The organism is Halorubrum xinjiangense, assembly GCF_900102375.1.
Taxonomy (GTDB): Archaea; Halobacteriota; Halobacteria; order Halobacteriales; family Haloferacaceae; genus Halorubrum; species Halorubrum xinjiangense.
Map to the genome: position 1 here is coordinate 111,513 of NZ_FNBO01000007.1, position 49,649 is coordinate 161,161.

A 49,649-nucleotide genomic window follows, 5' to 3' on the forward strand; every position below is an offset into this window, starting at 1 on the left:
TCGGGTGCGCAACGACGGGGCGGTCCCGCGGCGCGTCAGGATCGAGAGCCGGCTGGATGGCCCGCTGCTTCCGCCGCGGCGCGGCGGCGTTCCCGAGTCCGGATGGGACGCCGCGGGCGTGACCGCGGTGATCGACCCGGGCGAACGCGCGGCGTTCGGGTTCTCGGCGCTCGCGGACCCCGTCGAGCCCCCGGTCGAAATCACGAGCGTCGAGCCCGTCACGGCGGACGCGGACGACCGGGGCGCGGCGACCGAAGGCGGAGCAGACCTCGCGCGGGCGGCGGTGCGGGACCTCGAATCGCATCGCCCCCCGCGGCGCGCGGTCGCCGGAGCAGGAGCGGTCGACGGCGTCAACGAGGAGGGCGGCGACGCTGAAGCGGTCGATGGCGGGGAGGCCGACAGCGGCGGGAGAGCGATCGACCGAGATGAGGACGACGGGGGCGGCGGCGAGAGAGCGACAGACGGCAATGATGACGGCGGAGACGCGAATCGGTCTGAGACTCCCGAATCGTCGCCGAGCGCGGCGGGCCCCGACGAGATCGACGCGTGGTTCGCGGCCGTCGAGGCGCGGATCGACCGGGCGGAGCGACTCGACGACGCCGACCTTGCGACGGCGACGGGGGTCGTTGAGGAGGTCGGTGGGCTCGACGCAGTCAGGGAACTCGACGAGCGCTTCGCGGCCGACGCCGAACGCCTGCGGGCGGTCCGCGACCGGGCCGCGGCGCTCGCGGAACGCGCCGAGGAGAGCGAGGTCCCGACCAAGGCGTTGGAGGGGCTGACGTGATCCTCGCGGTCGCGGGCGGGAAGGGCGGCGTGGGGAAGACGACGCTCGCGTACAACGTCGCCGCCGAACTCGACGGCGTCGTCGTCGACGCCGACCTCGGGATGGCGGACCTACCGGACGGCCGCGGCCCCGACCTCCACGACGTCCTCGCCGGCGCGGCGGACCCGGTGGAGACGGTCCGTCCCGGTCCGGTCGACATCGTCCCGTGCGGCCGGACGCTGGCCGGCGCGCGGGCGGCCGACCTGACGCGGCTGGAGGGCGCGGTCGCCGCGGTCGAGCGCGAGTTCGGGACCGTCGTCCTCGACTGTCCGGCGGGCCGCCGCGCCGACGCCGGCGTGCCGCTGGCGGTCGCGGACGCCTGCCTCCTCGTCGTCTCGCCCCGGGCGTTCGCGCTGGCCGACGCGATCCGCACCCGGGAGCTCGCCCGCGAACTCGACGCCGGGCTAGTCGGCTGCGCGGTCAACCGCGTGACCGAACCGTCGCCGGCCGAGGCGATCGGCGACGCGCTCGGCGCGCCGGTCGAGGTGGTCCCGGCCGATCCGCGCGTCGGCCGGTCCGTTGCGGCGGAGCGGCCGGTCGCGGACGCCGCGCCCGACAGCGAGGCCGCGGCGGCGGTCCAAGCGCTCGCGCGGCGCGTTCCGGAGTGAAGAACGAGACGGGTGAGATATGCGATACAGGGAAAACGGGAACGCCGTCGCGACACCGCGTCTTTTTACTCGCGCCGAGCCGTCGGCGAGAGCGATGATCACGGTCGCGCTCGTCCTCGGTGTCGCCGTCGTCGCCGCGCTCGCAGTCGCCGTCGGGCCGCTGTACGCGGCCGACCGCTTCCGCGACCTGCGGGAGCCGACGGACGCGGAGCGCGCGCAGATCGCGGCGCTGGCGGACCCCGGCGGACTCGACGTCGACCGGATCGCGATCGAGTCCGTCGGGGGGGAGGGTGACGGCGCCAGCGACGGAGAGAAACCGGGACCGGCCGGCCCCGCGGATGTTTCAGTCCGGGGGCCGCCCGGCCGCCGGGTGCTGTTCCTCACGGCGGACGTGCTCACCGACCTCGACGAGGACGTGGCGGTCGGGCTGTTCGCCGCGGAGGCCGGGCGGGTCGAGACGTACTACGCCGAGTTCCGCGCTGTCGCCGTCGGCGCCGTGCTGGCGGCGCTGGCGGCGGTCGTCACGGCCCTCGTCCCGTTCGAGTCCGGCTTCGCCGCCGTCGTCGCCGTGGGGCTCGCTTCCTTCTGGGCCGGCCGACGGGTCCAGTACGCGGCGGACGCCCGCGCCGCGGAAGCGGTCGGCGCCGGCCGCGTCGCCGACGCGTTCGAGCGCGTCGCGGAGCGCCGCGGGGTCGAACCGGCGACGGGCGACTGGTCGACGTGGTTCGAGGTCCAACCGCCGCTCGGGGATCGGATCACGCGGCTCCGCGACGAGGCGGCGGACGACGAGTAGGAAGGGAGAACGAACCGCCCGAGCGGAAGAAGGGAGAACGGACGATTCGAGCCGGCGGCGGCTCAGTTCTCTGAGCGCCGAGCGACGGCGGTCTCGGGGCCGACGCGGACGGCGTAGCCCGCGACGGTGAGCGAGACGTCCACGTCGGCGTCGGCCCGACCCGCGACGAGCGCGTTCAGCGCGTCGAGGTCGACGTGTTCGTTCAGTATCACGCCCTCCTCGGGCAGGTCGGTCGAGTCGACGCCCGCGAGGTCCGCGATCGCCTCAACGACCGCGAGGCTGGGACTGGGACCCGCGTCGCCGTGCGGGACGCGAGCCGTCTCGGCTACCGAACCGGAGTCGCTCGATTCAGCCGTTAAGCTGCTCATACGCTGGTTCTCGACAGATCGGTATATAAAACAGCCGTTCAATTTATCAGGAATGATTTCGCGGCGGCGGCTCGGTCCCGGAACCGTTACCAACCAGCCGCACGCGTGTAGAGACAACTCGAATGCGACTCCCGGAACGACAGCTCGCGGTCCTCGAGGCCGCGAGCGCGACGGACGAACGAACGGTGGCGGAGATAGCCGCGGAGACCGACCTGAAGCCGGAGACGGTCGCGGGCGCCGCCTTCGATCTGGCCGACGAGGGGCTCGTCGCGGTCGGGTCGGTGACCGACGAGACGCTCGAACTCACCGACGAGGGCCGGACCTACGTCGAGGCCGGGCTCCCCGAGACGCGGCTCTACCGGGCGGGGCTCGACGCGGGCGCCGACGCCGAGCCGGTCTCGATGGGCGCGGTCATCGGCGAGGCGGGGCTGGAGGGCCCCGAGGTCGACATCGCGCTCGCGAACTTCGCGCGGAAGGGCCTCGGAAGCGTCGACGGCGGCGACCTCGCGGTCGACCCGGACGCGGACCCGGACGTCGACCCCGAGGCGACGGCGCTCGCTGCGCTCGCGGACGCCGACGACGAGGGAGCCGCCTTCGATGCGGACGCCCTCGAGGTCGACGAGGCGGTGATCGAACAGCTCGACTCCCGCGGCCTGGTCGCGGTCGGCGAGTCGGTCACCCGGACGGTGACGCTCACCGACGACGGCGTCGACGCGCTGATGACCGGCGTGGAGGCGACCGAGACGGTCGGGGCGCTCACGCCGGAGCTCCTCGCCAGCGGCGAGTGGCGCGACGCCGAGTTCGCCGAGTACAACGTCGAGGCCGAAGCGGAGACGGCCCGCGGCGGCCGCAAGCACGTCCTCCGTCGGACGGCCGACCGCGTGAAGGACGTCCTCGTCGGCATGGGCTTTTCGGAGATGGAGGGCCCCCACGCCGACGCCGACTTCTGGATCAACGACTGCCTGTTCATGCCTCAGGACCACCCGGCGCGGACCCACTGGGACCGGTTCGCGCTCGACGTGGACCAGATGGAGGGCATTCCCGACGAGCTGATGGCTCGCGTCGAGGCCGCCCACCGCGACGGCTGGGGGCTCGACGGCGACGGCTACCACTCGCCGTGGTCGGCCGACTTCGCCCGCGAGGTCGCGCTCCGCGGGCACACCACCTCGCTGTCGATGCGCTACCTCTCGGGGGTCGCGGGCGCCGAACTGGAGCCGCCCCAGCGCTACTTCTCGGTCGAGAAGGTGTACCGCAACGACACGCTCGACCCGACGCACCTGCTCGAGTTCTTCCAGATCGAGGGGTGGGTGATGGCCGAGGACCTCTCCGTGCGCGACCTTATGGGCACCTTCGAGGAGTTCTACCGCCAGTTCGGGATCACGGACATCCGGTTCAAGCCGCACTACAACCCCTACACCGAGCCCTCCTTCGAGCTGTTCGGCGAGCACCCGGAGACGGGCGAGGAGATCGAGATCGGTAACTCCGGCGTCTTCCGCGAGGAGGTCACCGGTCCGCTCGGCGTCGACTGCGACGTGATGGCGTGGGGGCTCGCCTTAGAGCGGCTCGCGATGCTGACGACGGGGGCGGAGGACATCCGCGACCTCCACGGGACCCTGGCCGACATCGACTTCCTGCGGAACGCGGAGGTGAGCTACTGATGCCTGTCGTCGACGTCGACCCCGACGAGCTCCGCGAGCTCACCGGCCACGAGGAGAAAGCGGACGAGGAGCTCAAGGCGGACCTGTTCGGGCTCGGCCTGGAGTTCGAGGGCGAGACCGACGACGACATGTATCAGTTCGAGTTCGCGCCGGACCGCCTCGACCGGCTTTCCGTCGAGGGGGTCGCGCGCTCGCTGCGCTACCACTACGGCGACGCCCGCGGCGTCTACGTGCCGAACACGAACGACCCCGAGTGGACGATCGAGGTCGACGAGTCGGTCCCCGACGAGCGCCCGTACGTCACGGGCGCCGTGGTCCGCGGTCTCGACCTCGACGAGGCGGCGCTGGAGTCGCTGATCCAGCTCCAAGAGAAGCTCCACGCGACGATGGGCCGCGGCCGCGCGAAGGGCGCCATCGGCATCCACGACCTCGCGATGGTGAAGGGCGCGCCGCTTCAGGAGGGCGCGGAGCCGTCGGTCACCTACCGCGGCGTCGACCCCGACGGCGAGACGTTCGTGCCGCTCGATTCGAACGACGAGCTGACCCCCGCCGAGGTCCTCGACGAGCACGCGACCGGCGAGACCTACGCCGACCTCGTCGAGGATCTCGACCGATACCCCGCGATCTACGACGAACTCGGACTGTTCTCGTTCCCGCCGGTGATCAACGGGAAACGCACCGAGGTGACGACGGGCTCCCGCGAGCTGCTCATCGAGCTCACCGGCACCGACCAGTGGACGATCGACCGGATGTGCACGATTATCTGTTACGCGCTGTCCGCCCGCGGCGCGACGATCGAGGAGGTCGAGGTGAACTACGCCGACGGCGCGACCCATCCGAGCGAGTACGGCGCCGAACTCGTCCGCCCGAACCTCGACGTCGACGAGAAGGCGGTCTCGCACGACCGGATCGAGACGCTCCTCGGCGTCGACTTCGAGCCCGAGGAGGTCGTCGACTGCTTCGAGCGCGCCGGCCTCGACGCCGCCTACACCCTCGACGAGGACGTGACCTACGAGGTCGAGATTCCGCCGTACCGCGTCGACGTGCTCCACCCGCTCGACCTCGTCGACGACGTGGGGCGCGCGTACGGCTTCGACAACCTGGAGCCGCGCTACCCCGACGTAGGGACGGTGGGCGGCCGCCACGAGCGCTCGCGGCTGGAGGACGCGGTCCGGACGAGCCTCGTCGGTCTCGGCTTCGAGGACCTGCTCAACTTCCACATGACGAGCGGCGCCGAGAACTACGACCGGATGAACGTCGAGCCCGGCACCGGCGGCGCCGCGGTCGCGGCCGACGAGGACGGCGTCTTTGGCGGCGGCGACCCCGTCGAGATCACGGAGCCGTACAGCGAGGAGTACACCCAACTGCGCACCTGGGCGCTCCCGTCCCTCGTGATGCTGTTGGAGCGGAACACCCACAACGCCTACCCGCAGGACGTCGCCGAGGTCGGCTTCGTCGCCGAGCGCGACGACGCCGAGGAGACGAACGTCGCCGAGTCCAGACGCGTGGCTGGCGCGGTCGCCCGGCGCGACGCCTCCTACGAGGCCGCGAAGGGGCGCCTCCAGGCGCTCTGTGACGACTTCGGCGCCGATCTGGCGACCCCACGGACCGAACACCCCTCGTTCATCGAGGGGCGCGCCGCCACCGTGGAGATCGACGGCGAGCGCGTGGGCGTGGTCGGCGAACTCCACCCCGCGGTGCTCATCGAACACGACCTCGAGGTGCCGGTCGCCGCCTTCGAGTTCGACCTCGACGCGTTACAGTAGGCGACCGCCGTCGAGGGGAACCGGTCAGAATCTCCGTTCCGTCGATTTCTGAACAAATTATCACAGACGTAGTCGGGAGCAGAAGACATATATTCGTCTTGCCGTAGTGGGCGGTCATGAACTGTGAGAGATGTGGTATCGACGCCTCGCTCGCACACCGGGACATCGACGGGTTCGCATACTACCTGTGTGAGGCCTGTATCGGCGGGTGGGACGCGGTTCGATCCCCGCCGCCCGCCGCCGCCGACGAGAATCGGTCGCCCGCGCGGTAGGGAAGCGCCGGGCGCCGTCGCGCCGTCGCGGCGGCCGGGGTCGCCGGGGCGGACTCCGGAGCGATCACTCCCGGGCCGCAGCGACGGCCTCGACCACCGCGCGCGCGTTCGATCGGATCGCGTCGAAGTCGCCGTCCGCGATCGCCTCGCCGTCGACGATCGAACTCCCGACGCCGACCGCGACCGCGCCGGCCCGGACGTACTCGCCCGCGTTGTCCGCGCCGACGCCGCCGGTCGGGACGAGCGGGACCTGCGGGAGCGGGCCGCCGATCGCCGCGACGTGCTCCGGGCCGCCGGTTTTCGCGGGGAACACCTTCACCGCGTCGGCGCCGGCCTCGTAGGCCTCGATCGCCTCGGTCGGCGTGTACGCGCCGACGGCGACCGGCGTCCCGTAGCGGTTCGCCATCCGGATCACGTCGCGGTTCACGGTCGGCGTCACGAGGAACTCGGCGCCGGCGAGCTGCGCCGCGCGCGCCGTCTCCGCGTCGAGGACGGTCCCGGCGCCGACTACGGCGTCGTCGACGCGGTCGGCTATCGCCTCGATGGAGGACATCGCGTTCGGCGTGTCCGCCGTCACCTCCAGCGCCGTCACGCCGGCGTCGACGACCGCGTCCGCGACCGCCACGGCGTCGTCTCGCGCCACGCCGCGGAGGATCGCGATCACGCCGCCGTCCGTGATCCGGTCGAGTCGGTCGGTTCGCATGGCTGGTACCTGCCCGCCGGGGGTCTTAAATCGGACCGTGTGGGGGACGCCCGCGGCGCGACCGCACACACCTCCTATTTAACAGACGGACGGGCAAGTACGACCGTGGCGACGGACCGGTCCGTGTCGGAGGCCGGCGGCGACGGAACGTGCGGCCCGCCGCGACCGACGGCGCGCGAATTGCGGTGGTCGGCGGGACGCGAGTCCCGCGGCCGCCGGACCGGTTCGGAGTCGCCCCGACTCACCATGCACATCACCGACTACGAGCTGTTCGAAGTGCCGCCCCGCTGGCTGTTCCTGAAGCTCACGACGAGCGACGGGAGGGTCGGCTGGGGAGAGCCGATCGTCGAGGGACGCTCTCACACGGTCGTCGCGGCCGTCGAGGAGCTGCTCGACAACTACCTGCTCGGCGAGGACCCGACGCGGATCGAGGACCACTGGCAGACGATGTACCGCGGGGGGTTCTACCGCGGCGGCCCGGTCCTGATGAGCGCCATCGCCGGCGTGGATCAGGCGCTGTGGGACCTCAAAGGGAAGCAGTTCGGCGCGCCCGTCCACGAGCTGCTCGGCGGCCGTGCGCGCGACCGGATCCGCGTTTACCAGTGGATCGGTGGAGACCGACCGGCGGACGTCGGCGAAGCCGCCCGCGAGAAGGTCGACGCGGGCTTCTCCGCGCTGAAGATGAACGCCACCGCGGAGCTGGAGTCGATCGACACCCCAGCCACGGTGTCCGACGCGGCCGACCGGATCGCGGCCGTCCGGGAGGCGGTCGGCGACGAGGTCGACATCGGCGTCGACTTCCACGGCCGGGTGGCGAAGCCGATGGTCCGGCGGCTCGCGGCGGCGCTGGAGCCGTACGACCCGATGTTCATCGAGGAGCCGGTGTTGCCGGAACACAACGACGCGCTGCCGGCCATCCGAGCGTCGACGACGATCCCGATCGCGACCGGCGAGCGGATGTACTCGCGGTGGGACTTCAAGGAGGTGCTAGAGGCGGACGCGGTGGACCTGATCCAGCCGGACGTCTCCCACGCCGGCGGGATCACCGAGCTGAAGAAGATCGCGTCGATGGCCGAGGCGTACGACGTGTCGGTCGCGCCGCACTGCCCGCTCGGGCCGATCGCGCTCGCCTCCTGCGTCCAGGTCGACGCCTGTACGCCGAACGCGCTCATCCAGGAGCAGTCGCTCGACATCCATTACAACGAGACGAGCGACGTGCTGGACTACCTCGCCGATCCGTCGGTGTTCGAGTATCACGACGGGTTCGTCGACATCCCGGAGGGAGACGGACTGGGGATCGAGGTCGACGAGGACCACGTGCGCGAGCAGGCCGAGAAGGACGTCGACTGGCACAACCCCGTCTGGCGCCACGGCGACGGCTCCGTCGCGGAGTGGTGATCCGGATGGCGACCGAATCGCAACGGACGGGGGGTGACCGGTGACCCGTCGACGAGAGTCGCCGACCGAGGGCGCGGTGCCCGGACGGTTCGCGGGCGAGACCGTCATCGTCACCGGGTCGACCCGCGGTATCGGCGCCGGAATCGCGGAGCGGTTTGCCGCTGAGGGGGCGAACGTCGTGGTCAGCGGGCGCTCCGTGGAGGCGGGGGAGGCCGTCGCCGAGCGCATCTCGGGACGGGCCGGAGAGGAAGCGGCCGACGGCGCCGCGACCGGCGACGCGACGTTCGTCCGCGCGGACATGCGCGACCCGGACGACGTGGCCGCGCTGGCGGAGGCGGCGGCCGAGCGCTACGGCTCGGTCGACGTGCTCGTGAACAACGCCGGCGTCCAGACGGAGACGGCCGCGGACGAGGCGACGCTCGACGACTGGGCGTTCGTCGTCGAGACCGACTTCCGGGCGTACTGGCTCGCCGCGCGGGCAGCCCTCGAACACATGGACCGCGGGGCGATCGTGAACGTCTCGTCGAACCACGCGTACGCGACGATGCCCGCGCACTTCCCGTACAATGCCGTGAAGGCGGGGATCAACGGCATGACGCGGTCGCTCGCCGTCGATTTCGGCCCCCGCGTCCGGGTGAACACGGTCGTCCCCGGCTGGGTGGAGATCGAGCGCACCCGCGAGGAACTCCCCGACGGGCGGTTCGAGGAGGTCGAGTCGATCCACCCGGCAGGGCGGATCGGCACGCCGGCCGACGTCGCTGGCGCCGTCTCCTTCCTCGCGAGCCAGGACGCCGCGTTCGTCACCGGGGCCGCGCTGCTCGTCGACGGCGGCCGCGGTGCGGTGATGCAAGACGACACGCTCCCGAACTACCGGGCGCGAGAGGACGGGGAGTAGCCGGGAACGGCGAGCGCCACCGCGCCGGCCTCGCGCTCGACTGTCGACGGCGATCACCCCTTCTTATAATCGGCCGAGCGTAGCACCGGGTATGGACCCGTTCGAGACCTGCGGCGCGGGGTGGCGCCGATGACCGACCTCGTCACGTTCGGCGAGACGATGCTCCGGCTGTCGCCGCCGCGCGGCGAGCGGCTGGAGACGACCCGCGACCTCACCGTCCAGGCCGGCGGCGCGGAGAGCAACGTCGCGGTCGGGGCCGCGCGGCTCGGCGCCGACGCCCGCTGGCTCTCGAAGCTCCCCGACTCGCCGCTCGGCCGGCGGATCGTGACCGAACTGCGAAGCCACGGCGTCCGCCCCGGCGTCGCGTGGGCGGACGCGGACGAGAGCCGCGTGGGGACCTACTACCTCGAACACGGCGGCGAGCCGCGGGGGACGAACGTGATCTACGACCGCGCCGACGCGGCGATCACGACCGTCGAGCCCGACGAGCTCCCGACGGACGCGGTCGCGGAGGCGGAGTGGTTCCACACGACGGGGATCACGCCCGCCCTCTCGGAGACCACGGCGGAGACGACGACAGCGCTGTTGCGGACCGCCGGCGAGGCCGGGACCACGCGTTCGTTCGACCTGAACTACCGGGCGAAGCTCTGGGACCCGGAGACGGCGCGGGCGGCCTACGAGGACCTGTTCGAGCACGTCGACACCCTGTTCGTCCCGCGGCGGGACGCGCGCGAGGTGCTCGACCGCGAGGGCAGCGCCGTCGAGATCGCGCACGGCCTCGCCACGGAGTTCGGCTTCGACACGGTGGTCGTCACCCGCGGGCTGGAGGGGGCGGTCGCGCTCCACGACGGCTCGGTGTACGAGCAGGACGTGTACGAGGCGGAGACGTTCGACGCGATCGGCACCGGCGACGCGTTCGTCGCCGGCTTCGTCGCGGAGCGGCTGCGCGGCGGGGACCTCCCCGCGGCGCTCCGGTGGGGCTCGGCGACCGCGGCGCTGAAACGCACCACCGACGGCGACCTCGCGGTGACGACCCCGGCGGAGGTCCGCGACGTCATCGAGGGCGAGGGCGGGATCGACCGGTAAGCAGCGCGACCGCGCTCGGAACGTACTGACTGGAGTCTGAAAACTGCGATCCACCGGCCGCGTTCCTCCCCGTTCAGAGGTCGACGGGGGCGCCGGCGGCGGCGCTCTCGGCGAGTGCGTCGATGACCTCCATGTTCGCGATCGCCTCCTCCCCGTCGGTCAGGGGCGCGGTCCCGTCGGCGACGCGCTCGGCGAAGTGCTCGACCTGGAGCCGGTACTGGTCGACCGCGGGGAACGTCTCGACGCCGTGCCGGCCGTCGATCTCGTACGCCAGCTCGACGGGGTCGTCGGTCGGGGCGTCGAACGCGCGCTCGACTTCGATCCAGCCGTTCGTCGCGTCGACGCGGTAGCGCTGGACCAGCTGGGTGTCGAATCCGCACGCGACCCGCGCCGAGCGGCCGTCGTCGTACGCTAACACGCCGGCGAGCTCCGTGTCGACCCCGGCCTCTCGGGTGTCACCGGCGTGGGCGTAGGCGCGGTCGGGCTCCCCGAGCACCGTCCGGGCGAGCGAGACGGGGTAGCAGCCGACGTCCATCAGCGACCCGCCCGCGAGGTCGGGGTCGAGTCGCACGTCGTTCGGGCGGTCGTACAGCGGGAAGCGGAAGGTGGCCGTCACCGACCGGACGTCGTCGAGTTCGCTCGCCGCGAGCGCGACGGCGCGCTCGGTGCGCGGGTGGTACCGGTACATGAACGCCTCCATCAGGGTGACGCCCCGCTCGTCGCAGTGATCGACGGCCGCCCGCGCCTCGTCGGCGTCGGCGGCCAGCGGCTTCTCGCAGAGGACGTCCAGGCCGGCGTCCGCGGCGCGTTTCGTCCACTCGGCGTGGCGCCCGTTCGGGAGCGGGACGTACACCGCGTCGAGCGCGTCGTCGTCGAGGAGGGCCTCGTAGGAGCCGTAGCTGCGGGGAATCGCGTTCTCGGCCGCGAACCGCTCCGCGCGGTCGGCGTCGCGGGACGCCACCGCGCCGACGGTGTGATCGCTGGCGGCGATCGCCGGTATCACCGCTTTACGGGCGATCCCCGCGGTGCCGAGGACGCCGAATTCGAGGCTCGTCGAGCCGCGCTCTGAAGTGGGCATACGCGGGGCGACGCACCCCCCGTCCAAGTCGGTTGGGGTCCGGTGAGCGACTCGGGAGCCCCTCCCAAGACGAGGCATCCCGGCCGATGAGCCGGCAGAGGAAGAACACGAGACGGGTCGGGCGGCTGGGTTCCGCGCTCAGTTCGGTACTCGACCCGCGATTCCAAATGAATTCGAAGGTGTCGCCGCTGTGTACAGCGCCGAATCTCGTGAGGCGAATCGCGGTGAACCGGCCCGCCCGACAGTCGCTCAACGGCGATCGAAGGGACGGAGCCCACGCGAAAAATTACTGGAACCTGATTATAACTGTGTACTGGCGGGAATTTGATAATATTTTCGCTCAGGGGAGATCCTGAAGACGATAGTGACGAAACGCGGGTTTCGTTCTCTCAATTCGCTACAGAAGGTGTTTATATGGCCTATCTGGCGCGAATCGCCGATTCTGGTCTAGGCGGAGGCGAGTCCGATCCGGATCGGCGATAACTGGGGACGCACGGAGCGAAGCTAAGATATTTAAACCAATTTCAAGAGGCCTTAGCGGCTCTAACTAGTGTTTAGAGTTCGTATTTCTGACGCGGCCGTTCGCTCGACGATCGGGCGGTCCGTCCGTGCGGATCGAGACAGATAGAAAATCTGAGTATCAGTGTAATTTGATAGGATTTCTCCCGGCCGGTGCGAAGCGAGTCCCGTGAGCGCGGCTGGCGGCGCGCTTGGCCCGAGAGCCGGGCTCGATGGGCGAATCGGCTCGAGACTCCTCGGGCATGGCTTAAAATAACAACGTTACGGTTGTTATGGGACGGCGTCGATCGGCGCGCGATCACCGGACGCCGGCCGGGCACCAGCGCGTCCGCGGCTGCGACCGACCGAGTCGAAGAGACTTGCCGTGAGAGATATTTGTTCGGCCGCTACATACTGATCCGGTAATACTCAAAGTACGTATATTTAGGTCTGAGATAGAATCTAAAAGTTGTTTAAATTGCTTCTGAAGCGTGTGAGTCCGTAAATACTATTTATAAGTAGTAGTCAAATTTTGTACTAGTACTCGGGTACACAGCACCTCGAATCGTATGCGAATTCGAACACGTCTGGCGGGTCGTGCGATAGAAATTCATACCGGGGGCGCGAGGGGTGAGTCATGGACCGGGACACGCTCAAGCGAGCGCTGGAGAACGCCGATCTCACGGGGTACGAGGCCGAGGCGTATCTGACGCTCGTCGACCACGGACGACTCCCCGCGGTCGACGTCGCGAAAAAGTCCAGCGTGCCGACCTCGCAGGTGTACGAAACCCTTCGGTCGCTGGAGGGGAAGGGGTTCGTCGAGACCATCGATCAGGACCGGCTCCACGCGGAGCCGTCAGACCCTGTCAACCTCCTGACGCACCTGCGCGAGCGCGGGGAGCTCTTCACCGACGCCGCCGAGGAGCTCGAGGACCGCTGGGAGCAGCCGGACCTCAACGAACACCGCGTCGGCGTCGTCAAACACACCGAGACGGTGCTCGAACACGTCCGGACGCAGATCCGGGAGGCCGAGATCGCCGTCGAGGTCGCGTTGACCGCAGCGCAGTTCGAGTCGCTGCGGACGGAGCTGAAGGCCGCCGCCGACCGGGACGTGATCATTCACGTCGCGGTGTACTACGAGCCGGACCTAGCCGCGCGGAGCGAGGAGTGGGACCTCTCGGCGCCGAACTTGGAGATGCGCGTCGTCAAGATCCCGGGGCCGTTTCTCGCCGTCCTCGACCGAAGTCGGACGTACTTCGCCCCGAACTCGCGTGCCGGGGAGAGCTACGGGATCTTGATCAACGACAACATCCTCTCTTTTATCAACCACTGGTACTTCCAGACCTGCCTCTGGTACTCGTGGGAGCCGCTGTCGTCGAACCAGCGGCTCCCGAAGACGTACATCAGCCTCAAGGAGTTCATCCGCGACATCAGCGACGTGTATCACGGCGGCGCGACGGTGGCGGTGACCATCGACGGCCTCGACGTCGAGACGCGGGAGTTCCGGACCGTCACCGGAACGGTCGCGAACATCTACTACCCGGACATGTTCGTCAACCACAGCCCGTCGCTGGAGCGACTCTCGACGTACTCCGTCGTCTGGCTCGATACGGGAGAGGAGGAGTTCTCCGTCGGCGGCTGGGGGGCCGTCTTCGAGGACATCGAAGCGCAGAAAATAACGCTCGAAGCGATCTCCTTCGACCGCGTCGATCAGTTGTAGGTCGTCTCGACGCGCAGTCCGACCGTCTGGTCACCGACGCGGACCGAGTAGTCGCCGGCGGCGGTCTGTCGCACGCCCTCGGCGTCGACCCGGCCGAGCGACGCCGCGTCGAGTTCGACGGTCACCGTGTCGCGCTCCCCGGCCTCGAGCGAGACGCGCTCGAAGCCGCGGAGCTCGCGGACCGGCGTCACCGTGGGGCTGGCGTGGTCGGTAACGTACACCTGGACGACGTCCGTGCCGGCTCGGTCGCTCACGTTTTCGACAGGGACCTCTACGGTCGTCGTCTCGTGCGGCCCGACGGTCGAGTCCGCCAGCGCGACCTGCCCGTACTCGAATTCGGCGTAACTGAGCCCGTGACCGAACTCGAACAGCGGGTCGTACGACGAGGGGTGTTCGTCCTGTCCGATCGGCGTCGGATGCGGGAAGTGGTTGAAGCGCGCCGGGAGGTGTCCCTCGGACTTCGGGATCGTGATCGGGAGCCGCCCGCCGGGGTCGTTCTCGCCGAACAGCGTCTCGGCGACGGCCCGGCCGCCCATCGTCCCGGGGTAGTACGCCATGAGGAGCGCCGGGACGTTGTCGGCCATCCAGTCGACGACAAGCGGCCGGCCGGTGATCAGAACGCCGACGACGGGGGTCCCCGTCTCGTGGATCGCCTCGACGAGGTCGCGCTGCGCGTCGGGGAGGCTGAGCGAGTGCCGGTTGGGGAACTCGTCCGGTTCGGTGCCGGAGTCGGCCGTCGGCCCGAACTCGTGGAGGTACCACGGCTCGCCCACGGCGACGACCGCCACGTCGGCGTCCGCGGCCGCGTCGGCGGCGGCGTCGACGTCGAGTTCGTCGTTCATCGTCGCGCCCTGTTCGTAGGCGACGTCGCCGTCCGTGGCCGCCTCGACGCCGTCGCGAACGGTAACGATGTCCGTCCCCTCGGGGTCGGGGACGCTCCAGCCGCCGAGCTGGTGGATGGGGGTGTCCGCGTTCGGTCCGGCGACCAAGACGTCGGCGTCGTCGTCGAGCGGCAGCAGGTCGTCGTTTTTCAACAGCGTCATCGACTCCCGTGCCGCCTCGAGAGAGGCCTCCCGGTGGGGCGCCGCGCCGACCACGTCGCGCGCCTCGGCCGGGTCGACGAAGGCGTCCTCGAAGAGTCCGAGCCGGAACTTCTGTTCGAGGACGCGCTCGAGGCTCTCGTCGAGGGTCGACTCGGCCAGTTCGCCCTCCTCGACCAGCGCGACGAGGTGTTCGGCGTGGTCGACGGCGTCGACCGAGGCGATGTCGAGGCCGGCCTCGCGCGTCTGCCGGACGGAGCCGCGGTGGTCGGCCGTGATCTTGTGATCGTCGTGGAGCATCCGGACGCCGTTCCAGTCCGAGACGACGGTCCCGTCGAAGCCGAGCGTGCCGCGGAGCAGGTCGGTGAGATACCGCCGCGACCCGTGTGCCGGCTCGCCGTCGATGGCGTTGTAGCAGGGCATCACCGACTCGACCCCCTCGTCGAGCGCGTCGAGGAAGGAGGGGAGGAAGACGTTCCGCAGCACGTACTCGGACACCTCAACCGGCGCGGCGTCCTCGCCGCGAGCCGGTTCGCTGTACGCCGGGAAGTGCTTGGCCGTCGCGATGACGGACGAGGGGTCTTCGATCCCCTCGCCCTGATAGCCGCGTACCTTCGCGGCCGCCAGTTTCCCGCAGAGGTACGGGCTCTCGCCGAACGTCTCGAAGGCGCGACCCCAGCGCGGTTCGCGGGCGACGTCACACGTCGGGGAGTAGTTCTGGTGCGCGCCGGACCGCCGCACCTCCGTCGCCGTGACGTCGGCGGCCCGCTCCGCCGCCTCGGTGTCCCAGGTCGCCCCGACGCCGAGACCGTTCGGAAACGCCGTCCCCTCGGCGACGTACGCGTGGCCGTGGACGGCGTCGACGTTGAACAGCAGTGGAATGCCGAGACGCGTCTCCGAGAGAGCGACCTCCTGGAGCCGGTTGACGTTCTCGACGATGTCGTCCAAGCGCATGTCCGCCGCGCCGCCCCAGCCGAACGACGCGACCGCACCGACGTGGTGGTCGCGGATCTCGTCGGCGGCGTCGTCGACCGTTTTGAACTCGCTGAGTTGGCCGGCCCACGTGCCGACGAGCTGGCCCGCCTTCTCCTCGAGTGTCATCCGGTCGAGGAGGTCCTCGACTCGGTTCGAGAGAGTGGCAGTCTCGTCTCTGTAAAGGGGTTGCTCGCTGCTTGACTGCATACCCATAGAGGGTAACCAAGTTGGTTTATAATTTTTGATGGCGGGAAAACGCCATCAGGCGGTCGAATCGCCCGAAACGACGACGATCCCCGACCTCGTGATCCGCAGCCGCTGGTCGGCGCTAACGTCCTCGAAGCGCCGCTCGGTCCCGTCCGGCCAGACGACCCGGAGCGACGCCGTCTCGCTGGCGCCGAGTCCGACGTGTTCGACCCGACTGTCCTGCGAGAGGAAGTCGGTGTTCGAGGTGTGACGGACCGTCTGCGCTCCGTCGGCCGTTACGGTGACCTCGGCGCCCAGCGCCGTTGCGCCGTCCTCGTCGACGACGCGGAACTGGAGGCCGTGGCGGTCGCCGGCGGCGGCGTTGTCGTAGACGACGAACGGGGCGTCGTACGTCGCGACGACGAGCTCCTGCGCGCCGTCGCGGTCGTAGTCGAGCGTAGCCAGCCCCCGGCCGTCCGTCTCGCGCATCCCGTTCGTCTCCTTTCGCACGCGCTCGTACGCGCCGTCGTCGCCGGCCACGCTCCGGTTCGATTGGAACACCATCGGGTGCGTATACACCGGGTCCTCCCGGTCGATCCTGATGACGCGCTGGGTCGTGTGGACGAGGTCGCGGTCGCCGTCGTTGTCGAAGTCGGTCATGCTCGCGGCCCACCCCCAGCCGCCGCGCCGCACGCCGAGTCCGTCGGCGCGGTCGGTGAACTCCCCGCCGCCCCGGTTGACGAGGAGGGTGTTCCCTTTCGTCCGGCTCGAGTGAATGACGTAATCGAGCAGGCGTTTCAGTCGCTCGTACCGCTCAGGCTCCATGTTCGCTTCGAGATCGGGGAACCAAATGTTCGAGACGAACACGTCCGGCCGGCCGTCGCCGGTCACGTCGGCGACCTCTGACGCCATCCCGTTGCGGGCCGTCGAGCCGCCGAGCGATCGCTGCTCGAACTCCCCGCCACCCCGATTCACGTAGATTGTGTCGTTGTTGTAGTCGTTGGCGACGTGGATGTCGGGACGGCCGTCCCCGGTCAGGTCGGCGAAACTCGCCGCCAAGCTCCAGCGCGCCCCCTCAATATCGTCGGTCCGGACGCGTTCGTAGGCGCCGCCGACGTTCTCGTAGAGGTAGTTCGGGTTCCCGTTGTCGACGTCGATGCTGGCGTTCGGGCTGAAGTAGCCCGCGGGCTTCTGCTCGCGCCACGACCCCGACTGGTAGACGAAGAGGTCGGTGTCGCCGTCGCCGTCGTAGTCGGCGGCCGCCGCGCCGAGCGGGTACGTGAGGGTACCGAGCCCGTACTCGGTCGGCTCGAACGTGCCGCGGTCGTTGTCGAAGGCGTGTACCGTCCCGTCGCGGCCGAAGAGGAGGAGGTCCGGCCAGCCGTCCCCCTCGACATCGACGAACGAGGCGCTCTTCACTGCGCCGTCGACTGAGGGGAACGAGTCACGCCGCGAGAACGTCCCGTTCCGATTTACGAACAGCGCCGGCTCGGCCCCGCCGACGGCGAGGACGTCCGGCCACGAGTCGCGGTCGACGTCGGCGACGTAGACGCCGGAGTTCCCGTTGCCGACGCCGCCGCCGCTCGCCTCGTACGTCAGTCCCGACTCCGCCGTGACGTCCGCAAACTGGATCCGCGGCGGCTCCGTCGCCGGGTCCTCCCCTCCCGTCGCGAACACGCCGGCGCCGGCGCACCCGGCGAGGAGGACGAGCAGACAGGCGGTGCCGACGCGCAGGCCTCGTCGCATCTCAGATCACCGGCAGCGCGCGCTTCTCCCGGGGCGGCGCGAGGTAGCTCCCCCGGCGGAGCGTCTCTAAGTAATCGGTGATTCCGTGGTCCTCCGCGGGCACGTCGTGGTCGTACTCGTCGACGTTCATCGTCTTTCGCGTCTCAATGAAATCGGTCATCGCCTCCTGGATCGCGTTGAACTGGAACCCCGCGCCGTCGCGGACCGTGTCGGCGACGCCCTCGGTCCGCCGGAGGATGCGCGGTTCGAAGTCGTCGTCACGGGCCCGGGCCACCTTCTGGGTGTGGCCGACGCGGTCGTACTCCCCGGCGTGGGCGTCGATGTTCTCGACGTCCGATTCGGTGACGCCGCTGTCGCCGCCGAGTTTGTCGCCGGTGGCGCCGATATCGTCTGGATCATGCGCCGGACAGAACATTTCGGCAGTCCGTTCCTCTTGGCCCTGTTCGTACCACCGGTCGAGGTCGATCCGGAGCGTCGAGGAGGCGATCGTCGTCCCGCCGGCCATCGGCCCCTCGTCGATGGTGACGCGGTCCTCGCTCGGGAGGTTGTCGCGGAAACCGGACTTGTACCCCATCGACAGCGGGGCGTCCTCGGGGACGCCCTCATGGTCGAGCTTGTCGGCCGGCAGCCCCTTGCCGACGTAGCCGACGTGGCGGCCGGCCTTCGAGAAGATCCCTTCGAACGTCGACTCCACGGGGAGGCCGTTGAGCTCGTCGAGCTCGCCGAACAGCGCCTCCTCCGCGGCGAGAAGGATCGAGCCGACATCGCTCGTCAGTATCAGCATCGCGTCGTACTCGTCCGCGTGGGCGGGGTCCTCGCCGACGGCTTCGAGGACGGACTCCGGCGTCGAGAGCCCCGCGGGGACGTCGCCGACCGCGTCGAAGTAGGCCGGGGCGTATCCGATCATGAAGAGCAGTCCGCGGTGGAACGGCGCGCCCGCGTCGCCACCGGTTCCCCACTGGAACGCTCGCTCCAGCGTTCGGAGCGCCGCCTCGACCGCCTCCCGCTCGGCGTCCGCCGGCGGCGTGGACCCCTCGTAGCGCATGCCGATCCCGACGAGCTGTTGCGGGGGGACCGTGTTGCCGTGGGCGTCCCGGACGAGGAACTCGCCCCAGCGGTGCTGGCCGTCCGGAACCGCGCTCGGATCCCCACGCGGGAACGTCGGTTCGGCGTCGACCGCGGCTCCGTCGGTCGAGGCCGACGCCTCCCCGAACCGGCCGCGCTCCGTCTCGAGGCACGCGGAGAGCGCGCTGGTGCCGCCGATCGCCACCGCGGAACGGACGAACTCACGACGCGGAATGTCTTGCCGCTCGTCTGAAGGCATTATCTGTGGTAACGAGTGTCTCGGGTTAATTCTTTTGTCGCGGTCAGGCTCGGGCGCCCTACCGAGGGATTTCTGTTCTGAGCGACTGGAGCGCGCCCCCGCACTCGGTCGAAAATATCCATTATAGACCATTTACCATAACATTTAATAACAGATGACAGAACGTGATAACCGTTCCATGGCAGATTCCAACGACGGCTATAGCGATATTGTCAGTCGGCGACAGTTCGTCGCCACAGCGGGCGCTTCGGGGGCGGCAGCGCTCGCGGGTTGTACGGGTGGTGATGACGGGAGCGACGGCGGTGACGGAGGCGACGGGAGCGACGGCGGTGACGGAGGCGACGGCGGCAGTTCGGGCGTTATCGACACCGCGCTCGTCGGCGCCACGAACAACGGCGTCCCGTCGAACCTCCACGTGAACCCGATGGCGACCCAGAACTACGACTGGATCGCCGGCAACCACATCTTCGAGCGCTTCGCCGCGTACAACTTCTCCACGAACGAGTTCGAGCTCGCGGGGCTCGACGAGTGGTCGTTCGAGGAGACGACCGTCACGCTCACCCTGCGCGACGACCTCGCGTGGGACACGGGCGACGACGTGACGGCGGCCGACGTCATTCGGCAGTTCCGCCTGATGGAGAAGACCGGCGCCACGCTCTGGGACTACGTCGAGAGCGTCGAACAGGGCGACGACGACAAGACGGTCGTCCTGAACCTCTCCGAGCCGACGAACCCGGAGATAATCAAGCACACCCTGGCGAACGGCGACCTCCGGATCCACGCGTACGGGCCGGTGTACGAGGAGTTCGTCGACGAGGACGCCTCGGCCGTTCAGGAGTTCAAGTGGGAGGAGGACATCCACGGCAACGGTCCGTTCAACTTCGATGAGAAGCGCGATCAGGGGTGGACGCTCACGCGCAACGAGAACTTCCACTCCGCAGACAACGTGAACTTCACCACGTACGAGCTGCTCACCCGGACCGACAACACCGCGCTCCAGCAGGGGCTCTTGGGCGGCGAGCTCGACGTCGTCACGAGCCTGTTCACGCCCCCGACGACCGTCGCGAACTTCCCGGACCGCGTCGAGGAGGTCCAGCTGCCGGCGAAGTGGGGATACGGCGCCCTGTTCAACCACAACGATGAGCACTTCGGAAAACGAGAGGTGCGGCAGGCGGTCGCGCACGTGATCAACCGCCAGCAGGTCGCCGAAAACGCCGGTCCGCGGACGAAGGACCCGGCGCCGAAGGTCACCGGCATCGCGCCGGCCGACCAGGAGATGCGGCTGGGCGACACCTTCGACAGCTTCGAGAGCTACGGCATGGACGCCTCCCAGACCGAGGAGGCCGCCTCGCTGCTCCGCGAGGCCGGCTACTCGAAGTCCGACGGCACGTGGCGCGACGGCGACGGCAACGCGCTCGGCGGCGAGTACCTCACCCCGGCCGGCTGGACCGACTGGACGACGGCGACGAACAGCGTCGTCGACCAGCTCAACTCCTTCGGCTTCGACTTCGAGATCAACTCGCTCCCGATCGGCGACTTCTTCGGCAGGTACATCGAGTCGAACTTCACGATGGGCGCGCTCTACTGGCTGCCCGGCGGCGCGCGGTCGTCGTTCCCGTACTTCCCGCTGCGCTGGCAGATGAAGATCCCGGACATCGACGGCGGTCACGGGTTCACCGAGGGCGAGAAGACGGTGCCCGCGATGGACGGCTCCGGCGAGATGACGATCGACCCCCTCGAAGAGATCAAGACCGTCGCCACGACCCAAGACGAGGCGGCGGCGCGGGAGACGATCCAGCGTGTCGCGTGGCATCACAACCAGAACATTCCGGTGTTGAGCCTGGTCGGGAAGGTCGACCAGTCGTGGCTCACCGACGCCAACTGGGACGTCGTCGGCCCGGACGACCCGGCCCGCGGCGTCAAGTGGCCGTCGCACTGGCTCCCGAAGCAGGGGAAGCTGAGCGCGACGGAGTAATCCGGCGGCATCTAGTACGCAATGGTCAACTATTACGTGCGGCGGACCGCCAGGGTGTTCGTCACGATCTTCCTCGTAGCGTCGCTGACGTTCGGTCTGGTCCGGCTCCTCCCCGGCGGTCCGTTCACGCTGTTGCGGGCACAGCTGCTTCGGCAGGGAGTCCCGGCCGACGAGGTCGACGCCCGGATCGCGAACCTCCAGAACATCCGCCCGGACGAACCCCTGTGGATGCAGTACATCGATTACATGACTGCGCTGGTACAGGGCAACCTAGGCGAGTCGATCTCGCTCGGCGAGCCGGTGGTGTCGGTGCTGGCGAGGGCGGCGCCGTGGACGGTGTTCGTCGTCCTCGTCTCGACGATCCTCGTGTTCGTCGTGGGCATCTTCCTCGGCTCGTTACAGGCGTACTGGGAGGGCGGCCGGTTCGACCAGCTGGTCACCGGCGTCTCCATCTCGATGATGTCGCTGCCGTTCTACGTGGTGGCCGTCCTCCTGTTGTACGTGTTCGCCTACCAGTTCGGCTGGCTGCCGACCGCGGGGACGATCAGCAACAGCGTCGACCGGAGCCTTAGCGTCCCGTTCGTCGTCAGCGCGCTGAAACACAGCATCCTGCCGATAGTCTCGTACACGCTCGGGGCCGCCGGCGGGCAGGCGCTCGCGATGCGGGGCAACAGCATCCAGGTACTCGGCAACGACTACGTCCAGGTGGCGCGGCTGCGCGGCCTCTCCGACGGGCGCATCGCGACCCGCTACGTCGCGCGGAACGCCATCCTTCCGCTGTACACGGGATTCCTGCTGCTGCTCGGCTTCCGCCTCGGCGGGACCGTCATCTTAGAGCAGATCTTCTCGTACACCGGGCTGGGCTACTACATGATCACGGCGCTGAACGCGAACGACTACCCGCTGATGATGGGGACGTTCCTCGTGATCACCGTGGCGCTCGTGATCGGCGTGTACGTCGCCGACCTGACGTACAGCCGTATCGACCCGCGGATCAGCGCAGGTGAGTCAGATGAAGCCTACTGAGACCGATAGCACGGCCGTCGACTGGCGCGGGGACAGCGCCTCGTCGCCCGACGTGACGAGGCGGGAACGACTCAAGGAGACGTACGAGGCGCGGGTGCGGACGCCGGCGCTCGTCGCGTGGGCCGACTGGCGGACCCGGTTCGGCCTGTTGATCATCGGTGGCTACGTCCTCATGGCGCTCGTCGCGGTGCTCGGCCTCTGGCGGGAGCCGTCGACGAGTCAGGCGCCGCGGCTCCTCGGGCCGTTCACCGACATGAGTTACCCGCTGGGAACGACCCAGTCGGGGGTCGACCTCATGGCGCTCGTCATCCACTCGACGCCGACCATCCTCATCCTGATCACCGCCGGCGCGGTGTGGGCGACCCTGATCGCCGTCATCATCGGCACGGTCGCCGGCTATAAGGGCGGCAGCGTGGACCGCGGACTGATGTCGTTTTCCGACCTGGTGATGGCGATTCCGGGGCTGCCGCTCGTCATCATCCTGGCGGTGACGCTGAACCCGGAGAACCCGGTCGTCCTCGGCGTCATCATCAACATCAGCTACTGGGCCGGACTCGGACGGTCGCTCAGGTCGCAGGTGCTCACCATCCGAGAGAACAACTACGTCGAGGCGTCGCGGACGATGGGGATCAGCACGCCGCGTATCATCCTCAAGGACATCATCCCGAACCTGATGCCGTACATCACGGTCAACTTCGTGTTCGCCGCGCGCTACGTCATGTTCGCGTCGGTCGGGCTCTACTTCCTCGGCGTGTTGCCCTACTCGACGCAGAACTGGGGCGTGACGCTCAACTTCGCGTACAGCAACGGGGCGCTCTTCTCGTGGCAGGCGGCCCACTGGCTGTTGGCCCCGATGATCGCGATCATGGGGCTCTCGCTCGGGCTCATCCTGCTCGGCCAAGGGCTGGACCGCGTGTTCAACCCCCGCGTCCGGACGCGGATGGCCGGCGAGTCGAAATCGACAGTCGCCGACGACGACGACGACACCGTGACGGAGGTATTCTGAATGGCATCACACACGACGGCCGACGGACGGTACGACGACCCGACGGGCGAAAGCGGCCCGATAATCGAGATGAACAACGCCAAGGTCACCTACGACGGCGGCGAGACGTTCGTCTTAGACGACGTCAGCCTGTCCGTCGAGCGCAACGAGGTCGTCGGGGTGGTCGGGGAGAGCGGCAGCGGGAAGTCGATGCTCGCCTCGGCGATGCTCGATGCGATCCCCGACCCTGGCCAGCTGTCCGGCGAGGTGCTCTACCACCGCCCCGACGGGACGACCGTCGACGTGCTCGAACTCAGCGACGAGGAGCTGCGCCAGTTCCGCTGGGAGGAGGTCGCGATGGTGTTCCAGGGCGCGATGAGTTCGTTCAACCCCACGATGAAGATCGGCGGGCACTTCGAGGAGACGCTGAAAGCCCATGACGCGCGCGTGCCAGAGGGGATGGAGTTCGCCCGAGAGCTGTTGTCCGACCTGTATCTCGATCCCGAGCGCATACTCGACTCGTACCCGCACGAGCTGTCGGGCGGGATGACACAGCGAGCGCTGATCGCGCTCTCGCTCGTGCTCGAACCCGACGTGCTCGTGATGGACGAGCCGACGGCCGCGCTCGACCTGCTGATGCAGCGGTCGATCCTCACGCTCTTAGAGGAGCTCCAGCAGAAGTACGACCTGACGATGGTGTTCATCACGCACGACCTGCCGCTGGTGGCTGCGCTGGCCGACCGGATGGCCGTGATGTACGCGTTCGACCTTATCGAGGTGGCGCCGCGCGACCAGCTCATCGGGAACTCGGGACACCCGTACACGCGCGCGCTGCTCAACTCGACGCCGAACCTCGACGCGCCGTTATCGGAGATGCGACCCATCGAGGGACAGAGCCCGGCGCCGGTCAACGTCCCGGCCGGCTGCTCGTACGCGCCGCGCTGTCCGCTCGCCACGGACGAGTGCCGCGAGGTCGACCCCGACTTCTACAAGACCGGCGACGGCCACCGAACCGCCTGTCACCGCTGGGAGGAAGCCCGAGAGCGAATCACGCTGAACTTCGAGACCGCCGGGGACGGTGCCGGGAGCGGCGGCTCGGAGGGGGGATCATGAGCCGGCCGGACGCGTTCGGCTCGGCCGCCCCCAGCGGCCGGGACGACGAACCGCTCGTGTCGCTCGACGGCGTGGAGGTCCACTTCGAGAAGGAGCAAGGCCTCTTCGAGTTCTTCGAGGAGCCGGACACCGTCAGGGCCGTCGATGGCATCTCGCTGGACATCGAGGAGAACGACGTGCTCGCGCTGGTGGGCGAGAGCGGATGCGGCAAGTCGACGCTCGGGAAGACGACGATCGGCCTCCAGCGCCCCACGGGCGGGAGCGTCCGCTACCGCGGGCAGGACATCTGGGCGGCCAAAGACGGCGTCGGCGACGTGGAGATCCCGTTCGACGAGATCCGCTCGTCCCTACAGATCATCCACCAAGACCCGGGCAGTTCGCTGAATCCGAACCAGAAGATAGTCGAGATCCTCTCGCAGCCGATCAAGTTGACGCACCCGAACGTCGGGCTCAACGAGCGCCGCGAGCGCATCTACTCGCTGCTCGAACGCGTCGGGATGAACCCGGCCGCGGACTTCGCAGATCGGTACCCGCACCAGCTCAGCGGCGGGGAGAAACAACGCGTCGCGCTGTCACGCGCGCTGTTGATGAATCCGGATCTCATCCTCGCGGACGAGGCGATAAGCGCCTTAGACGTCTCCCTGCGCGTCGAGATGATGGACCTCATGTTGGACCTGCAAGACGACTTCGACACCTCGTTCGTGTTCATCTCGCACGACCTGTCGAACGCGCGGTACTTCGCCGAGCACGGCGACGGCCGCGTCGGCGTGATGTATCTCGGGGAGATCGTCGAGGTCGGCCCGGCGGAGGAGCTCATCGAGGACCCGGGCCATCCGTACACGAACGTCCTCCGGTGGGCGACGCCGAACCTGGCGCTCGACGCCGCAGGGGCCGGCGAGCCGCCGGTGCGGAAGATTGACGTTCCCGACCCGGTCAATCCGCCGAGCGGGTGTCGCTTCCACACGCGCTGTCCGGAGGCACGGGACGTCTGCCGCGAGGAGACCCCGGAGCTTCGCGGCGAGCCGGGCGGACACCAGAGCGCCTGCTTCCGCAACGAGCCGGACCACAAGTACTGGGACAGCCAGCCCGTCGAAGACTGAGTCGCCCGCAGCGGTACCTTTTTTTCCGCGTCAGCGAGAGGACTTGTATGGACGCGAAGCCACAGACGCTCGTCGTGACCGGCGCGCTCGGCGGCGCCGGGCGCTGGGTGGTCGACCGACTCACGGAGGAATCGTACGACATCGTCGCTGTCGACCGCGAGCTCCCGGTGGGGACGCCACCGGAGGAGGTGGACTTCCGCGCGGTCGACCTCGTCGACGCGGGGGAGACGATGGACCTCATCGCGGAGGTCGACCCCGACGCGGTCGTCCACCTCGCGGCGATCCCCGACCCGCTGAACCACGCCGGCGAGCGCGTCTACCGTAACAACGTGTTGAGCACGTACAACGTGTTGAACGCCGCCGGTCGGATCGGCGCGGACGTGACGTGGACCTCCAGCGAGTCGGCGTACGGGTTCCCCTTCGCCGAGTCGGCGCGGGCCCCGGACGCCCTGCCGATCGAGGAGACGCATCCGCTCCGCCCCGCGGACCCGTACGGGCTCTCGAAGGTCAGCGGCGAGGAGACCGCGAAGGCGGTCGTTCGACGGGACGGCATCTCCGTCGCCTCGATCCGCCCCTCGTGGGTCCAGTACCCCGGCGAGTACTTCGTCACCGACATCCGCGAGTCGTTCGACCTCGACGCCCTGACGGCGAACCCGTCGGCGGCGGTCGGCGGCGGCCCCGGGAACTACTGGTCGTACGTCGACGTCCGCGACCTCGCCGACCAGATCGCGCGGACCCTGGAGGTGCCCCTCGACGGGCACGAGGCCTTCCACTGCCACGCGACGGAGAACTACCTCGGGGAGGAGACGACCGAGCTGTTCGCGGCCCTGCTGGGCGAGTGCCCCGAGCCGTGTGCGCTCTCGGGCGACGCGTCGGCGTTCTCGACGGCGAAGTCGGCGGAGCGGCTCGACTGGACGCCGAGCCACAGCTGGCGCACCGAGTCGGCCGTGCCGGGCCCCGACTTCGACGCGCCCTGAGCGCCCAGTCAGCAGTTTTTTGCCGACGGCGACGAGACCGCGCGATATGGAGTACACGACGCTCGGAGCGACCGGAACGGAAGTGAGTCGTATCGGACTGGGCTGTATGAGCTTCGGCAGCGAGGAGCCGTGGATGCTCGACGAGGCGGAGTCCAGAGAGATCATCGACCGGGCCGTCGAGCTGGGGATCAACTTCTTCGACACGGCGAACGCCTACTCTGCGGGCGAGAGCGAGGAGATCCTCGGTCGGGCGCTCGACGAGCGCGACCGGGCGGAACAGGTCGTCGCCACGAAGGTGTTCTTTCCAGTCGAGGAGGGACCGAACCGGAGCGGGCTCTCGCGGAAGGCGATAGAACAGGAGCTCGCCGACTCGCTGGACCGGCTCGGGATGGACACCGTCGATCTCCTCCAGATCCACCGCTGGGACGAGGACACCCCTATCGAGGAGACGCTCCGGACGCTCGATGACGCCGTCCGTCGCGGCGACGTGCGCCACCTGGGCGCCTCCTCCATGTGGGCGTACCAGCTCGCGAGGGCGCAGGAGACCGCGCGGGCCAACGGGTTAGAGCGGTTCCAGACGATGCAGAACCACTACCACCTGGCGTATCGCGAGGAGGAGCGGGAGGTCCTGCCGCTCTGCGATCGGGAGGACATCGGCGTCATCCCGTGGGGGCCGCTGGGGCAGGGATACCTCACTCGGCCGCACGACGAGCTACAGACGACCACGCGCGGCGACCCGGAGAACCATCACAACCCGACGCCGGAGTACGGGGCCGGCGGCGGCCGCGAGATAAACGAGCGCATCCAGGAACTCGCCGACGACCGCGGCGTCTCGATGGCGCAGCTGTCGCTCGCGTGGCTGCTCCACAAAGACTGGGTGACCGCCCCCATCGTCGGCACGACGAGCGTGGAACACCTCGAAGAGGCCGCGGAGGCGGTCGAGATCGACCTCTCCGAGTCCGACTTGGCGTACCTCGAGGAGCCGTACGAGCCGCAGCCGATCATCGGCCACGAGTAGGCCACGGCGCGGTCGCCCGGGGGGTCCCGGTCACGTGACTCATCCGGGACCTGCCCCCGGCCCCGCTACTCGTCCGACGGCGACGGCGACAGCCGCCCCGACGCCACCATCGCCTCCAGCGGGTGGTCGGCGCCGTCCGCCGGCAGGTCGACCCGGCCGGTCCGGCGGACCGACTCGTATCCCGCGAACACGATCTCGGCGGTGTTGAGGCCGATCCGGCCGCTGAGCGACGGCTCGCGCCCGGCCTCGAGCGCGTCGACGACCTCGGCGACCGCCCGGTCCTGGAACGCGGAGCCGTAGCGGTCGGTCTCGGAGCCCGTGGCGTGCATCGTCTCGCCGTCGACGTCGATGGCCTCCCTGTCCCCGCCGTGCGAGACGGCCAGCATCGGGCCGTCGTCGACGTCGATGCGTATCTCGCCGTCGGTGCCGCGGAGCACGAACGAGGCGTCGGCGAAGTCGCTCCCCTCGCCGCCCGAGAGCACGCCGTAGACGCCGTTCTCGTACCGCCACTGGGCCCACATCTGGTTCTCCTGGTGTGTCCCGAATCGCACGTCCTCGTCGCGGTAGTCGAGCGCGGCCAGCACCCACTCCGCGGCGTGTTCGTCGTTGAACATCCCCGCTAAGTCGATCGTGTGCGCGCCGGTGTCGTAGAAGTCACCCCAGGTGATCTCGACCCGTCGCAGGGCGCCAATCTCACCCTCGTCGAGGAGCCGCTTCGCCTCGACGAACGGCTTGCCGAACCGCCGCTGGCGGTTGAAGGTCAGCTGAACGTCGTTCCGCCGACACTCCTGGACCATCGCCCGCGCGTCGTTCCACGAGGTCGCCATCGGCTTCTCGCAGTGGATCGCCGCGACGGTGTCGCTCCGGGCGCAGCCGACGACCACGTCGTGGTGGACCGCGGGCGGCACCGCAACCGTCACGAGGTCCGGATCCAACTCGGCGAGCATCCGCTCGTACGCCTCGTAGACGGCGGTCTCGGGGAGGTCGAACGCGTCGGCGAACGCGGCCCCGTTCTCCGGGACGATGTCGGCGACGCCGACGACCGAACACCGGTCGTCGTTCTCGAACCCCTCCGCGTGTCGATACCCCATCGCGTACCCGTCGACGGACGGGTTCTCCGGGTCGGGACCTGCGCCGATGACGGCAACGGTGTACTTCGTCACGGGTTAGAGAGTACCATGCGAAACCGGGTGAAAGGCTTTACGCACGGCGTGGGGCCGTACAGCTAAGCGGGTCGCGGTCCACGGGGGGAACGTGAACGTACTCATCATCGGCGGCACGGGGCTCATCAGCACGGCAATCACGCGGCAGGCGGCCGCCGCGGGCCACGACGTGACGGTGTTCACTCGCGGGCGGACCGACGCAGACCTCCCGGAGTCGGTGGATCGGATCACGGGCGACCGGACCGACCGCGACGCGCTGGAACGAGCCCGCGACGCGCTCTCGTTGGGCTGTGTGATAGACATGGTCGGCTTCGACCCCGCGGACGTCGAGACGGCTATCGAGGTGTTCGCCGGCCACGTCGACCAGTACGTCTTCTGTAGCACCGTCGACGTGTATCACCGGCCGGTCGAGACGATGCCGATCCGGGAGCGGGCCGCCCGCGAGCCGCCGGTCAGCGAGTACGGCGCGGACAAGGCGGCCTGCGAGGACCGCCTGTTCGACGCCTACCGGAGCGACGGCTTCCCGGCGACGGTCATCCGGCCCTGGCACACCTACGGCGAGGGCGGCGACCTCATCGACACGCTCTCCAGCGCGGCGTACGTCGACCGCCTCAGGAAGGGCAAGCCGATACTGGTCCACGGAGACGGCACCTCGGTGTGGGGGCCCTGTCACCGCGACGACGTGGCCGCCGCCTTCGTCGCGGCGATCGGAAATCAGGAGGCCGTCGGCGAGGCGTATCACGCGACGGCGACCGACCCGTTGACGTGGAATCAGTACCACCGGCGCGCGGCGGCCGCCCTCGACGCCCCGGAACCGGACCTCGTCCACGTGCCGACCGACGCCCTTCGCGCCGCGGTCCCGGATCGGGTGTCGCCGCTGGTTGACCACTTCCGTTTCTCGACCGTGTTCGACACGGGGAAGGCGGAACGCGACCTCGGCTTCCGACAGACCGTCTCCTGGGAGACGGGAGTGCGACGGACCGTCTCGCGGCTCGAGGCCGACGACGCGATCGAGGCATGGGATTCCGATCCGACGTACGACAAGGTCGTCTCGGCTTGGCGGAAGGCGACCGACGCGTTCGTCGCCGAGTTCGAGTAGCCCGCTCCCCCCGTCCTCGCCGAGGGCGGTCGGTACCCCGGGAATTATACCGTGGCGCCGCGACGCTCCTGTATGACGGAGTTCGGCTTCCAGCTCTACAGTCTGCGCGACGTGGAGGACCCGCTGACGACCGTACTCGACCGCGTCGGTGCGACGGCGTTCACCGGCGTGGAGTTCGCCGGCCTCGACGGGGCGACGCCGGCGGCGGTCGCCGAGACCCTTGCGGCGGGCGGGCTCGCCCCCGCCGCCGCCCACGTCGGGCTCGAGGAGATCGAGGCAGATCCAGACGCCGTCGCGGCGACTGCCCGCGGCGTCGGGTACGAAGACGTGGTCGTCCCGTGGCTCGGCCCCGAGCACTTCGAGTCGGTCGCCGCCGTCGAGGCGGCCGCCGACCGGCTCTCGGCCGCGGCCGACGCGCTCGCCGACCGCGACCTCCGAGTACACTACCACAACCACGACCAGGAGTTCGTCTCCCTCGACGGCCGCCCGGCGCTGACGCACCTCCTCGAGGCCGCCGACGGCGTCGGCCTCGAACTGGACGTGGGGTGGGCCGGCGCGGCCGGCGAGGATCCCCTCGCCTACCTCGACGCCCACGGAGACCGGGTCACGCACGTCCATCTCAAGGACTACGACGGCGCGGCCGGCGACACGGTCGTCGTCGGCACGGGCGACCTCGACCTGAGTCGGACCGTCGAACTCGCCCGCGAGAACGCGGTCGAGTGGCTCATCTACGAGGCGGAGACGGGCGCCGACTCGTACGCCACCCTCGAGACGGCGGCCGACGCCGTCGACGGGCTCAGGTAAGGCGTCGAGTCGGAGGCGGGATCGGCGGTCGAAGAATCGGCGACCTGCGCCGCGGACCGGTCAAACTGTCCGAACCGTGGTGTACCCCTCGAAGTTGAGGACCACCTGCTGGGCGAAGTCGCCGAACACGGCCTTCCCGGTCGGGGACCGCGAGTCACCGAGGACGAACACGTGGCCGCAGTCGTGCTCGGCGGCGGCGTCGAGGACCCGCTCCGCGCGATCGTCTTCGGAGCCGACGCTGACGGCGATTTGCACGTCGACGTCTGAGTCGCCCAGCACGTCAGTGACGAACGACCGCGCCTTCGCCGTCGCGCCGTCGACGATGCTGGAGTGGTCGTACTCGACGTTCTCGATCCGCCCCACGGCTTCGAGGGTCGTCACGTCCTCGTCGTACTTGTCGGCGTCGAGGTGCCACAACACCACGAGGTCGTCGTCGCTTCCCCGGGCGCTGGCCGCCGCCTCCGCCAGCAGATCGCGGTGTGCGTCCGTCGCTTCGAGGCTCACGAGACCGCGTGTCATACGATCGCAATCGACGGCAGGGTGATAAAAACACCGGCGGACCGCGCGGCGGCAGCGCGGGCGCTCGTCGAGCGTACCGGGACGTTAATCACCGTCGACGCAGTGGCACGGGTATGGCGCTCAGAGAGGCGATCGTCGACGCGGTGTGCGAACAGCGGACGCAGCTGCCGCTGCTTTTGGCCGTCGTCATCGTGATGGGGGTGCTGCTCGCGTTCTCGCTCATCTTTCTCCAGCCCGGGACCGCCGCCTACGTCATCGCGCTGGTGGACGCGATCCTCGTCGTCGGCTGTCTGGTCGTGTTCGGCGGCGCGTACTGGTACTGTACGCAGCGGGCGATGGACGACTGAGACGCCGGCGGTCAGCCGGAGAGAAACGACGCCGTCTCTGCGGCGAACGTCGCGATCTCCTCGTCCGGGTCGGACGCCGCGACGCGTTCGAGCGCGTCGACGTGCGCCTCGTCGCCGAGGAAGCCGAACAGTCTGACGGCGCGCGCTCGGACGAGGGTCGCCTCCGCGTCCAGCGCCGTCAGGGCGGCCGACGCGTGCGGTCGCACCGCCTCGGGCGACGCCCGCGCCACCGACCCGAGCGCGTCCAGCGCGGCGCTCCGAACGACGGCGTCGTCCGCGGCGGCGAGGTCGGCGAGGGCCGCGGCGTGGTCGGCGACGGCCGCCGGTTCGGCGTTCGCCGCCGCGATGACGACGTTCGACGCGAGCTGGCGCGCGTGCTGCTCGTACTCTTTGCTCTCCCGCTCGCGCTGTTGGATCGCCTCCTTGGTCCCCGGGTCCTCGACGTAAGCGACGGCGGAGTCGCCGCCGGCGGTGACCGGTGCGTCACTAAGCCCGTCGAGGAGCGCTCCGAGGAACGGCACGCAGGCGGCCGGCCGCTCCTCGGTCACGTCGCCGAGCAGCCGAGCGCCCGCCAGCTGGACGCTCGGGAGGTCCGACCCCACCAACGCCGCGAGGTCGTCGACGATCGGCACGAGCGTTTCCGCGTCGGTCGCTGCGACCTCCTGAAGCGCCGCGGCCGCGGTCTGGACGACGCCCGCGTTCTCGTCGCGTAACGCCGCGCCAAGTTCCTCGACGAACGGGCGAACCCTGTCGACGTCGTCGACCGCGAGCGCCGCACAGACGCGCGCGCCGCGCTGACGGACCAAGGAGCGCTCCGACGCGAGGGCGGCACGGAGTTCGGCCGGCGCTATCGATTCGGGATCGACGTCGTCTAACACCACCCCGTCGAGCGGGGCGTCGCTGCGACCCGACATACGGACGGGCGTTCCGCGCCGACGGGCAAATACGTACCGGTCACCCCTCTTCGTCGCCCGAGCGGACCGGCAGTGGCGGGCGGGCGGCGAGATCCGGCCGCTCTGACGGCGTTCGACGGTCGTTAGCAGTAACATACGAAATTTGATGGTATTTACTTTCAGGGTATTAATCCTACAATCACAATACGTGAGTACTCTCATACGATAATATATATGTCATGTATACGCCATTGTAAAATAATTCTGTCTCGTACGCCGCGGCGGCGCGATTCGCGCCGGACGCGGTTGGCTCGATCGGCGTACGAATAACAATAGTACGACTGTTATTCTGCGGGACGACCGGTATTCTGCGCCGGCGTCGTTGAGGGCGCTGAGCGAGGGTTCGAGGCGATCCGTCGTCAGAACGGGCGAACGCGGCCTCCTGCGGCTGCGCCAGGGCTATATTTCGGTGATGCGCTCGTACTCGTCGGAGAGCGCGGCCGCGTCCTCGGGAAGCAGCGCCACGAGGAGGTAGCCGGCGTAGTCGTCGAGGTACTCGACGAGCGTCGCGATCCGCTCGGAGTCGATGGCCTCCAACGAGTCGAGCACCACGAACGGGACCGCCTCGTACACTTCGTGGGCGAGGTAGCCGGCGAGCGCGAACACGAGCCCCGTCACCTCGCGCTCGCTCTCGGAGAGGTGGTCGACGGTGTCCTCGTAGGCGGCCCCGGACGCCGACGTGCGGATGACGTGGAGCTCGAACACGGTCTTCGTGACCGTCCGACGCCCCTCGCGGACGTCCCGCTGGACCCGCTCGATCCAGATCCGGTCGAGGTTGTCGTAGTCGAGCAGCGCCAGCACGTTGTCCATGTGGGCGTTGAACTGCTCGACCGCGTCCTCCTCGATGCGCTCGATCTTCGTCCGGAGCGACTCGATCTCGTCCGAGACCGCCTCCCGCTCGCGCTCGATCTCGTCTTGGTCGGCGAGGCGGTCTTCGATCTCCGTCACGTTGCCGTCGACGCGTTCGAAGTCGTTCTCCAGCTTTCCGAGTTCGTACTCGAGCTGGTTCACCGCCTTGTGGAGGTCGAGCACCGCGCTGGCGTCGTCGTTCTCCAGCTCCTCGACCTCGGCCTGAATCGCCTCGATCTCGTCGGTCAGCGTCTCGCGTCGGTCGCGAAGGTCTTCGATGCGCGCCTCAATCTCGCCCTGCTCGCGTTCGATCGCGGACAGCCGCTCTTCGAGCCGGTCGCGCTCGCGCCGTGACTGCTCGTACTCGCGTTTTTCCGCCTCCAGCTCGGCTATCTCCTCTTCGAGTTCCTTCGCTCTGCCGACTGCCGTCTGGCTGCGGTCTCGCAGCTGGTCGAGCGTGGCTTCGATCTGCTCCCGATCGACGCGGCTGCCGCACGTCCAGCAGGTCACGTCGTCCGCCGCGAGCAGCTTCCCGGTCACGTCGTCGGCGTCCGCGTCGCCGAGTCCGTCGAACGCCGCCGACTCGGCGTCGTCGAGCATCTCCTCGTTGAAGCCGATGACGCCCTGAAGCTCGTTCACTCGACTCGTCACCCGCTGTTTCTCGTCCCGGAGCTGCCGTATCTCCGAGTCGATCTCGTCGATCCTCCCGTCCGGAACGTCGGGGAGATCGGCCAGTTCGCGCTCGAGTTCGCGCTGGTCGCGCGTGATCGCCTCGAGACTCTCTTGTTCGGTCTCGAGTTCGTACCGAGCGTCGTCCAGCGCCGACCGTTTCGACCCCAGCTCTTCGAGCGTCTCGTCGAGCTCGGACGCCTCGTCGCGGCTCTCGTCGACGGTGGCGTCGGCGGCTGCGAGCTCTTCCTGTTTCGCGCGCAGTTCCGCCTTCTTGTCTTCGATCCGCGACCGCAGGTCGCGCCGTTTCTCCTCCAGCGGCGGGAGCTTCTGTTTGAGAGCGTCGAGCTCGTCGAGCTCCGACTCGAGGGCGTCCCGCCGTTCGACGAGGCTGTCGATCTCCGCGTGAATGTCGTCGACGTCGACGGGCCGCATGATCACCGCTCTGAGGTCGGCGTTGACGGCCACGGCCCGGCGCGCCTCGTTCGATTCGAGGAGGAACGCGAACAGGTCCGCGGGGTCGGGGTCGTCGAGGTACGGCTCGCCCGACGACGTGATACCGTCCCCCCGTCGACGGAACCGCCGCGTGTACGTCTCGTCGCCGATCGAGAGTTCGACGGCGGCCTCGTCGGCGTCGCCCTTGACCGCGACATTCTCGCTCCCGAGCGCGGCCATGACGGCCTGGAGGAACGAGGTCCGGTTCGTGGCGTTTCGTCCGACGAGCACCGTCACGCCGGGCGAAAACGAGACCGACGTCTCTTCGATCCCCCCGATGTTCTCCGCGGAAAGGATGGCATCGTGATCGGCTACCTGTTCGATCTCCATTGGAAACAGTTGACAGCGGTGGACAAATAAATCTTAAGGACGGGCCCCCGAGTGGTCGCAACGCCGCTGGAACGACGGGTCGGCGACGCAGAAACCGACGGCGCGGTCACTCCGAACACTCGCACCCGCCGCGTTCGAGCAGCTCCTCGATCTCGTACCGCGTGCCGCAGTCCTCACAGAACACGTTGATCTCCGCGAAGACGCGAAACTCCCCGAGTCGAACGTGACCGCCGTTCCGCAGCTGGTCTAGCCGCTCTTCTGTGACCGTCGTCGCCCGCCCGCGGAGTCGCTGGATGTGCTCCGATTCGACGACCGTCCGCGGCCGGTCGTCCGTGGCGTGTTCGGCACCGCGGTCGTCCTTCAGGTACGACCGGATCGCTTGGTAGGTGACGAAGTCGCTCCGGAGGCCCTCGACGTCGACCCCGTTGCGCTCGAGTCGCCGTCGGGTCCGCGTCCGGTCGGCACTACCGACGTCGTCGTCCGTCAGCAGTCGGTAGATATTCTCGATCTCACCGTCGAGCGGCTGCATCCCCGCGTCCGCCATCCGCTCCGCCAGCAGCTGCTGGTTGAAGTAGTCGGCGAGCGCACGCAGGCTCAGTCGGTCGTCGCCGTCCGAAGTCCATCGGCGCTCCAGTTCGGGGCCCAGGCTCTCGAATCCGTACTCGTCGATGAGTCTGGCGACCTTCGTTCGCCGACCGCTCCCGTCGCCGCCCGACTCGTCTGAATCGCTCATACCCGAGGCACGTCCACCGAGCGGAATAGTCTTCTGGGGACGAACCGTCGCCGCGTCGCGAGGGGGAGCGACGGACGCGGTCGGTGGGCCGCCCGCACCGCTTCACGCTTCGAGAGTCAGTCCGGCCAGAGCCGGGAGCCAAACGCGGAACGGAACGGCGATCCCGTAGCGGCTCAGCAATCGATGTTGAACAAACTACCAGAGTACAGTACTATATTTATATTTGATATATCAGAGACATACTACCACCGACGATATCGTCTTGCTAGATTAGTCCGGTTAAAAGCGTTCTTTTGAGCTTTGAGGCGTATCTAGTAGTCCTCACCGTATCATTCGCCACGTCGGGGGGAAACATTCTTATTATAAATCTATAAGGAAATATTTAGAGAATATTCCAATTTATCTCGTTTTATTTGGAAGAAAATAGATGTAAAACAGTGTATATACTAATATTCGATCGTTCGATGTCATGGCTAAGTGAAATTATAATATATACTACTAAAATAACTACTTATCTGTTTCAATTGATTTTCGACCAGAAGTCACCGTGATGGTCAGGGTGGATTCGCCGCCGACACGTCCGAGTTCGCCAACGTCCCGCTCCTGAGCGACGCGATCGAAGAGCAGTTCGGTGACGACCGCAACGACGCCGTCAGGAGTGACCCGACGCTCGCGCCGGTGTTCGGAACGGTCTCGAAGCGGAGTACCCGAATCGGAGACGCTACTCGACGCCGAGTTCGCGGGCGGCGGCCGCCGATATCGTGACCCCGGCGTCGGCCGTGGTGACGCGCTCGTCGAGCACGTCGTCGAGCACCGCCCGGAGCTCCGCGATGAACGAACTCGGCCGTTCCACCTGGACGCGCGTCGTCGACTTGTCGGCGTAGTTCAGCCCGCGGTGTCGGACGTAGGTCCGCGCGAACGACCGCCGGACCGAGCGCGGCACGTCCCACACGACCGCCGGGAGTCGGTCGAGCGACGTCTTCGCGCCGGTGGGCGCACCCATCGCGACGAGGCACCGTCCGAGGACCGTCCCGTCACAGGTGGGGACGATCTCGGTCGCCCGGTTGGGTGTGTCGGCGTGTCGGGTGCGCGTCTCGACGCCGACGCGCTCGAAGGCGTCGCGGATCTCCGCGGCGGGGACTCGCTCGCCCGGCGCCACGGCGGGGACGTAGTTCCCGGCCGAGATGCTCCCGCCGGCGAGGACGTGCGCGAGCAGCTCGACGAGCGCGGCGGCCGTCTCGCTGTCGGGCTCCTGGCCGAGCCAGCCGCGGTCAATCGCGGTATTGATTCCCCGAACGGGATCGGGAACGGTGTCGTCGAGCCACCCGCGGACGCGCTCGGCGGGGAGATCGAGCGCTCGCCCGACGCGAACCCGGCCGGCGGTCGGGTGGTCGGCCGCGTACTCGCGGACGCGACGATAGTCGAGGACCTTCTCCCACGGGTCCGGATACACGCGGTCGCTGTAAGTCCGGGAGAGGGCTTTGGCCGTGGGTTCCATACGCACAGCCCACACGTCAACTAATTAACGCTGTTCGTCCGATTTTTTCCACTGATATTCGCAACAGTAGATACATATAGAAGAACTGTCTACAGTCGATCAACCAGCAACCGTTCCGAGCGGGCCTGAAGCTCGTTTCCGGACGTCAGCGCCGACGTCTGAGCGTCTGGTATCCCGTTCCCCGGTGGCCGCTGGATTCAATTATGAACTCAAGCAAGCAGTCGAACGCGGACGACAGGGCAGTGAGTCCCGTCATCGGCGTCATCCTCATGGTCGCGATTACGGTCATCCTAGCGGCCGTCATCGGGACGTTCGTGCTCGGACTCGGCGATCAGTTGGGCGACACCGCGCCGCAGGCGAGCTTTACAGTTGAGGATGTATCGCTGAATAATAGCGATCAAGTGGACGTGAATATCACAAAGACCGGAGGAGAAGACCTAGACCCGAGTCAGCTCACGATTTCTGTTGATGGTACTAGAAGTGGTACTATCGCGAGTAACTCCACCGTCGCAAATCCATGGCAGAGTGGAACTACAGCAAAAGTAGGGCCAGTCGGAAGTGGCTTCAACACTTCCGACACAGTGGAAATTAGGATTATTCACGATCCCAGCGGAAACGCGATCTTCGAGGACACGGCGACGGTCAGCTAACGTCGTAAACTACTGCTCGACCGCTCGTGTTCCCGTTTTTGCGCGTGGATTGAGACCGTCGACGAGCGGCTCCCACGAATCGGGGACCTCGCAATCACGCAACTCCGGGCAGATCGAGTTCGCTCGATGACGACAAACGTCAGCTAATGAGACTCTTTCTGCCAATTTTCGCCCTTGATACTCGTGCCAGTAAGTACATAAGTGGGTTCTCCCTACGCAGCAGTAGCCAGCAACCGATCCGAACGAGTGCGGGAGCGTCTCCGGCGTCGACGATGCCGGACCGTCTTGCGGTCTCGTTCATCGGTGGCCGCTGGGTTCAAACTATGAAATCACGCAACCAATCCAACGCGGACGACAGGGCAGTGAGTCCCGTCATCGGTGTCATCCTCATGGTCGCGATTACCGTCATCCTGGCGGCCGTTATCGGGACGTTCGTTCTCGGACTCGGCGATCAGTTGGGCGATACCGCGCCGCAGGCGAGCTTTACGATTGACGAGAATGGGTCAGACAATATCAGCATCACCAAGACAGGCGGCCAGTCAATTGACGGAGCCGATCTCGCACTCTCCGTTGACGGCGCTCGGGTCAACGAGTCCATCGGCGGTGGTCCCTGGGAGTCCGGTGAACAACGGGTGATTGACGGTGATGGCGCTTGGGACAGTGGCGAAGCCGAAGTCCGGATAATCCACGAACCGAGTGGAAACGCGATCTTCTCGGATACGTGGGACTTCTGATCGCGTAGCCCGTCTCTCGCCTCTCGCGGCTTCTGTTCTTATCCGATTCCTCGCGCGAGTACTCGGTCGAGAGCCGCTGAACCGTCGCAGTTCAATTCGTCGAGCCGTGAGCATCTACAGATAAGCAAGGCGAGTGCCTCGGGGCTTGACCCCGAGGGTGAAGCCGACATTCAAACGTGTTCTGTACGTTCGATATACTGTTCAATCGTCTCGCTGGATACCTGACCCGCCGTTCCGATGTAGTACGATTGTTCCCAGAACCCACCGCCCCACAGGTACTCCTCCAAGTACGACTCGTGCTGTTCCCACATCTCCCGCGCCGTGATGCTCTGGACCGTCCGTGCAATCTCGCTCGGTGCGTGCTTCGGGTGGGCTGAGAGGAACAGATGTACGTGGTCGGGCGAGATGTGCAACGATAGTATCTCGTAGTCGTACTCGTCGCATACGTAGCGGAAACTCGCTTCTAACGAGTCCTCGATTGGTTCGAGAATCGCGTGACGGTATTTCGGACACCACACGAAGTGGTAGTTGACGTTGTACACGGTGTGGTAGGAGGGGTACAACCTGTCGCTCACCGACGACGGTAACGTGGAGTTCCGCATCAGCGCGAAGCCGTATAACCACGTCAAGGGCGTCCTCAAAGGGAGTGACGCCACCCTCGACATTCTCCAGACCGCACTCGAAAGCGACGAGTGGAAGATTGGGACGGCTGAAGCCCTATTCCACAACGACAACCCCGAGTTGCACGTCAACGTCACCAACACCGAGCAGACCGTTCGAGACAAGCAGGACTCACGAACGGTCGTCGGCGTGGACGTGAACGAAGACAACGTGGCCCTCACCGCACTTTCCGAGGATGGCGTTGAGGATACGTTGGTTATCGACTTCCCCGAAATCAAGTTCGAGCGCCACCGCTACTTCACGATGCGGAAGCGCGTCCAGAACGCGGGGAAGGACAGCATCCACGACACGTTGGAAGGACGCGAAGAACGGTTCGTCCGCGACCGCCTTCACAAAGTGAGCCGTCACATCGTGGAGTGGAGCCGTCAGTTCGAGAAGCCGTGCATCGTCTTTGAAGACCTCAAAGAGATGCGCGACAGTATCGACTACGGCACGCGGATGAACCGACGCTTGCACCACCTCCCGTTCCGCGCCCTCCAGTTCTATACGTCGTACAAGGCGTCGTTCGAGGGTATCCCGACTGCGTGGATTGACCCGGCGTACACGAGCCAACGGTGTCCGATGTGCGGACATACGGAACGTGCGAACCGCCACAAGAAGCGGTTCAAGTGTCGGTCGTGCGGGCATCAAGACCACAGCGACCGTGGTGCAAGCGTTAACATCGCCGTGAAAGGCGTGAAGAAACTTGATTGGAATGTGCCTGCTCTCAACAGCCTTCCCGTTGTTCGGAAGGTGCGACGGCAGGCATCGGGGGCTGTGGACGCCCCGACCGTGACCCACCCGACCGCCCGAGGCTATCAGGCCGATGGTCGGATGGGAGTGTCCGACTAACCCACGGGAAGCCTCGGGGCTTGACCCCGAGGCGGTTCACACGTCGGGAATTGCGCTACGATAGCGGGTACGAAATGCCCCTCGTCGTCACAGGGCCGACCGCGGAGATCAACACATCGACACGGGAGAACGCCCCCCACTAGGTTAGTGACGGTGCTAAACAGCACGGAAGGGCGCGCTTCGCCACCAAGAACTACATAGCAGTATAGTCCACTATTACAAACTGATTAATTCGGGAGCGTACTACCTCCGTTCGAACCCGACCCTCGGGCAAACTGCTTCGGCTCTGGACTTTACCACATGAACACGAAACCTCAGTTCAGTAACGATGTCGAGACGCGACACGAACGGTTCGAAACCGACAGCCACGGGGAGATCTACATTGTCGGGGATGTCCATGGAAGCCCAAACATTCTCGAACAGCTCCTCGCAGAGCTCGAATTAGCGGACGACGATCTTGTCGTCTTCGTCGGTGACCTCGTGCGAAAAGGGCCGGACAGTCCTGGTGTTATCGATCTCGTCCGTGAGGATCCGCGTCTCGTCAGCGTCCGGGGAAACAACGAGCAGAAGGTCGTACGTGGCGACAAGAATCCGGACTGGCTCCGCGACGGTGACCGCGAGTATTTCGAATCACTTCCAGTCGCGATTTCGTTCGACAACGCGCTCGTCGTCCACGGTGGTGTCGACCCGCAGCGGTCGCTGGCAGACCACACCGCCGAAGAGCTGTTGACGATGCGTTCCCCGCACGGTGACGGGTATGATGGACCGTTTTGGTACGACGACTACGACGGACCTTACCGCGTCTTCTTCGGTCACACCGTTCATGACCGCCCGGTAGAGCGCGAACACGCCGTCGGTCTCGATACCGGCTGCGTCTACGGCGGAACGCTTACAGCGTACGACTATCGGAACGACGAATTCCGCACCGTAGAGGCGAAGACGCATCAAGAACGTGCCAACTCGAAAATCGTCGATCCGGCCTGAGCGACACCGGTGAACGGGAGCGGGGTGACAGACGGTGTGCTGACCGGAATCACTCGTACTCGGTCTGAAGGCGGTTCCGTGCTCCGTCACGCGTTTTGAAGTATCGTCGTTCGCCCGCGGCCGTCCGAACGGCCCACTCGTACGTCTCACTGTCGGGGCGGTACCAGCGATCCGGGTACGCCTCGAACACGGACACGTCTCCCCCGTCCGAGTGGGCCTGTTTTTCGTCGGCATCTGGAGGGGCTTCGTCCGACTCCTCGGGTCTAGCGGCTGTCTCGGTTTCCGTGACCTCCTCAACGAGAAGCGCCTCCTCGATCAGATCCGTATCGACGACCATTCCCGGACCGTAGCCGTGGTCGAGTGCCGCTTCCGTAGCTGCCATCAGTAGCTCTTGGATGTCTCGAACCGGGTCGTCGTCGGAGGAGACCGGCTCGTAGGTTCCGTCACTCTGCATCACCCATCGACGGCGGTTATCCGTTAGCGACGCTTCCAAAATGAAACGGAGCTGTTCGCGCAGTTGCGTGTCTTCGACCGGCGTGACCGCTTCGACTCGATAATCCAGATTCCGGGTCATCCAATCGGCGGACCCGATGTACCACTCGGGACTGCCTCCGTTCTCGAAATAGAATATCCGAGCGTGTTCGAGGAATCGGCCGACGATCGAGTGGACGGTGATATTCTCGCTCAGTCCTTCGATACCGGGACGGAGCCGGCAGATATCTCGGACGATCAGATCGATTTCGACGCCGGCCGTCGAAGCGCGATAGAGCTCCTCGACCATCGATGGGTCCTCGAGCCCGTTTATTTTGACTACGATCCGTGCCCGGCGACCGGCACGAGCGTGCTCGGCCTCCCGTTTGACCATCTCCGTGAACCGCTCGCGCATCGTCACGGGCGCGATCAGGAGCTTCCGAAAGCGATCGTCGAGCGTCGGTCCGGTAAAGAAGTTGAACACCTTCGTGAGATCGAACCCGATGTCCCGATCGGCCGTCAACAACCCCAAGTCGGAATACCCTTTCGCGGTCCCGGAGTGATAGTTGCCGGTGCCGACGTGCGAGTAGAGCTGAACGCCGTCGTCCTCTTGGCGCACGACGAGCGCCGTCTTCGTGTGGGTCTTCAACCCAACGGTCCCGTACGCGACGTGGATGCCCTCCTCTTCGAGTTGCCGAACCCATTCCAGGTTGTTCTTCTCGTCGAACCGAGCCTTGAGTTCGACCATCACCGCGACCTGCTTGCCGTTTTCGGCGGCGTTGATGAGGCTCTGAATGACTTTCGAGTCGCTCGCCGTTCGGTAGATGGCCGCCTTCACGGCGAGCACGTCGGGATCAGTCGCAGCCGCGTTAAGGAACCGCTGAACCGTTCCCTCGAACGAGTGATACGGGTGATGCGCGAGGATATCTCCGTTTTTAATCTCATCGAAGATACTTCTCATTTCGTCTCCGGTGTCACTTGCTAGCGAGCCCAGTCGCGGGTGGGGCTTGGGTGACCACGCCGGAGACTTGAGATCGGGACGATTGATATCGATGAGCTCAAAACAGTCCTCGAAGTCGATCGGTCCCTCGCGGTGGAACACCTCTCGGTCGTCTACCCCGAGCTGATCTTTGAGAATCGCCAGCGACCCGTCGGGCATATCGGCGTCGACCTCCAGCCGAACCACCGTTGCGAAGCGTCGCTGTTCGATAACCTCCTCGACCATATCGACGAGGTCTTCGGCGACTTCCTCGTTGCGCCGCACTTCGGCGTTCCGGGTCACCTTGAACTTCGATACGTCACGGATGTCGAGATCGGGGAGTAACAGATCGAGATTACATTCGATGAGGTCTTCGATGAGAACGTACCTGTCGGCCTCGTCGGAAACGCTGATGAAGCGAGGTTGATTCGGCGGAATCTTGATCCGGGTGAATGTCGGCTCGTCGCTCTCGTCCGACGAGAGAACAGCGAGCGAAAGCGAGAGATTGGAAATGAACGGGAACGGGTGAGCGGGATCGAACGCGAGCGGCGTCAGCGTCGGCAGGATAGACTCTTCGAAGTGCGTCCGTAGCTGTTCTTGATCCCCTTCGGATAACTCTTCAGGGGTACAGATCTCGATCCCTTCGTCGGCGAGTGTCGGTTTGAGAACGGACTGCCAGTATTCCGACTGCTGCGCAAAGAGCGGGCGTGCGGTGTCGAGTACCTCGACCCACTGCTCTTTTGCTGTCCGCCCGTCCGGCGTCGTCTTCGTCACACCGGCATCGATCTGCTGTTTGAGCCCACCAACGCGCTTCATGAAGAACTCGTCAGTGTTCTTCGTAAAGAACGCGAGAAATCGGAGCCGTTCGAGCGGCGGATTCCGATCGTCTGTTCCCTCTCGGAGAACTCGCTCCTGAAACGCCAGCTCGGACAGTTCTCTGTTGAGGTAGTACTCTGGGTCCGTGAGGTCTCTCTCGGTCACAGAACCACCCGCATGGAGCAAGTCGATGCTGTGAGCCGACTCCTGGGCCTACGAAATCGGGATTGTCCTGCTATCGCTGACTCAGTGGGAAAGGTCCCTTCCAAATGGGAGAGCGATACTCGCCTTTCGGGTCCACCCGATTGTAGTCGGTTACTCTTCGGCATCGGGTCAGAGAGACGAGACTTCGACAGAGGATTCAGGTGCCGACGGAGACCCCTCGTCACCGGACGGAGTACCGTCCGGAAGCCACGTATCGTCGCGTTCCGTCCACTCTTCGATCGGAAGTTGCTGATGAGTCTCTGAGGGAAGGACAATTTCAGTTGCGTCAGAAACTATCCCGTACTTTCGAATCCCCATCTTGGGTTCATTGAGATCGTGACCACGTAGATGGGTGTTCACGTGAGAGTACAGGTCCTGTTTTGAGTACTCATTTCGTCGGCCTTCGAGTGCGCGAACGGCGTTACAAATCGGGCACCTGAGGAGCACGGCGGATTCCATGAGTAACGGGTGGTACGCTAACTACAAGAAGCCCGATTTATACTGCTACATACCAATATATAATATCAATAGAGCATTATATATCACATTTAAATAATTTTGCTGGCATGATCGCCATGCGAGATACGATCCGTGTATCGTGCCGCAGAGTACGATATTCGGTTCTGATGACCCTAATGAGATCACCCCGTCTAGATAATAGTAACAGTTTTAGAAAACGATACAGAAGGCCAGAACACAATGCCCCCCACCGGCCGACGCGCACTTCTGGCGGGCACGAGTGCGGTGCTTACTCCCCTCAGCGGCTGTGCGGATCTGGGTTCGTCCTCGGATCAACGCAACGGGGAATCCGACCCACATTGGGTGAGCACGTACCTCGGTGACCGTGAAGAGACCCACCGCGTTACGGTCACGGTTACGAATGCGAATAGCGACGTCCTTTTCGAGCGGGAATACCAGCTCTCAGACAGTAACGAGGCCGACGAGGATGCGACGTTTCCGGCGTCGACCGACCCCGAAACGATCGCTGTGACCGTCGACGGAACTAGGTTCGAACGCGACTGGCCGGGCTTCGAGCAGCGGGCACTTCCCTGCGACAGCTCGAACGAGGCCGGTGTCGAGATCTACGTGGAGAATGCTCAAGACGGGACGCCGGACGTTCAACTCGAAGCAGACTGTCAGTCGATCACCGGCGCGTGAGGCTGCCTCGCCGACGCGTCGGCGATCGTCTGAAACTGCGCCGGGTCTCGGAAGAATTCCCCGCCTGTGTCAGCGATCGCCGACCGGTCGATGTACTCGACGCCGTCCCCGTACACCGCTAGCACGGGCTCGTCTTGGAAGTCGCCGACCGGGCGAGACGTGGCGCACTCTATCGCGACGTACGTCCCTCCCGGGAGCGTCGGTGCGTCGGCGTACGCCGCCGGGAGGTCGTCCCTGTGAACGCCCGCGAGCATGTGATCGGGGAGGATCACCATCGCGGTCCGGTAACCGAACGCCGGCTGCGAAAGCATCCCGACCAGCAGATACGTGAGGTCCTCGCAGTCACCGCAGCCGTCGACGAGCGTCTCCTCGACGGTTCGGATGTAGTCCGGCGCTCCCGTCGATTCCGCGTCCGTCACGTATTCGAGCGAGTGGACGAGCCCGATCGCTGCTTCGAGACGGGCCGACTCGGGAAGCGATCGCCGAGCACCCCTGCCCGTCGCGCTCGCGTCGACGAGCGCCTCCGTGAGCCGCTCGGCGTGAGCGCTCGCCTTGGCCGCTTCGAAGCCGCTCAGGTATCCGTGCGCCTCGTCGGCCGCTTCTCTGTACGCGGACCGTTCGATTGGAAACTCCAGACGCCACTCACGCCCGGACCGGTCCGTCCACTCATACGTCATGGCGTAGCCGTCCGCGGTCCATTCCCGAGCGACCGAATCTCTCCCGTCGATGGGTGTCGGCCGCGTCGGCTCGCTCGCAGAAAGAGACAGCGCCACAGACCGCAGATCGGACAGTTCGACGACCGAGGAAACGCCGGCCCCGAGCGCGACTCGGTCCAGTGCCGTGTTGAGAAGCTCCCGTCGTTTCATGCCCACCGACGGATCACCTCGGATTCGTTCTTTACTGGGAGAGGCGTCCGAATCGGCGGCGGGCGAAACATCTGAGTCCGCGTCGACCGGGGCTTCGGATTCGACGGGGACCGGCAGCGTCGGGCCTCCCGACCGTCTCGCCCGCCGCGGTCGTGGTACACCCGGGCGGTTATCGGAAGCATTCGGGCTTGACGACGGAGTCGACGTCCACCGTCACCCACGCTGACAGCCGCTCGTCATCGGTCGCCTCAGCTGGGAACACCGTGACCCGATCGGGACCCGACGACCGCCTGTCGACCTGATGTACCAGACCGGTGTACGCGGGAGTCGCTGATCTCCGTCCGGTCGCCTCGTCGTTCCTCGGCCTCCGGTTGGTGTCCGTTGTCATCTGTTACTCGATCGGGCCATTCGGCGGCCTGCGCTTGAACGCTTATAATAGGTGAACGGACGCGTCAGAAGCCAACCGGTGGGATATATACTCGTCGTGACCGGTCCGTTGTACCCGTTTTCGCCCGGCGAAGACGAGTCCTCTCCAACATTTAATTCGCAGTTTCTAGATTAAAATAATTCGGCCATGGCGCGGCCCCGGACGGGACTCGGGAGATGGGCGACCATGTCATAGTCGGTTTGGTGCAAATTCGATTCGCTCCTGATCAGAGAACGCCCGTTCGGCCACTAATCTCGTATGGAGCGATATATATCACTCATAGCAATGAAAACCGTGTCTCAATGAAATCCCCTGCTGTATGTCCTCGCCAGAATGCGGGACGTTGTCTCCGGTACTCGATACGCTCCACACCGGTGTGGCGATCTATGACGCCGCCTCCGGGGCTGTTATCGACGCGAATGCGCGACTGGAGGAAATCCTCGGTTACAGTTCGGACCAACTACGTGAGCTCTCAGTGGCGGAATACACGGCGAACACCTACCCGCACACCGAGTCCGAGTTCCACAATCGACTCTCCAAGGCCGCCAACGGAAGCCCGCAGCAGTTCGTATGGCGAGCCAAACGAGCGGACGGCGAACTCATTTGGATTCAGGTGTTCATTTCGCGACAGCGCCCGACGGCGGACCGCTGTGTCCACGTCGAGGTACGAGATATCACACGTCACTACGACGCCCATCATCGGGCGGAGCTGTTCTGGCGCGTCCTCCGGCACAACCTCCGGAACGAGGCCGCGATCATCATCGGATGCGCGGAGCAGGTAATGAAAGGCACCGAGAGCGAACCGTCCGAGGAGATCATCTCGACTATTCGGTCCAGAGGCGAGAAGCTCGGTAACATCGCGACGTCCGTGAAACAGATCGAACACGCGGTGACCGACTCGCAGACGAACGTCGTCCGGGTTTCCGCCGCGAGCGCCGTGCGGGACGTCGCAGACCGAATGGGTGCCGAACACCCTGACGCGGACATCCGGATCAGCGAACGGAAACCGATGTGGATCGACGTCAACGACGCGTTCGAGTACGCGCTCGCACACGCCGTCGAGAACGCGATCGTCCACAGCGACGACGAGGCGCCGGTCGTCGAGATAACGGTCGGCCCGTCGCCCAACACCGGTCGCGCGGAGATCCGCATCGAAGATGCGAATTCGCCAATCCCGCCCGAGGAGATCGCCGCGCTGTTCTCGCCGACCGTCACCACGAGCACGTCCCACGGCTCCGGGATCGGCCTTTTTGTGATGAAGTGGTGCGTCGAATCACTCGGCGGAGAGGTGTTGTTCGAATCGCGGGATTCCGGGGGAAACGCCGTCTGCTTACTGTTGCCGCCGAAGCAGCTCCCGGATTCGACGACGACCGATTGAGTTCGTCGTTCGCGACGGCGCGTACGTCTCGGCAGGAGTTGTCCTACGAAGCTCAGTCAGCACGAATACATCCCTAATTCACTCTATTGGATATCGAGCCGAGCTCTGTCGGAGGCGACGTGTCCGGAGACGAAACGGAGGGGTTCACGAAAACAACCGGAGCGACCGTACCTGTAAATCACCTCGATAATCGCAAGCCCACACGCAGACATACGGAGCAGAACAAATGTCTATTGAGCCGAAAGTGATGTGTTTCACTTGGAGATCTCACCTGTCGGTAATTCCGCCTTCGAATCCGTCTCTGAGGTGCGATTCGAGTTCGCAGCGGGGAGCCAAGTGGGCGGCGCGATCTCCCGATCCGAACGGTCCGAGAATCTCTCGAGGCCCGCGAAAAGGTTGAGGCACAGTAGGCGCTCACTGTTTCTGTCGGACTGCTCGTTCCCGCTGACCGGCCCTGTTCGGCGTAGCGTTCCCAGCGGAGTCAAGCAGCGTCACGGGCGTACAGACGCACGGCCCCTTTGTCAGGTCGTACAGCCGGTTACCGTGGACGAACGGGCTCATCCCGACAACCCCCGTTCCACGTCTCGCTGGCCTTGCGGACGGGGTTCATCTACGGGTCCGGCGTGTGGACATCTATTGAATCCGATTTCAGGATCGGGTTCGGAAGGAATAGATTTGTCTCTTTTTGTGATTTAACAAGCCTCTACGGAAGAATTAGCATTAATTGTGGAACGGCACATGAAGAGGCGGGCACGACGGGACTTGAGTCCCGTAATTATCCCGCTGTAATCGGCTTGAATTTGTATGACACTCATTGTTGTATAATCCGCCAGCGGCGGTCTGCCTTCTCGCGCTCCGAAGCGCGGTCGTAGTGCTTGTCGAGAACGTCCTCGCTCGCGTTGAGCTGGTCCGAAACGACGCCCCGAGGGACGCCGTCGTTCCGATACTTGGTCACCCGCGCCTTGCGGGCATCGTGCGGCGACCGAGCAGACGGACACCCGCTCACGTGCCGGAACGTCGCGAATTTACACGACTCCGGATCCTCGTCGTGCGGGCACTCCTTCCCGATGAAGCACGGGCGAGTCCATCGGTAGAATGCCTTCCGGATGGTCCCGGCCGCGATCCGGCCCGCGTCGGTAGTCACGAGCGGGTTCCGGCCGTGGTCGTCGACGGCGTCCGTCCGCGGACCGTCGATGTAGTCCTGTAAAATCTGTGCGACTCGGCGGCTGACACGGTTGACCCGCTCGCTCGCGGCGTCGTTCTTGAGCGGGGTTCCGGTCTCCGGCCGGTGAACGAACTCGATCGAGGGCTTGTTGCCCTCCAAGTCGAGATCCTGGAGATCCAGCGACCGGACCGCACCGAGACGCGCGCCCGTGTGCCAAATCAACGCCCAGACGACGTGGTCGCGGCTCGCGTACTCGTACCGAGAGAGGTACTCGACGATGTCCGCTGCTCGCTCCGGTCGAAGGTACGAGTCGCTCACTTCGTCCTCGCGGGTGAGCTTCACGAGCGGCACCTTCTCGTACAGATCTGATGGGACCGCTTCGATCTCCCCACAGAACTTGAGGAACGACCGCAACGTCGAGAGGTTCGAGTGAAGCGTCTTCTTGGCGAGTTCGTCGACCTTGCTGTTGCTATACCCTCCCTCCCGGCGCCAAATCCGGTATTCGTACAGGTCCCGACCGGAGAGTTCGTTCAGATTGTCGATCGAACCCTCTTCGCGACACCACTCGACGAACGGCCGAAGTTCGCTCTGGTGGGTCGTCTGGGTCCACTCGGCGCGGTCCTCTTTCATCCGGTCGAGGTGCATCTCGACCGCTCGCTCGGGCGGGATCGGTTCTAACTCGTCACTCATCGGATTCCTCCAGATCTCCCGTCTCGTCGTTCTCGCCGTCCTCATCGTCGTACATCGCGAGCTGCTCGGCGATCCGGCGGGCGTGTCCGCTCTCGTCACTCACGCGGATCCCTCCTCACCGTCGAGATCTCGGTCGTAGGGGCCCACCGTCGTCACGAGCCGCACCCGATCACGGGTCAACTCGGCGCCAGTCTTGCGATCGCGGAGAGTCTGAAAGACGCCGTCGTAGTCGTCGCTCGCGGCGCACTTCTGACACCAGAAATGGTGATTCGTCGGCTCCCACGAGCGGTGGCCTCGGGGGCACACGAACCGCCACCTATCCTGCCGGTCTTCGATCCGCACAACTTCTTTCGGAGGCATCGACTCTGACCGAAGAGACGGTGTTAAAAAGAGAAGATCCAGACGCGGGCGGTGAAACTGAAAGTAGTCGCCTCCGACGATTGTGTTGCGGTTCCTCGGTCGATCGGGGATTTCAAACCCCGGCGCGTAGTGGTCGAACATGGCTTTCGTGGCCTAGACACGGAAGCCCACGCGGACCCGCTGTCCCAGCAGCGGGGTCCGCTTTTGCGAACAGTGGGGCCCATCGAGGCATGACGGGTCCGCGACAGTACTTCCGTATCAGGCACACACGTATACAGGGTACTTAATTTTGATGCTGTTCTCTATCAGTACTAAATGAGCTTTCAATCAAATACTGGCTATTACCACACAACTAAGACCTGTCTAACGGTATTCTCAGGTCATGAGGCCCGTGGTGAGTTGGATGACTAAGTCCGATGATGCTATCCTAGAACTTCTCGATGAGTGTGGGATAGCGATTCCCCCACGGGCGATCGCGTTCAACGTCGACAATGTATCGCGCCCCACGATCGATCGACGTCTTCCAAAGCTTGAGGACGCAGGACTCGTGGAACGCTACACCGATCCACAGGGATACACTCGGATCACTAATCGTGGTCGCGCCTACCTCGCTGGCGAACTCGACGCTAGCGACCTCGGAGACGAGTGAGGTGGGTCACGTCGCT

Annotated in this window: 44 protein-coding genes and 1 pseudogene (1 of these 45 only partly in view); 27 read left to right on the forward strand and 18 right to left on the reverse strand. The window is 66.3% G+C overall.

Annotated features, from left to right (window positions below):
- The 3 genes from F3H13_RS09790 to F3H13_RS09800 form a co-directional block, all read left to right on the forward strand.
- Positions 1 to 784, forward strand: the 3' portion of a protein-coding gene (locus F3H13_RS09790) for a DUF7857 domain-containing protein (RefSeq protein WP_149798851.1). 53 nt of this gene lie to the left of the window's left edge; 784 of the gene's 837 nt are visible here — the last part of the coding sequence; its start codon lies beyond the left edge, outside the window; its stop codon occupies positions 782 to 784.
- On the forward strand, positions 781 to 1,431 hold the full coding sequence (locus tag F3H13_RS09795; RefSeq protein ID WP_149798852.1) for a nucleotide-binding protein: 651 nt from the start codon (positions 781 to 783) through the stop codon (positions 1,429 to 1,431). Before F3H13_RS09790 ends, F3H13_RS09795 begins: the two co-directional genes overlap by 4 nt.
- A gap of 94 nt (positions 1,432 to 1,525) precedes the next feature.
- Positions 1,526 to 2,224 (forward strand): peptidase, encoded by a 699-nt coding sequence (locus tag F3H13_RS09800; RefSeq protein ID WP_149798853.1) that lies wholly within the window; start codon positions 1,526 to 1,528, stop codon positions 2,222 to 2,224.
- A 62-nt stretch (positions 2,225 to 2,286) separates the two neighbouring features.
- On the opposite strand, the gene F3H13_RS09805 is transcribed toward F3H13_RS09800, so the two are convergent.
- Entirely contained in the window at positions 2,287 to 2,592 is a 306-nt protein-coding gene (locus F3H13_RS09805) for a HalOD1 output domain-containing protein (RefSeq protein WP_149798854.1), read from the reverse strand.
- 122 nt (positions 2,593 to 2,714) lie between these two features.
- Between F3H13_RS09805 and pheS the strand changes: the two genes are divergently transcribed.
- The 3 genes from pheS to F3H13_RS16225 all read left to right on the forward strand — a co-directional run bounded on the left by pheS (position 2,715) and on the right by F3H13_RS16225 (position 6,288).
- Positions 2,715 to 4,250, forward strand: coding sequence for a phenylalanine--tRNA ligase subunit alpha (gene pheS, locus F3H13_RS09810; protein WP_149798855.1), 1,536 nt, complete (start codon positions 2,715 to 2,717; stop codon positions 4,248 to 4,250).
- A complete protein-coding gene (pheT, locus tag F3H13_RS09815; RefSeq protein WP_149798856.1) occupies positions 4,250 to 6,016 on the forward strand; it encodes a phenylalanine--tRNA ligase subunit beta in 1,767 nt (588 codons plus the stop codon). The genes pheS and pheT overlap by 1 nt, the downstream gene beginning before the upstream one ends.
- Positions 6,017 to 6,132: 116 nt before the next feature.
- Positions 6,133 to 6,288, forward strand: a complete 156-nt coding sequence (locus F3H13_RS16225) for a hypothetical protein (RefSeq protein WP_188128045.1) — start codon at positions 6,133 to 6,135, stop codon at positions 6,286 to 6,288.
- A 64-nt stretch (positions 6,289 to 6,352) separates the two neighbouring features.
- Here F3H13_RS16225 and F3H13_RS09820 read toward each other — a convergent pair whose 3' ends face one another.
- Positions 6,353 to 6,991 carry a bifunctional 4-hydroxy-2-oxoglutarate aldolase/2-dehydro-3-deoxy-phosphogluconate aldolase gene (locus F3H13_RS09820; RefSeq protein WP_149798857.1) on the reverse strand — a complete coding sequence of 213 codons (639 nt, stop codon included), beginning with the start codon at positions 6,989 to 6,991 and terminating at the stop codon, positions 6,353 to 6,355.
- Positions 6,992 to 7,237: 246 nt separating this feature from the next.
- On the opposite strand from F3H13_RS09820, the gene dgoD reads away from it, so the two are divergent.
- From dgoD to kdgK1, 3 genes are all read left to right on the forward strand, one after another.
- Positions 7,238 to 8,389 (forward strand): galactonate dehydratase, encoded by a 1,152-nt coding sequence (dgoD, locus tag F3H13_RS09825; protein WP_149798858.1) that lies wholly within the window; start codon positions 7,238 to 7,240, stop codon positions 8,387 to 8,389.
- Positions 8,390 to 8,429: 40 nt separating this feature from the next.
- On the forward strand, positions 8,430 to 9,284 hold the full coding sequence (locus F3H13_RS09830) for an SDR family NAD(P)-dependent oxidoreductase (RefSeq protein WP_149798859.1): 855 nt from the start codon (positions 8,430 to 8,432) through the stop codon (positions 9,282 to 9,284).
- Positions 9,285 to 9,413: 129 nt separating this feature from the next.
- Positions 9,414 to 10,370, forward strand: a complete 957-nt coding sequence (gene kdgK1, locus F3H13_RS09835) for a bifunctional 2-dehydro-3-deoxygluconokinase/2-dehydro-3-deoxygalactonokinase (RefSeq protein WP_149798860.1) — start codon at positions 9,414 to 9,416, stop codon at positions 10,368 to 10,370.
- A gap of 73 nt (positions 10,371 to 10,443) precedes the next feature.
- Here kdgK1 and F3H13_RS09840 read toward each other — a convergent pair whose 3' ends face one another.
- Positions 10,444 to 11,448 carry a Gfo/Idh/MocA family protein gene (locus F3H13_RS09840; RefSeq protein WP_149798861.1) on the reverse strand — a complete coding sequence of 335 codons (1,005 nt, stop codon included), beginning with the start codon at positions 11,446 to 11,448 and terminating at the stop codon, positions 10,444 to 10,446.
- A 1,135-nt stretch (positions 11,449 to 12,583) separates the two neighbouring features.
- On the opposite strand from F3H13_RS09840, the gene F3H13_RS09845 reads away from it, so the two are divergent.
- Positions 12,584 to 13,666, forward strand: coding sequence for a TrmB family transcriptional regulator (locus F3H13_RS09845; protein ID WP_149798862.1), 1,083 nt, complete (start codon positions 12,584 to 12,586; stop codon positions 13,664 to 13,666).
- On the opposite strand, the gene F3H13_RS09850 is transcribed toward F3H13_RS09845, so the two are convergent.
- Genes F3H13_RS09850 through F3H13_RS09860 form a run of 3 tightly spaced genes read right to left on the reverse strand, consistent with a single transcriptional unit; the run spans position 13,657 to position 18,937 of the window.
- On the reverse strand, positions 13,657 to 15,888 hold the full coding sequence (locus F3H13_RS09850) for a glycoside hydrolase family 3 N-terminal domain-containing protein (protein WP_223174401.1): 2,232 nt from the start codon (positions 15,886 to 15,888) through the stop codon (positions 13,657 to 13,659). The genes F3H13_RS09845 and F3H13_RS09850 overlap by 10 nt on opposite strands.
- A 54-nt stretch (positions 15,889 to 15,942) precedes the next feature.
- Positions 15,943 to 17,613 carry a CRTAC1 family protein gene (locus F3H13_RS09855; protein ID WP_149798863.1) on the reverse strand — a complete coding sequence of 557 codons (1,671 nt, stop codon included), beginning with the start codon at positions 17,611 to 17,613 and terminating at the stop codon, positions 15,943 to 15,945.
- 1 nt (position 17,614) lies between these two features.
- Positions 17,615 to 18,937 carry a DUF7405 family protein gene (locus F3H13_RS09860; protein ID WP_149798864.1) on the reverse strand — a complete coding sequence of 441 codons (1,323 nt, stop codon included), beginning with the start codon at positions 18,935 to 18,937 and terminating at the stop codon, positions 17,615 to 17,617.
- Between the two features lie 178 nt (positions 18,938 to 19,115).
- Between F3H13_RS09860 and F3H13_RS09865 the strand changes: the two genes are divergently transcribed.
- From F3H13_RS09865 to F3H13_RS09895, 7 genes are read left to right on the forward strand one after another with little or no spacing between them, the layout of a single operon-like run.
- Entirely contained in the window at positions 19,116 to 20,912 is a 1,797-nt protein-coding gene (locus F3H13_RS09865; RefSeq protein WP_149798865.1) for an ABC transporter substrate-binding protein, read from the forward strand.
- A 21-nt stretch (positions 20,913 to 20,933) separates the two neighbouring features.
- Complete coding sequence (locus F3H13_RS09870) at positions 20,934 to 21,938, forward strand: ABC transporter permease (RefSeq protein WP_149798866.1); 1,005 nt, start codon at positions 20,934 to 20,936, stop codon at positions 21,936 to 21,938.
- Positions 21,925 to 22,944 (forward strand): ABC transporter permease, encoded by a 1,020-nt coding sequence (locus F3H13_RS09875; RefSeq protein ID WP_149798867.1) that lies wholly within the window; start codon positions 21,925 to 21,927, stop codon positions 22,942 to 22,944. Before F3H13_RS09870 ends, F3H13_RS09875 begins: the two co-directional genes overlap by 14 nt.
- Positions 22,945 to 24,036: an ABC transporter ATP-binding protein gene (locus F3H13_RS09880; RefSeq protein WP_149798868.1), complete on the forward strand. Its 1,092-nt coding sequence runs from the start codon at positions 22,945 to 22,947 to the stop codon at positions 24,034 to 24,036.
- A complete protein-coding gene (locus F3H13_RS09885) occupies positions 24,033 to 25,136 on the forward strand; it encodes an oligopeptide/dipeptide ABC transporter ATP-binding protein (protein ID WP_149798869.1) in 1,104 nt (367 codons plus the stop codon). The genes F3H13_RS09880 and F3H13_RS09885 overlap by 4 nt, the downstream gene beginning before the upstream one ends.
- A gap of 47 nt (positions 25,137 to 25,183) precedes the next feature.
- Entirely contained in the window at positions 25,184 to 26,113 is a 930-nt protein-coding gene (locus F3H13_RS09890; protein ID WP_149798870.1) for an NAD-dependent epimerase/dehydratase family protein, read from the forward strand.
- A 46-nt stretch (positions 26,114 to 26,159) separates the two neighbouring features.
- Positions 26,160 to 27,131 carry an aldo/keto reductase gene (locus F3H13_RS09895; protein ID WP_149798871.1) on the forward strand — a complete coding sequence of 324 codons (972 nt, stop codon included), beginning with the start codon at positions 26,160 to 26,162 and terminating at the stop codon, positions 27,129 to 27,131.
- A 65-nt stretch (positions 27,132 to 27,196) separates the two neighbouring features.
- On the opposite strand, the gene F3H13_RS09900 is transcribed toward F3H13_RS09895, so the two are convergent.
- The gene (locus tag F3H13_RS09900; RefSeq protein ID WP_223174402.1) at positions 27,197 to 28,294 is read right to left on the reverse strand and encodes a Gfo/Idh/MocA family protein; all 1,098 of its coding nucleotides are present in this window, start codon (positions 28,292 to 28,294) and stop codon (positions 27,197 to 27,199) included.
- A gap of 91 nt (positions 28,295 to 28,385) precedes the next feature.
- Here F3H13_RS09900 and F3H13_RS09905 point away from each other — a divergent pair, with 91 nt between their 5' ends.
- Both F3H13_RS09905 and F3H13_RS09910 read left to right on the forward strand, forming a co-directional pair.
- Positions 28,386 to 29,393 (forward strand): NAD-dependent epimerase/dehydratase family protein, encoded by a 1,008-nt coding sequence (locus F3H13_RS09905; RefSeq protein WP_149798872.1) that lies wholly within the window; start codon positions 28,386 to 28,388, stop codon positions 29,391 to 29,393.
- A 72-nt stretch (positions 29,394 to 29,465) separates the two neighbouring features.
- Positions 29,466 to 30,197: a sugar phosphate isomerase/epimerase family protein gene (locus F3H13_RS09910; RefSeq protein ID WP_149798873.1), complete on the forward strand. Its 732-nt coding sequence runs from the start codon at positions 29,466 to 29,468 to the stop codon at positions 30,195 to 30,197.
- A gap of 60 nt (positions 30,198 to 30,257) precedes the next feature.
- On the opposite strand, the gene F3H13_RS09915 is transcribed toward F3H13_RS09910, so the two are convergent.
- Positions 30,258 to 30,716 carry a universal stress protein gene (locus F3H13_RS09915; protein ID WP_149798874.1) on the reverse strand — a complete coding sequence of 153 codons (459 nt, stop codon included), beginning with the start codon at positions 30,714 to 30,716 and terminating at the stop codon, positions 30,258 to 30,260.
- Positions 30,717 to 30,829: 113 nt separating this feature from the next.
- Between F3H13_RS09915 and F3H13_RS09920 the strand changes: the two genes are divergently transcribed.
- Positions 30,830 to 31,063, forward strand: coding sequence for a hypothetical protein (locus F3H13_RS09920; protein ID WP_188128046.1), 234 nt, complete (start codon positions 30,830 to 30,832; stop codon positions 31,061 to 31,063).
- Between the two features lie 11 nt (positions 31,064 to 31,074).
- On the opposite strand, the gene F3H13_RS09925 is transcribed toward F3H13_RS09920, so the two are convergent.
- From F3H13_RS09925 to F3H13_RS09940, 4 genes are all read right to left on the reverse strand, one after another.
- On the reverse strand, positions 31,075 to 31,977 hold the full coding sequence (locus tag F3H13_RS09925) for a hypothetical protein (protein WP_188128047.1): 903 nt from the start codon (positions 31,975 to 31,977) through the stop codon (positions 31,075 to 31,077).
- Between the two features lie 438 nt (positions 31,978 to 32,415).
- Complete coding sequence (locus F3H13_RS09930; RefSeq protein WP_149798876.1) at positions 32,416 to 34,359, reverse strand: archaea-specific SMC-related protein; 1,944 nt, start codon at positions 34,357 to 34,359, stop codon at positions 32,416 to 32,418.
- Positions 34,360 to 34,465: 106 nt separating this feature from the next.
- Complete coding sequence (gene rdfA / locus F3H13_RS09935; RefSeq protein ID WP_149798877.1) at positions 34,466 to 35,092, reverse strand: rod-determining factor RdfA; 627 nt, start codon at positions 35,090 to 35,092, stop codon at positions 34,466 to 34,468.
- A gap of 721 nt (positions 35,093 to 35,813) precedes the next feature.
- Positions 35,814 to 36,590 carry a hypothetical protein gene (locus F3H13_RS09940; protein WP_149798878.1) on the reverse strand — a complete coding sequence of 259 codons (777 nt, stop codon included), beginning with the start codon at positions 36,588 to 36,590 and terminating at the stop codon, positions 35,814 to 35,816.
- Between the two features lie 203 nt (positions 36,591 to 36,793).
- On the opposite strand from F3H13_RS09940, the gene F3H13_RS09945 reads away from it, so the two are divergent.
- Both F3H13_RS09945 and F3H13_RS09950 read left to right on the forward strand, forming a co-directional pair.
- Positions 36,794 to 37,240 (forward strand): type IV pilin, encoded by a 447-nt coding sequence (locus tag F3H13_RS09945; RefSeq protein ID WP_149798879.1) that lies wholly within the window; start codon positions 36,794 to 36,796, stop codon positions 37,238 to 37,240.
- A gap of 323 nt (positions 37,241 to 37,563) precedes the next feature.
- Positions 37,564 to 37,974, forward strand: coding sequence for a type IV pilin (locus F3H13_RS09950; RefSeq protein WP_149798895.1), 411 nt, complete (start codon positions 37,564 to 37,566; stop codon positions 37,972 to 37,974).
- Between the two features lie 170 nt (positions 37,975 to 38,144).
- Here F3H13_RS09950 and tnpA read toward each other — a convergent pair whose 3' ends face one another.
- The gene (gene tnpA / locus F3H13_RS09955) at positions 38,145 to 38,576 is read right to left on the reverse strand and encodes an IS200/IS605 family transposase (protein WP_149798880.1); all 432 of its coding nucleotides are present in this window, start codon (positions 38,574 to 38,576) and stop codon (positions 38,145 to 38,147) included.
- Between tnpA and F3H13_RS09960 the strand changes: the two are divergent.
- Positions 38,527 to 39,486: pseudogene (locus tag F3H13_RS09960) on the forward strand (RNA-guided endonuclease InsQ/TnpB family protein); the annotation flags it as partial. The gene tnpA and the pseudogene F3H13_RS09960 overlap by 50 nt on opposite strands.
- Positions 39,487 to 39,786: 300 nt before the next feature.
- Positions 39,787 to 40,470, forward strand: coding sequence for a metallophosphoesterase family protein (locus tag F3H13_RS09965; RefSeq protein WP_149798881.1), 684 nt, complete (start codon positions 39,787 to 39,789; stop codon positions 40,468 to 40,470).
- Positions 40,471 to 40,519: 49 nt separating this feature from the next.
- Here the strand turns inward: F3H13_RS09965 and ppk1 are convergent, their stop codons facing one another.
- The gene (gene ppk1 / locus F3H13_RS09970) at positions 40,520 to 42,901 is read right to left on the reverse strand and encodes a polyphosphate kinase 1 (RefSeq protein WP_149798882.1); all 2,382 of its coding nucleotides are present in this window, start codon (positions 42,899 to 42,901) and stop codon (positions 40,520 to 40,522) included.
- Between the two features lie 861 nt (positions 42,902 to 43,762).
- On the opposite strand from ppk1, the gene F3H13_RS09980 reads away from it, so the two are divergent.
- Entirely contained in the window at positions 43,763 to 44,098 is a 336-nt protein-coding gene (locus F3H13_RS09980) for a hypothetical protein (RefSeq protein ID WP_149798884.1), read from the forward strand.
- Here the strand turns inward: F3H13_RS09980 and F3H13_RS09985 are convergent.
- Both F3H13_RS09985 and F3H13_RS16730 read right to left on the reverse strand, forming a co-directional pair.
- Entirely contained in the window at positions 44,077 to 44,775 is a 699-nt protein-coding gene (locus F3H13_RS09985; RefSeq protein ID WP_223174404.1) for a hypothetical protein, read from the reverse strand. The genes F3H13_RS09980 and F3H13_RS09985 overlap by 22 nt on opposite strands.
- Positions 44,776 to 45,133: 358 nt before the next feature.
- The gene (locus tag F3H13_RS16730; protein ID WP_149798885.1) at positions 45,134 to 45,352 is read right to left on the reverse strand and encodes a DUF7511 domain-containing protein; all 219 of its coding nucleotides are present in this window, start codon (positions 45,350 to 45,352) and stop codon (positions 45,134 to 45,136) included.
- A 358-nt stretch (positions 45,353 to 45,710) separates the two neighbouring features.
- On the opposite strand from F3H13_RS16730, the gene F3H13_RS09995 reads away from it, so the two are divergent.
- Positions 45,711 to 46,769, forward strand: a complete 1,059-nt coding sequence (locus F3H13_RS09995; protein WP_149798886.1) for a PAS domain-containing sensor histidine kinase — start codon at positions 45,711 to 45,713, stop codon at positions 46,767 to 46,769.
- Positions 46,770 to 47,580: 811 nt separating this feature from the next.
- On the opposite strand, the gene F3H13_RS10000 is transcribed toward F3H13_RS09995, so the two are convergent.
- Both F3H13_RS10000 and F3H13_RS16360 read right to left on the reverse strand, forming a co-directional pair.
- Positions 47,581 to 48,624, reverse strand: coding sequence for a tyrosine-type recombinase/integrase (locus tag F3H13_RS10000; protein WP_149798887.1), 1,044 nt, complete (start codon positions 48,622 to 48,624; stop codon positions 47,581 to 47,583).
- 99 nt (positions 48,625 to 48,723) lie between these two features.
- Positions 48,724 to 49,125 (reverse strand): hypothetical protein, encoded by a 402-nt coding sequence (locus F3H13_RS16360; protein WP_223174405.1) that lies wholly within the window; start codon positions 49,123 to 49,125, stop codon positions 48,724 to 48,726.
- Positions 49,126 to 49,366: 241 nt separating this feature from the next.
- Here F3H13_RS16360 and F3H13_RS10010 point away from each other — a divergent pair, with 241 nt between their 5' ends.
- A complete protein-coding gene (locus F3H13_RS10010; protein ID WP_149798888.1) occupies positions 49,367 to 49,633 on the forward strand; it encodes an ArsR family transcriptional regulator in 267 nt (88 codons plus the stop codon).
- Positions 49,634 to 49,649: the final 16 nt, after the last annotated feature.

What these genes read in the sequence shown, in the direction of transcription:
- F3H13_RS09800 (WP_149798853.1), top strand. Translation starts at nt 1,526, where the DNA reads ATGATCACGGTCGCGCTCGTCCTCGGTGTCGCCGTCGTCGCCGCGCTC.
- F3H13_RS09805 (WP_149798854.1), bottom strand. Translation starts at nt 2,592, where the DNA reads ATGAGCAGCTTAACGGCTGAATCGAGCGACTCCGGTTCGGTAGCCGAG.
- pheS (WP_149798855.1), top strand. Translation starts at nt 2,715, where the DNA reads ATGCGACTCCCGGAACGACAGCTCGCGGTCCTCGAGGCCGCGAGCGCG.
- pheT (WP_149798856.1), top strand. Translation starts at nt 4,250, where the DNA reads ATGCCTGTCGTCGACGTCGACCCCGACGAGCTCCGCGAGCTCACCGGC.
- F3H13_RS16225 (WP_188128045.1), top strand. Translation starts at nt 6,133, where the DNA reads ATGAACTGTGAGAGATGTGGTATCGACGCCTCGCTCGCACACCGGGAC.
- F3H13_RS09820 (WP_149798857.1), bottom strand. Translation starts at nt 6,991, where the DNA reads ATGCGAACCGACCGACTCGACCGGATCACGGACGGCGGCGTGATCGCG.
- dgoD (WP_149798858.1), top strand. Translation starts at nt 7,238, where the DNA reads ATGCACATCACCGACTACGAGCTGTTCGAAGTGCCGCCCCGCTGGCTG.
- kdgK1 (WP_149798860.1), top strand. Translation starts at nt 9,414, where the DNA reads ATGACCGACCTCGTCACGTTCGGCGAGACGATGCTCCGGCTGTCGCCG.
- F3H13_RS09840 (WP_149798861.1), bottom strand. Translation starts at nt 11,448, where the DNA reads ATGCCCACTTCAGAGCGCGGCTCGACGAGCCTCGAATTCGGCGTCCTC.
- F3H13_RS09845 (WP_149798862.1), top strand. Translation starts at nt 12,584, where the DNA reads ATGGACCGGGACACGCTCAAGCGAGCGCTGGAGAACGCCGATCTCACG.
- F3H13_RS09850 (WP_223174401.1), bottom strand. Translation starts at nt 15,888, where the DNA reads ATGCAGTCAAGCAGCGAGCAACCCCTTTACAGAGACGAGACTGCCACT.
- F3H13_RS09855 (WP_149798863.1), bottom strand. Translation starts at nt 17,613, where the DNA reads ATGCGACGAGGCCTGCGCGTCGGCACCGCCTGTCTGCTCGTCCTCCTC.
- F3H13_RS09860 (WP_149798864.1), bottom strand. Translation starts at nt 18,937, where the DNA reads ATGCCTTCAGACGAGCGGCAAGACATTCCGCGTCGTGAGTTCGTCCGT.
- F3H13_RS09865 (WP_149798865.1), top strand. Translation starts at nt 19,116, where the DNA reads ATGGCAGATTCCAACGACGGCTATAGCGATATTGTCAGTCGGCGACAG.
- F3H13_RS09870 (WP_149798866.1), top strand. Translation starts at nt 20,934, where the DNA reads ATGGTCAACTATTACGTGCGGCGGACCGCCAGGGTGTTCGTCACGATC.
- F3H13_RS09875 (WP_149798867.1), top strand. Translation starts at nt 21,925, where the DNA reads ATGAAGCCTACTGAGACCGATAGCACGGCCGTCGACTGGCGCGGGGAC.
- F3H13_RS09880 (WP_149798868.1), top strand. Translation starts at nt 22,945, where the DNA reads ATGGCATCACACACGACGGCCGACGGACGGTACGACGACCCGACGGGC.
- F3H13_RS09885 (WP_149798869.1), top strand. Translation starts at nt 24,033, where the DNA reads ATGAGCCGGCCGGACGCGTTCGGCTCGGCCGCCCCCAGCGGCCGGGAC.
- F3H13_RS09890 (WP_149798870.1), top strand. Translation starts at nt 25,184, where the DNA reads ATGGACGCGAAGCCACAGACGCTCGTCGTGACCGGCGCGCTCGGCGGC.
- F3H13_RS09895 (WP_149798871.1), top strand. Translation starts at nt 26,160, where the DNA reads ATGGAGTACACGACGCTCGGAGCGACCGGAACGGAAGTGAGTCGTATC.
- F3H13_RS09910 (WP_149798873.1), top strand. Translation starts at nt 29,466, where the DNA reads ATGACGGAGTTCGGCTTCCAGCTCTACAGTCTGCGCGACGTGGAGGAC.
- F3H13_RS09915 (WP_149798874.1), bottom strand. Translation starts at nt 30,716, where the DNA reads ATGACACGCGGTCTCGTGAGCCTCGAAGCGACGGACGCACACCGCGAT.
- F3H13_RS09920 (WP_188128046.1), top strand. Translation starts at nt 30,830, where the DNA reads ATGGCGCTCAGAGAGGCGATCGTCGACGCGGTGTGCGAACAGCGGACG.
- F3H13_RS09925 (WP_188128047.1), bottom strand. Translation starts at nt 31,977, where the DNA reads ATGTCGGGTCGCAGCGACGCCCCGCTCGACGGGGTGGTGTTAGACGAC.
- F3H13_RS09930 (WP_149798876.1), bottom strand. Translation starts at nt 34,359, where the DNA reads ATGGAGATCGAACAGGTAGCCGATCACGATGCCATCCTTTCCGCGGAG.
- rdfA (WP_149798877.1), bottom strand. Translation starts at nt 35,092, where the DNA reads ATGAGCGATTCAGACGAGTCGGGCGGCGACGGGAGCGGTCGGCGAACG.
- F3H13_RS09940 (WP_149798878.1), bottom strand. Translation starts at nt 36,590, where the DNA reads ATGGAACCCACGGCCAAAGCCCTCTCCCGGACTTACAGCGACCGCGTG.
- F3H13_RS09945 (WP_149798879.1), top strand. Translation starts at nt 36,794, where the DNA reads ATGAACTCAAGCAAGCAGTCGAACGCGGACGACAGGGCAGTGAGTCCC.
- F3H13_RS09950 (WP_149798895.1), top strand. Translation starts at nt 37,564, where the DNA reads ATGAAATCACGCAACCAATCCAACGCGGACGACAGGGCAGTGAGTCCC.
- tnpA (WP_149798880.1), bottom strand. Translation starts at nt 38,576, where the DNA reads ATGCGGAACTCCACGTTACCGTCGTCGGTGAGCGACAGGTTGTACCCC.
- F3H13_RS09965 (WP_149798881.1), top strand. Translation starts at nt 39,787, where the DNA reads ATGAACACGAAACCTCAGTTCAGTAACGATGTCGAGACGCGACACGAA.
- F3H13_RS09985 (WP_223174404.1), bottom strand. Translation starts at nt 44,775, where the DNA reads ATGACGTATGAGTGGACGGACCGGTCCGGGCGTGAGTGGCGTCTGGAG.
- F3H13_RS16730 (WP_149798885.1), bottom strand. Translation starts at nt 45,352, where the DNA reads ATGACAACGGACACCAACCGGAGGCCGAGGAACGACGAGGCGACCGGA.
- F3H13_RS09995 (WP_149798886.1), top strand. Translation starts at nt 45,711, where the DNA reads ATGTCCTCGCCAGAATGCGGGACGTTGTCTCCGGTACTCGATACGCTC.
- F3H13_RS10000 (WP_149798887.1), bottom strand. Translation starts at nt 48,624, where the DNA reads ATGAGTGACGAGTTAGAACCGATCCCGCCCGAGCGAGCGGTCGAGATG.
- F3H13_RS16360 (WP_223174405.1), bottom strand. Translation starts at nt 49,125, where the DNA reads ATGTTCGACCACTACGCGCCGGGGTTTGAAATCCCCGATCGACCGAGG.
- F3H13_RS10010 (WP_149798888.1), top strand. Translation starts at nt 49,367, where the DNA reads ATGAGGCCCGTGGTGAGTTGGATGACTAAGTCCGATGATGCTATCCTA.